General features: G+C 59.3%; 55 protein-coding genes (1 of these 55 cut by a window edge). 35 read left to right on the forward strand and 20 right to left on the reverse strand.

Annotated features, from left to right (window positions below; translation table 11 throughout):
- Positions 1-699 precede the first annotated feature (699 nt).
- The 3 genes from ccoM to AC1DIG_RS23605 all read right to left on the reverse strand — a co-directional run bounded on the left by ccoM (position 700) and on the right by AC1DIG_RS23605 (position 1,612).
- Complete coding sequence (gene ccoM, locus AC1DIG_RS23595) at positions 700-816, reverse strand: cytochrome c oxidase subunit CcoM (RefSeq protein WP_007926603.1); 117 nt, start codon at positions 814-816, stop codon at positions 700-702.
- 145 nt (positions 817-961) lie between these two features.
- Entirely contained in the window at positions 962-1,123 is a 162-nt protein-coding gene (locus tag AC1DIG_RS23600; RefSeq protein WP_007906621.1) for a hypothetical protein, read from the reverse strand.
- A 147-nt stretch (positions 1,124-1,270) separates the two neighbouring features.
- Entirely contained in the window at positions 1,271-1,612 is a 342-nt protein-coding gene (locus tag AC1DIG_RS23605) for an aspartate-semialdehyde dehydrogenase (protein ID WP_477769243.1), read from the reverse strand.
- 262 nt (positions 1,613-1,874) lie between these two features.
- On the opposite strand from AC1DIG_RS23605, the gene rapA reads away from it, so the two are divergent.
- Complete coding sequence (gene rapA, locus AC1DIG_RS23610) at positions 1,875-4,721, forward strand: RNA polymerase-associated protein RapA (RefSeq protein ID WP_054596025.1); 2,847 nt, start codon at positions 1,875-1,877, stop codon at positions 4,719-4,721.
- A 190-nt stretch (positions 4,722-4,911) separates the two neighbouring features.
- Here rapA and AC1DIG_RS23615 read toward each other — a convergent pair whose 3' ends face one another.
- Complete coding sequence (locus tag AC1DIG_RS23615; RefSeq protein WP_477769244.1) at positions 4,912-6,261, reverse strand: spinster family MFS transporter; 1,350 nt, start codon at positions 6,259-6,261, stop codon at positions 4,912-4,914.
- Positions 6,262-6,556: 295 nt separating this feature from the next.
- On the opposite strand from AC1DIG_RS23615, the gene AC1DIG_RS23620 reads away from it, so the two are divergent.
- A complete protein-coding gene (locus AC1DIG_RS23620; protein WP_477769245.1) occupies positions 6,557-8,842 on the forward strand; it encodes a putative bifunctional diguanylate cyclase/phosphodiesterase in 2,286 nt (761 codons plus the stop codon).
- Here AC1DIG_RS23620 and AC1DIG_RS23625 read toward each other — a convergent pair.
- Complete coding sequence (locus tag AC1DIG_RS23625; RefSeq protein WP_477769246.1) at positions 8,733-9,629, reverse strand: NAD(P)-dependent oxidoreductase; 897 nt, start codon at positions 9,627-9,629, stop codon at positions 8,733-8,735. The genes AC1DIG_RS23620 and AC1DIG_RS23625 overlap by 110 nt on opposite strands.
- Before the next feature lie 195 nt (positions 9,630-9,824).
- Here AC1DIG_RS23625 and AC1DIG_RS23630 point away from each other — a divergent pair, with 195 nt between their 5' ends.
- Positions 9,825-12,002 (forward strand): hypothetical protein, encoded by a 2,178-nt coding sequence (locus AC1DIG_RS23630; protein WP_477769247.1) that lies wholly within the window; start codon positions 9,825-9,827, stop codon positions 12,000-12,002.
- Positions 12,003-12,310: 308 nt separating this feature from the next.
- Here AC1DIG_RS23630 and AC1DIG_RS23635 read toward each other — a convergent pair whose 3' ends face one another.
- The gene (locus tag AC1DIG_RS23635; protein ID WP_477769248.1) at positions 12,311-12,616 is read right to left on the reverse strand and encodes a DUF2288 domain-containing protein; all 306 of its coding nucleotides are present in this window, start codon (positions 12,614-12,616) and stop codon (positions 12,311-12,313) included.
- A gap of 347 nt (positions 12,617-12,963) precedes the next feature.
- Here AC1DIG_RS23635 and AC1DIG_RS23640 point away from each other — a divergent pair, with 347 nt between their 5' ends.
- From AC1DIG_RS23640 to AC1DIG_RS23680, 9 genes are all read left to right on the forward strand, one after another.
- On the forward strand, positions 12,964-14,091 hold the full coding sequence (locus AC1DIG_RS23640; RefSeq protein WP_477769249.1) for a branched-chain amino acid ABC transporter substrate-binding protein: 1,128 nt from the start codon (positions 12,964-12,966) through the stop codon (positions 14,089-14,091).
- 231 nt (positions 14,092-14,322) lie between these two features.
- Positions 14,323-15,246, forward strand: coding sequence for a high-affinity branched-chain amino acid ABC transporter permease LivH (gene livH / locus AC1DIG_RS23645; RefSeq protein WP_427533551.1), 924 nt, complete (start codon positions 14,323-14,325; stop codon positions 15,244-15,246).
- Entirely contained in the window at positions 15,243-16,499 is a 1,257-nt protein-coding gene (locus AC1DIG_RS23650; protein ID WP_477769250.1) for a high-affinity branched-chain amino acid ABC transporter permease LivM, read from the forward strand. Before livH ends, AC1DIG_RS23650 begins: the two co-directional genes overlap by 4 nt.
- Positions 16,496-17,263, forward strand: a complete 768-nt coding sequence (gene livG / locus AC1DIG_RS23655) for a high-affinity branched-chain amino acid ABC transporter ATP-binding protein LivG (RefSeq protein WP_019692181.1) — start codon at positions 16,496-16,498, stop codon at positions 17,261-17,263. Before AC1DIG_RS23650 ends, livG begins: the two co-directional genes overlap by 4 nt.
- Positions 17,264-17,965, forward strand: a complete 702-nt coding sequence (locus AC1DIG_RS23660) for an ABC transporter ATP-binding protein (RefSeq protein WP_477769251.1) — start codon at positions 17,264-17,266, stop codon at positions 17,963-17,965.
- Positions 17,966-18,200: 235 nt separating this feature from the next.
- On the forward strand, positions 18,201-18,506 hold the full coding sequence (locus tag AC1DIG_RS23665) for a BufA1 family periplasmic bufferin-type metallophore (protein ID WP_477769252.1): 306 nt from the start codon (positions 18,201-18,203) through the stop codon (positions 18,504-18,506).
- Between the two features lie 22 nt (positions 18,507-18,528).
- Positions 18,529-19,422, forward strand: coding sequence for an MNIO family bufferin maturase (gene bufB / locus AC1DIG_RS23670; RefSeq protein WP_477769253.1), 894 nt, complete (start codon positions 18,529-18,531; stop codon positions 19,420-19,422).
- A complete protein-coding gene (locus AC1DIG_RS23675) occupies positions 19,419-20,192 on the forward strand; it encodes an HvfC/BufC family peptide modification chaperone (protein WP_477769254.1) in 774 nt (257 codons plus the stop codon). Before bufB ends, AC1DIG_RS23675 begins: the two co-directional genes overlap by 4 nt.
- On the forward strand, positions 20,189-20,686 hold the full coding sequence (locus AC1DIG_RS23680; RefSeq protein WP_477769255.1) for a DoxX family protein: 498 nt from the start codon (positions 20,189-20,191) through the stop codon (positions 20,684-20,686). The genes AC1DIG_RS23675 and AC1DIG_RS23680 overlap by 4 nt, the downstream gene beginning before the upstream one ends.
- Positions 20,687-20,702: 16 nt before the next feature.
- Here the strand turns inward: AC1DIG_RS23680 and AC1DIG_RS23685 are convergent, their stop codons facing one another.
- Positions 20,703-21,611, reverse strand: a complete 909-nt coding sequence (locus AC1DIG_RS23685) for a LysR family transcriptional regulator (RefSeq protein ID WP_477769256.1) — start codon at positions 21,609-21,611, stop codon at positions 20,703-20,705.
- Between the two features lie 104 nt (positions 21,612-21,715).
- On the opposite strand from AC1DIG_RS23685, the gene AC1DIG_RS23690 reads away from it, so the two are divergent.
- The 3 genes from AC1DIG_RS23690 (at position 21,716) to AC1DIG_RS23700 (ending at position 24,808) form a co-directional block, all read left to right on the forward strand.
- Positions 21,716-22,315 carry a short chain dehydrogenase gene (locus AC1DIG_RS23690; protein WP_477769257.1) on the forward strand — a complete coding sequence of 200 codons (600 nt, stop codon included), beginning with the start codon at positions 21,716-21,718 and terminating at the stop codon, positions 22,313-22,315.
- 93 nt (positions 22,316-22,408) lie between these two features.
- Entirely contained in the window at positions 22,409-23,083 is a 675-nt protein-coding gene (locus AC1DIG_RS23695) for a COG3650 family protein (RefSeq protein WP_477769258.1), read from the forward strand.
- A gap of 111 nt (positions 23,084-23,194) precedes the next feature.
- A complete protein-coding gene (locus tag AC1DIG_RS23700; protein ID WP_477769259.1) occupies positions 23,195-24,808 on the forward strand; it encodes an NAD(P)/FAD-dependent oxidoreductase in 1,614 nt (537 codons plus the stop codon).
- Between the two features lie 123 nt (positions 24,809-24,931).
- Here AC1DIG_RS23700 and AC1DIG_RS23705 read toward each other — a convergent pair whose 3' ends face one another.
- A complete protein-coding gene (locus tag AC1DIG_RS23705) occupies positions 24,932-26,026 on the reverse strand; it encodes a PLP-dependent cysteine synthase family protein (protein WP_477769260.1) in 1,095 nt (364 codons plus the stop codon).
- A 283-nt stretch (positions 26,027-26,309) separates the two neighbouring features.
- Between AC1DIG_RS23705 and nhaA the strand changes: the two genes are divergently transcribed.
- The 3 genes from nhaA (at position 26,310) to AC1DIG_RS23720 (ending at position 29,075) form a co-directional block, all read left to right on the forward strand.
- Positions 26,310-27,497: a Na+/H+ antiporter NhaA gene (nhaA, locus tag AC1DIG_RS23710; protein WP_477769261.1), complete on the forward strand. Its 1,188-nt coding sequence runs from the start codon at positions 26,310-26,312 to the stop codon at positions 27,495-27,497.
- 121 nt (positions 27,498-27,618) lie between these two features.
- Positions 27,619-28,806 (forward strand): S-type pyocin domain-containing protein, encoded by a 1,188-nt coding sequence (locus tag AC1DIG_RS23715; RefSeq protein ID WP_477769262.1) that lies wholly within the window; start codon positions 27,619-27,621, stop codon positions 28,804-28,806.
- A gap of 17 nt (positions 28,807-28,823) precedes the next feature.
- The gene (locus tag AC1DIG_RS23720) at positions 28,824-29,075 is read left to right on the forward strand and encodes a pyocin S6 family toxin immunity protein (protein WP_477769263.1); all 252 of its coding nucleotides are present in this window, start codon (positions 28,824-28,826) and stop codon (positions 29,073-29,075) included.
- Between the two features lie 68 nt (positions 29,076-29,143).
- Here AC1DIG_RS23720 and AC1DIG_RS23725 read toward each other — a convergent pair whose 3' ends face one another.
- Complete coding sequence (locus AC1DIG_RS23725) at positions 29,144-29,608, reverse strand: outer membrane lipoprotein (protein ID WP_477769264.1); 465 nt, start codon at positions 29,606-29,608, stop codon at positions 29,144-29,146.
- A gap of 169 nt (positions 29,609-29,777) precedes the next feature.
- Between AC1DIG_RS23725 and AC1DIG_RS23730 the strand changes: the two genes are divergently transcribed.
- A complete protein-coding gene (locus tag AC1DIG_RS23730; RefSeq protein WP_477769265.1) occupies positions 29,778-30,014 on the forward strand; it encodes a hypothetical protein in 237 nt (78 codons plus the stop codon).
- 5 nt (positions 30,015-30,019) lie between these two features.
- Here AC1DIG_RS23730 and pdxH read toward each other — a convergent pair whose 3' ends face one another.
- From pdxH to dinG, 5 genes are all read right to left on the reverse strand, one after another.
- Positions 30,020-30,667 carry a pyridoxamine 5'-phosphate oxidase gene (gene pdxH, locus AC1DIG_RS23735; protein WP_477769266.1) on the reverse strand — a complete coding sequence of 216 codons (648 nt, stop codon included), beginning with the start codon at positions 30,665-30,667 and terminating at the stop codon, positions 30,020-30,022.
- Positions 30,668-30,706: 39 nt separating this feature from the next.
- The gene (locus tag AC1DIG_RS23740; RefSeq protein WP_477769267.1) at positions 30,707-31,744 is read right to left on the reverse strand and encodes an OmpA family protein; all 1,038 of its coding nucleotides are present in this window, start codon (positions 31,742-31,744) and stop codon (positions 30,707-30,709) included.
- 147 nt (positions 31,745-31,891) lie between these two features.
- Complete coding sequence (locus tag AC1DIG_RS23745) at positions 31,892-33,037, reverse strand: serine hydrolase domain-containing protein (RefSeq protein WP_477769328.1); 1,146 nt, start codon at positions 33,035-33,037, stop codon at positions 31,892-31,894.
- A 103-nt stretch (positions 33,038-33,140) separates the two neighbouring features.
- Positions 33,141-35,528: a beta-galactosidase gene (locus tag AC1DIG_RS23750; RefSeq protein ID WP_477769268.1), complete on the reverse strand. Its 2,388-nt coding sequence runs from the start codon at positions 35,526-35,528 to the stop codon at positions 33,141-33,143.
- 95 nt (positions 35,529-35,623) lie between these two features.
- Complete coding sequence (dinG, locus tag AC1DIG_RS23755; RefSeq protein WP_427536894.1) at positions 35,624-37,768, reverse strand: ATP-dependent DNA helicase DinG; 2,145 nt, start codon at positions 37,766-37,768, stop codon at positions 35,624-35,626.
- A 99-nt stretch (positions 37,769-37,867) separates the two neighbouring features.
- Here dinG and AC1DIG_RS23760 point away from each other — a divergent pair, with 99 nt between their 5' ends.
- Entirely contained in the window at positions 37,868-38,332 is a 465-nt protein-coding gene (locus AC1DIG_RS23760) for a CopD family protein (protein ID WP_477769269.1), read from the forward strand.
- 128 nt (positions 38,333-38,460) lie between these two features.
- On the opposite strand, the gene AC1DIG_RS23765 is transcribed toward AC1DIG_RS23760, so the two are convergent.
- Together AC1DIG_RS23765 and AC1DIG_RS23770 are read right to left on the reverse strand one after the other, a co-directional pair.
- The gene (locus AC1DIG_RS23765; protein WP_477769270.1) at positions 38,461-39,219 is read right to left on the reverse strand and encodes a collagen-like protein; all 759 of its coding nucleotides are present in this window, start codon (positions 39,217-39,219) and stop codon (positions 38,461-38,463) included.
- Positions 39,212-39,490: a DUF1145 domain-containing protein gene (locus AC1DIG_RS23770; RefSeq protein ID WP_477769271.1), complete on the reverse strand. Its 279-nt coding sequence runs from the start codon at positions 39,488-39,490 to the stop codon at positions 39,212-39,214. The genes AC1DIG_RS23765 and AC1DIG_RS23770 overlap by 8 nt, the downstream gene beginning before the upstream one ends.
- Positions 39,491-39,743: 253 nt before the next feature.
- On the opposite strand from AC1DIG_RS23770, the gene AC1DIG_RS23775 reads away from it, so the two are divergent.
- From AC1DIG_RS23775 to AC1DIG_RS23790, 4 genes are read left to right on the forward strand one after another with little or no spacing between them, the layout of a single operon-like run.
- A complete protein-coding gene (locus AC1DIG_RS23775) occupies positions 39,744-40,241 on the forward strand; it encodes a DUF6231 family protein (protein ID WP_427533522.1) in 498 nt (165 codons plus the stop codon).
- Between the two features lie 4 nt (positions 40,242-40,245).
- Entirely contained in the window at positions 40,246-40,722 is a 477-nt protein-coding gene (locus AC1DIG_RS23780; protein ID WP_054595996.1) for a YchJ family protein, read from the forward strand.
- A gap of 45 nt (positions 40,723-40,767) precedes the next feature.
- Entirely contained in the window at positions 40,768-41,253 is a 486-nt protein-coding gene (locus tag AC1DIG_RS23785) for an LEA/WHy family protein (RefSeq protein ID WP_477769272.1), read from the forward strand.
- Between the two features lie 5 nt (positions 41,254-41,258).
- A complete protein-coding gene (locus tag AC1DIG_RS23790; protein ID WP_007906737.1) occupies positions 41,259-41,468 on the forward strand; it encodes an SEC-C metal-binding domain-containing protein in 210 nt (69 codons plus the stop codon).
- Between the two features lie 119 nt (positions 41,469-41,587).
- Here the strand turns inward: AC1DIG_RS23790 and AC1DIG_RS23795 are convergent, their stop codons facing one another.
- Positions 41,588-42,145: a cysteine hydrolase family protein gene (locus AC1DIG_RS23795; RefSeq protein WP_477769273.1), complete on the reverse strand. Its 558-nt coding sequence runs from the start codon at positions 42,143-42,145 to the stop codon at positions 41,588-41,590.
- Between the two features lie 209 nt (positions 42,146-42,354).
- Here AC1DIG_RS23795 and AC1DIG_RS23800 point away from each other — a divergent pair, with 209 nt between their 5' ends.
- The 6 genes from AC1DIG_RS23800 (at position 42,355) to AC1DIG_RS23825 (ending at position 49,229) form a co-directional block, all read left to right on the forward strand.
- Positions 42,355-44,805, forward strand: a complete 2,451-nt coding sequence (locus tag AC1DIG_RS23800) for a penicillin acylase family protein (protein WP_477769274.1) — start codon at positions 42,355-42,357, stop codon at positions 44,803-44,805.
- A 241-nt stretch (positions 44,806-45,046) separates the two neighbouring features.
- Entirely contained in the window at positions 45,047-45,826 is a 780-nt protein-coding gene (locus tag AC1DIG_RS23805; RefSeq protein ID WP_054595992.1) for a transporter substrate-binding domain-containing protein, read from the forward strand.
- A gap of 58 nt (positions 45,827-45,884) precedes the next feature.
- Positions 45,885-46,613, forward strand: coding sequence for an ABC transporter permease (locus AC1DIG_RS23810; RefSeq protein ID WP_427533518.1), 729 nt, complete (start codon positions 45,885-45,887; stop codon positions 46,611-46,613).
- On the forward strand, positions 46,610-47,320 hold the full coding sequence (locus AC1DIG_RS23815; RefSeq protein WP_477769275.1) for an ABC transporter permease: 711 nt from the start codon (positions 46,610-46,612) through the stop codon (positions 47,318-47,320). Before AC1DIG_RS23810 ends, AC1DIG_RS23815 begins: the two co-directional genes overlap by 4 nt.
- Positions 47,321-47,332: 12 nt before the next feature.
- On the forward strand, positions 47,333-48,451 hold the full coding sequence (locus tag AC1DIG_RS23820; protein WP_103315462.1) for a succinylglutamate desuccinylase/aspartoacylase family protein: 1,119 nt from the start codon (positions 47,333-47,335) through the stop codon (positions 48,449-48,451).
- Between the two features lie 13 nt (positions 48,452-48,464).
- Complete coding sequence (locus tag AC1DIG_RS23825; RefSeq protein WP_216740977.1) at positions 48,465-49,229, forward strand: ABC transporter ATP-binding protein; 765 nt, start codon at positions 48,465-48,467, stop codon at positions 49,227-49,229.
- 143 nt (positions 49,230-49,372) lie between these two features.
- On the opposite strand, the gene AC1DIG_RS23830 is transcribed toward AC1DIG_RS23825, so the two are convergent.
- Complete coding sequence (locus AC1DIG_RS23830) at positions 49,373-49,591, reverse strand: hypothetical protein (RefSeq protein WP_071551564.1); 219 nt, start codon at positions 49,589-49,591, stop codon at positions 49,373-49,375.
- 107 nt (positions 49,592-49,698) lie between these two features.
- The gene (dcd, locus tag AC1DIG_RS23835) at positions 49,699-50,265 is read right to left on the reverse strand and encodes a dCTP deaminase (RefSeq protein ID WP_019692149.1); all 567 of its coding nucleotides are present in this window, start codon (positions 50,263-50,265) and stop codon (positions 49,699-49,701) included.
- Positions 50,266-50,618: 353 nt separating this feature from the next.
- On the opposite strand from dcd, the gene AC1DIG_RS23840 reads away from it, so the two are divergent.
- The 5 genes from AC1DIG_RS23840 to AC1DIG_RS23860 all read left to right on the forward strand — a co-directional run bounded on the left by AC1DIG_RS23840 (position 50,619) and on the right by AC1DIG_RS23860 (position 55,756).
- Positions 50,619-50,828: a cold-shock protein gene (locus AC1DIG_RS23840; protein WP_002554837.1), complete on the forward strand. Its 210-nt coding sequence runs from the start codon at positions 50,619-50,621 to the stop codon at positions 50,826-50,828.
- 195 nt (positions 50,829-51,023) lie between these two features.
- Complete coding sequence (locus AC1DIG_RS23845) at positions 51,024-51,338, forward strand: MGMT family protein (RefSeq protein WP_256676841.1); 315 nt, start codon at positions 51,024-51,026, stop codon at positions 51,336-51,338.
- Positions 51,339-51,381: 43 nt separating this feature from the next.
- Positions 51,382-52,944, forward strand: coding sequence for an AmpG family muropeptide MFS transporter (locus AC1DIG_RS23850; protein ID WP_477769276.1), 1,563 nt, complete (start codon positions 51,382-51,384; stop codon positions 52,942-52,944).
- Between the two features lie 125 nt (positions 52,945-53,069).
- Positions 53,070-54,785, forward strand: coding sequence for a proline--tRNA ligase (locus AC1DIG_RS23855; protein WP_477769277.1), 1,716 nt, complete (start codon positions 53,070-53,072; stop codon positions 54,783-54,785).
- A gap of 17 nt (positions 54,786-54,802) precedes the next feature.
- A complete protein-coding gene (locus AC1DIG_RS23860; protein ID WP_477769278.1) occupies positions 54,803-55,756 on the forward strand; it encodes a hypothetical protein in 954 nt (317 codons plus the stop codon).
- 141 nt (positions 55,757-55,897) lie between these two features.
- Here the strand turns inward: AC1DIG_RS23860 and dinB are convergent, their stop codons facing one another.
- A protein-coding gene (dinB, locus tag AC1DIG_RS23865) for a DNA polymerase IV (RefSeq protein WP_477769279.1) crosses the window boundary here: on the reverse strand, positions 55,898-56,260 show its 3' portion. 699 nt of this gene lie beyond the right edge of the window; 363 of the gene's 1,062 nt are visible here — the last part of the coding sequence; its start codon lies off the right edge, out of view — the gene reads right to left on this strand; its stop codon occupies positions 55,898-55,900.

Genomic DNA, 56,260 nt, shown 5'->3' on the forward strand with positions numbered 1-56,260 from the left:
CGAAGCAGACCGTAGGCGATGCCCCCTGATGGACACCGGAGTGAGGGGACGCCGAGCCTAGGCGAGGTGCCGTACGCTTGGGGCGAGCGTTTTTTTGCTTACTTTTTTTAGGCGCTTGTAAAAAAAGTGAGTCGCCGTCAGGCGAAACCCTAAGTGGCCGTTACCGCAGGAATGGATATGTACACCTGCGAGAGATTGGCCGGCTGTCAGGCCGCCATCGCGAGCAGGCTCGCTCCCACAGTGGATTAGTGTACATCTGCGAAAGATAGGTCGGCTGTCAGGCCGCCATCGCAGGCAAGCCAACTCCCACAGGTGAACGGTGTACATTCGCAAGAGATAGGCCGGCTKTCAGGCCGCCATCGCAGGCAAGCCAGCTCCCACAGKTGAACGGTGTACATTCGCAAGAGATAGGCCGGCTTTCAGGCCGCCATCGCAGGCAAGCCAGCTCCCACAGTTGAACGGTGTACATTCGCAAGAGATAGGTCGGCTGTCAGGCCGCCATCGCAGGCAAGCCAGCTCCCACAGTTGAACGGTGTACATTCGCAAGAGATAGGCCGGCTTTCAGGCCGCCTTCGCGAGCAAGCCCGCACAGTGGATCGCGTACACCTGCAAGCGCTGACCCGGCAAGAAACCACAGGCAAAAAAAAGGGCGACCGAAGTCGCCCAAAATGCCTTGCGTGCTCGTGCTTCCAGAAAGACCTAAGGCTTTTTGCGCTTATGTGCGTCTTTCCAGATAAAAAATCCAAACCCGGCAAAAAACAGAACCATGAGGCCGACTGTCAGCACTCCGGCGATCACCACATTGTCGAAAAACATGACTGGCCTCCTGCACTTGCCCTGTTGCGATGGGGCTAAGTTACCCAATCGGGCGCAGAAGAAAATTGACCGGGATCAATGCCGCCCAAGACCGGGCGTAAAAGGAAAGGAAATAACTGACCTGTATCAATGGAAACAGGGAGGATCAACGCTTTTTCGGTTTGTTTTTCGGCTTTTTCTTTGCTTTACCCAAAGGCATGGCCTGCTCGAACGCCTGACGCACTTCGTTCAGGCGCTTTTCATTAAGGTCATGCACGCGCTTGGCACGCTCGGTGTTGAGGTCGATCAGCTTGTCATCTTGGCTCATGGCGTGGCTTACATCTTCAAGGTCAATACAGGCGTAGCACAGCGACCACCGTCACCCTGCCCGCTCAAGGTTTGCCAATAATGCGGCCAATGGTCGGCGCTGACCAGTCACCAGCAGCATCACAGCGCAACAAAAAGTGTGTAAGCGTCAGACCTCGATATCAACCCACAACCCCTGGCGCGGCTGATCGTCTATCAACGGGACCACAGGCACCGTGTTGTCGGCGTTCAACTCGTCACCCGGCACGGCCAGGTGCTCTTCAGGATCATTTTCGGCTTCGCGACGACGCCTGTCGCGTTCCTGCTGGCGTCGCTGCTCTTCGCGCAACAACTGCGCCGACTCTTCGGCATGGCGCTTGTGCAGGTCGATCGTACTTTCGCTGGAGCTCGCCTCCACCGGCACCACCGGCGGAATATCCGGCCGCTGGCGAATCGGATCCTGCTGGGAAGTAATCGGCACGGCACTCAAGGGGAGCATCGGTGGCAGCATGGTTAATAGTCTCCTGACGGCAGGCTGTCGGCTGCTGGAGGGGCGACTTGAGCCATCGGTCGCAAACTTGCGACCCGGTTGACACTCACAATCGACAATCGCCTCCGTGCGCTACGGTAAGACTAGGGCCTGTCATCAGTTATTTCCTGCGTTACAGGAAATAACTGATGACAGGCCCCCGCAGTTTTTATGAGAGTCCTTTGGCTCTGAAGGCACTGATCCGTTAACATAGTCGGCTTTTTCAAGGCGGGAGTCAGGCAGCATGGCGCAGCAGTATCAACCGGGGCAACGCTGGATTAGTGACAGCGAAGCCGAGCTAGGTTTAGGCACCGTTCTGGCACAGGACGGTCGCTTGCTGACCGTGCTCTATCCGGCCACTGGCGACACTCGCCAGTACGCGCTACGGAATGCGCCCCTCACTCGCGTGAGGTTTTCGCCGGGTGACATGATCACTCACTTCGAAGGCTGGAAAATGACCGTGCGCGAAGTCGACGACGTCGACGGCCTGCTGGTCTACCACGGGCTCAACGCGCAGAACGAAGTAGTGACGCTGCCTGAGACCCAACTGTCGAACTTCATCCAGTTCCGTCTGGCCAGCGACCGTTTGTTCGCCGGGCAGATCGACCCACTGGCCTGGTTCTCCCTGCGTTACCACACCCTGGAACACACCAGCCGCCAGTTGCAATCCTCGCTCTGGGGCCTGGGTGGCGTGCGTGCGCAACCGATCGCCCACCAATTGCACATCGCCCGTGAAGTCGCTGACCGTATCGCGCCGCGGGTTCTGCTGGCGGACGAAGTCGGTCTGGGTAAAACCATCGAAGCCGGTCTGGTGATCCATCGCCAACTGCTCTCGGGCCGCGCCAACCGCGTGCTGATCCTGGTGCCGGAAAACCTCCAGCACCAGTGGCTGGTGGAGATGCGCCGTCGTTTCAACCTGCAAGTCGCGCTGTTCGACGAAGAACGCTTCATCGAAAGCGATGCCGGCAACCCGTTCGAAGACACCCAGCTCGCACTGGTCGCTCTGGAATGGCTGGTGGACGACGAAAAGGCCCAGGACGCGTTGTTCGCTGCCGGCTGGGACCTGCTGGTGGTCGACGAAGCGCACCACCTGGTGTGGCACGAAGATCAGGTCAGCCCTGAGTACTCGCTGGTCGAACAACTCGCAGAAACCATTCCCGGTGTGCTGCTGCTGACCGCGACCCCGGAGCAACTGGGTCAGGACAGCCACTTCGCTCGCCTGCGCCTGCTCGATCCAAACCGTTTCCATGACCTGAAGGCCTTCCGCGCCGAGAGCGAAAACTATCGCCCGGTGGCCGAAGCTGTTCAGGAGCTGATGGACCAGGGGCGCTTGTCCCCGGCCGCACATAAAACCATCCAGGGTTTCCTCGGTGACGAAGGCGAAGCGCTGCTGACTGCCGTCAACGCTGGCGACGCCGAGGCCAGCGCCCGTCTGGTCCGCGAATTGCTGGACCGCCACGGCACCGGCCGCGTGCTGTTCCGTAACACCCGCGCTGCGGTGCAGGGCTTCCCGGAACGCAAACTGCACCCGTACCCGCTGCCGTGCCCGGACGAATACCTCGAACTGCCATTGGGCGAACACGCCGAGCTGTACCCGGAAGTCAGCTTCCAGGCGCAACCGGATATCGATGAAGAACAACGCTGGTGGCGCTTCGACCCACGGGTCGAGTGGCTGATCGACCAGTTGAAAATGCTCAAGCGCACCAAAGTGCTGGTGATCTGTGCCCACGCCGAAACCGCGATGGACCTGGAAGACGCTCTGCGCGTACGTTCCGGCATCCCGGCCACGGTGTTCCACGAAGGCATGAACATCCTCGAGCGTGACCGCGCGGCCGCCTACTTCGCTGACGAAGAATTCGGCGCCCAAGTGCTGATCTGTTCGGAAATCGGCAGTGAAGGTCGCAACTTCCAGTTCTCCCACCACCTGGTGCTGTTCGATCTGCCATCGCACCCGGACCTGCTGGAACAGCGAATCGGCCGTCTTGACCGGATCGGTCAGAAGCACGTCATCGAACTGCACGTGCCGTACCTGGAAACCAGCCCGCAAGAGCGCCTGTTCCAGTGGTATCACGAAGCGCTGAATGCGTTCCTCAATACCTGCCCGACCGGCAACGCCTTGCAGCATCAGTTCGGCCCGCGCCTGCTGCCGCTGCTGGAAAACGCCGATGACGGCGAGTGGCAAGCGCTGATCGACGAAGCCCGTACCACCCGTGAAAACCTCGAAGCTGAGTTGCACAGCGGCCGTGACCGTCTGCTGGAGCTCAACTCCGGTGGCGCGGGCGAAGGTGACGCGCTGGTTGAGGCGATTCTTGAGCAAGACGATCAGTTCGCCCTGCCGATCTACATGGAAACCCTGTTCGATGCGTTCGGCATCGACAGCGAAGACCATTCGGAAAACGCGCTGATCCTCAAGCCGAGCGAAAAAATGCTCGACGCCAGCTTCCCGCTGGGCGACGACGAAGGCGTGACCATCACCTACGACCGCAACCAGGCGCTGTCTCGCGAAGACATGCAATTCATCACCTGGGAGCACCCGATGGTTCAGGGCGGCATGGACCTGGTGCTGTCCGGCTCGATGGGCAACACCGCCGTTGCGCTGATCAAGAACAAGGCACTCAAGCCTGGCACCGTGTTGCTGGAACTGCTCTATGTCAGCGAAGTGGTTGCCCCGCGCTCGCTGCAACTGGGCCGTTATCTGCCTCCGGCCGCCCTGCGCTGCCTGCTCGATGCCAATGGCAACGACCTGTCGGGCCGCGTCTCGTTCGAGACCCTCAACGACCAGCTCGAAAGTGTGCCACGCGCCAGCGCCAACAAGTTCGTCCAGGCCCAGCGTGATCAACTGACACCGCGCATCAATGCCGGTGAAGAGAAGATCACTCCGCGCCACGCCGAACGTGTAGCCGAAGCGCAACGCCGCCTGGCCGCCGACACCGAAGAAGAACTGGCGCGCCTGACCGCCCTGCAAGCGGTCAACCCGACGGTACGCGACAGCGAATTGGTTGCCCTGCGTCAGCAGCGCGAACAAGGCCTGGCCATGCTCGACAAAGCGGCACTGCGACTGGAAGCGATCCGGGTACTGGTGGCGGGTTAAGCCCTCCTCTTTACCCCGTGATAACAAAGAAGGCCCGCAGCGATGCGGGCCTTTTTTGTCTGTTTTATTGTAGTGGTGTTGCTGACGGCCTCATCGCGAGCAAGCTCGCTCCCACACTGGATCACCTGTTAACACGACATTTGTGAACACCATCGATCAAATGTGGGAGCGGGCTTGCTCGCGAAGGCGATCAGGCAGTCGCCACCGCAATCCCCGGCTCAACCACTGCCACCAACCCTTCCTTCATCCGCTTGGCATCCCGCACAAAACACCGCGAAGCCAGGAACAGAAACACCATGGTCGAAAACAGCGCCACCGGAATCAGGTACATCGCGTCATGCAACCCTACCGCCTTGAAGGCCTCGCTCATTTGCTCGGCACCGGCCGCCAGCATTGCGCTATGGGCAAAATGATCGGACAAAGCGCCGACCACCACCGGACCCAAGCCACCGCCCAACAGGTAGAGTCCGGCAAAAAACAACGCCATCGCCGTGGCGCGCAAACGCGGTTCGACCACATCCTGAATGGCCGTGTAAACGCAGGTATAGAAGTTGTAGGCAAACAACCAGCCGACGCTGAACACGGCGACGAACACACCGATTTCAATCCGTCCGGCATGCAGCGCCCACGCTGTGCACAGGGTCGAGATGATCAGGCTGAACGCGGCAAACAGCAGCCGACCGTTGGCCACCCGCTGGTGAATCTTGTCGGCCACCCAGCCGCCTAGCGTCAGGCCGAACAATCCGGTCACGCCAACGATCACCCCGGTGGCCACCGCCGCTTGCTGCAATGGCATCTGAAAGTAGCGCTGCAGCATCGGCACCAGAAACGAGTTACAGGCATAGGTGGCAAAGTTGAAACACAGCCCCGCCATCACCAACCAGAGGAAGGTTGGAATTGCCAGCACCCGGCGAATCGGCCGATCCACCCGCTCCTGGGACACGCGCACGGTTTCCGCCGCGCCGCGCTGGGGTTCTTTGATGAAGAACATGAAGATCGCCAGGATCAAACCCGGGATCGCCGCGATGAAAAACGGTGCACGCCAGCTGTCGAACGCCTTGACCATCGCGCCGATGGTAAAGAACGCCAGCAACAGACCCAGTGGCAGCCCCAGCATGAAGATCCCCATGGCCCGCGCCCGACGGTGTGCCGGGAACAAATCACCGATCAGCGAATTGGCGGCCGGCGCATAGCTGGCTTCACCGATGCCGATCCCCATGCGTACGATCAGGAAACTCCAGAAACTCCCCACCAGGCCGTTGACTGCGGTCAACCCGCTCCAGACCGCCAACCCCCAGCCCATCAACTTGCTGCGCGAACCGGTGTCAGCCAATCGCCCTAACGGCAGACCGGCAATGGCATAAACGATCGTGAATGCGGTACCGATAATCCCCAGTTGAAAGTCGCTGAGGTGCCATTCCATGCGGATTGGCTCGATGATGATCGCCGGGATCGTGCGATCGAAGAAGTTGAACAGATTGGCCAGAAACAGCAGGAACAGAATGCGCCAGGCATTCGTCGCTTGGGTCGAGTTCTGCATGGGTCCGTCTCTTTTATTGTTATGAGGGCTTCACTGCCGACGGCATTCCAGCCCGGAACCCGCAATCTAGTCAGCGCCTTGGCCGCTGTCTGTCATTATTCGTCAGGCTGATACCCGCTCATGACGGCCAAAGCCAGGCGCATGACAATTTATGTCTAAGCGCTCCTGGCCTTATTGCAAAATCATTAGTGCCAATGTGCCACTATTTCTTGCGCTCTGTGCACGGCCTCTATACTCCAGACATTCGCCAGCGTTCATGGCGCCGGCAGAGAATGACTCAGAGACGGGGCATGCTATGGAGTGGCCTGGTTTGCATTTCATTACCGAGCTGCCAGAGAGCAGCGGGCAAGTCGTACTCAATTGCACTCATAACCCCTTTCTGGTGCTGTTGGCCTACCTGGTTGCCTGTGCGGCCAGCTTCGCCACGCTGGACATGGCCGAACGCGTCGGTCACGCCGAGAATCCTGCATCCCAACGGCTCTGGCGCTGGGTCGGTGCCTGCTGCCTGTCGGGCGGTATCTGGACCATGCACTTCATCAGCATGCTGGCGTTCCAGGCCCCCATCGACATCCATTACGACTTGCCAGCCACCTTGCTTTCCCTGTTGATCGCCTTTATTGCAGCCTTTGTCGCGATGAACACCCTGAGCAGTGCTCAACTTAATGTGCGGCAATATGTGCAAACCTCGATCTGCATCGGACTGGGCATCGCCACCATGCATTACGTGGGTATGACGGCCATGCGTTCGAACGCCGTGGCCCACTACGAGCCAATCGTGTTCGGCCTGTCGGTCCTGATCGCCATCGGTGCCAGCGCCATTGCCTTGCTGCTGTCGCATGGTCTGCGCAATGGCGGCGGCATCGCTCATCAGGTGCTCAAATACACCGCCAGCCTGGTGCTCGGCGCCGGCATCGTGAGCATGCACTTCACCGGTATGCAGGCCATGAGCCTGGTGTTGCCGACCGGAGTCCCCATGCAACTGTCAGTCGACGACGACCACCTGCAACTGGCGCTGACGATTGCGCTGATCGCGCTGCTGGTCATCGGCAGCTGCATCAGCGCCGCCCTGGCCGACAAAAAACTGCAGCACAAGGACCATGACTTGCGCCGGGTCAACGCACTGCTCAGTCAACTGGATCAGGCGCGCATGTCGCTGCAACAAGTGGCGCACTACGACCCCCTGACCAACCTGATCAACCGCCGCGGTTTCAATCAGATCTTCGCCGAAAAGCTCATCGAAAAAAGCACCCATGGCGGCATGCTGGCGGTGATGTTTCTGGACATCGATCACTTCAAGCGGATCAACGATAGCCTCGGTCATGACGCCGGTGACGAACTGTTGAAAGTCCTCGCCAACCACATCAAAAGCTCGACCCGCAGCCACGAGGATGTGGTCGCGCGGTTTGGCGGCGATGAATTCTGCATTCTGATCAACCTGCGTGAGCGCGACGAAGCACGGCACATGGCCCAGCGCATCATGCAAAAGATGAAGGAGCCGATCGAGTTGGCCGGCAGGCGCATGGTCATGACCACCAGCATCGGTATCAGCGTGTTCCCAGACGACGGCGAAACCTGCGAGGAACTGCTGAAACACGCCGACCTGGCGCTGTACCAATCCAAAGGCAACGGCCGAAACGGCCTGCAGTTCTTCAGTTCCAATCTGAAAACCAAGGCGACGATGGCGCTGCAGCTCGAAGAAGAACTGCGCAATGCCTTACGCGACGAGGCCGGGTTGATGCTCTATTACCAGCCGATCTATGACCTCAAAAGCGGCCAGGTCACCAAACTGGAAGCGCTGATTCGCTGGCAGCACCCGATACACGGCTTGCTCGCACCTGATCGTTTTATCGCGATTGCCGAAGCCAATGGCTTGATCGCCGAACTCGACAACTGGGTGCTGCGCAAAGCCTGCGAAGACTTGAGCGAGCTGTCCAGGCACGGCTGTGAGTCGTTGAAAATAGCTGTGAACTGCTCGCCCCTCAATCTCGCACGCGAAGAGCTCGCCGAAGAAGTCGAAAGCGCGCTGCGAGCAGCCGGCGTCTCACCGCAGAGGCTGGAACTGGAGGTCACGGAAAACGCGTTGATGGGCAATATTGCCAATACGCTGGTGCTATTGCGCAAGATTCGGGCACTTGGCGTTTCGCTGTCGATCGACGACTTCGGCACCGGTTATTCGTCGCTGGCCTACCTCAAGCGTCTGCCTCTGAACACCCTGAAAATCGACCGTTCGTTTATTCAGGACATCCCCAAGGCCACTCAGGACATGGAGATCGTCCAGGCCATTATCGTCATGGCCCACACCCTGCATTTGCAGGTGGTGACCGAAGGGGTCGAAACCCTGGAGCAGTACCAGTTTCTCGAACGTTTCGATTGCGACTTTGTTCAAGGTTACCTGTTGAGCCGCCCGGTGCCGCTGGCTGAATTGCGTCCGGTACTGAACGAAATCAACCAGCGCAAGCACGCACACGCCATCAATCCCTTGAGTCTGGCTCGCGGTACAGATGGATTAGTGTCGCGGGATCCTTTTCCAGATAGCCCTGACCAGCATGCAGGCGCATCAGTTGCGCAGCCAGTCCACTGATCGGCGTCGCCGAACCCTGCTCGCGGGAAAATTTCACGGCGCCATCCAGGTCCTTGAGCAGCGTTCGAACATGCCACTTTATGGGTTCGAAACGGCTCTCGGCCATTTGCGGGGCAAGTATCTGCAAGGGTTTCGAGTCGGCAAACCCGCCGCTCAATGCTTCGGCCAGCAGGCTCGCATCCACGCCTGAACGTTCAGCCAACGCCACCACTTCAGCGATCACCAATGCATTGCAGGCAACGATCATCTGATTGCAGGCCTTGGTCACTTGCCCTGCCCCGACCGCGCCCATGTGCGTGACCCGTTGACCAAGGCTCAACAACACCGGACGCACCCGTTCGACATCGGCAGGCTCACCACCGACCATGATCGCCAGGCTTGCGGCCTCGGCACCCGCCACGCCACCGGATACCGGTGCATCCAGCCAGCCCATGCCGGTACGGCTGGCCAGTTCGGCAGCCATTTCCCGCGTCGCCGTGGGCTCCAGGCTGGAAAAATCCACCAGCAACTGGCCGGCTTTCGCTCCGAATGCCACGCCTGCCGCACCGAACACGACCTCGCGCACCACCTCGGTATTGGCCAGGCACAACATCACCAGATCGGCGTACTGACACAACTCGGCAGGCGTGGCCACTTGCCGCGCTCCGGCCTCGACCAAGGGCGCGCACTTGTCAGGGTTGCGGTTCCAGACGGTCAGTGGGTAACCCGCGGCCAACAAGCGCCGACACATGGGTAAACCCATCAAACCGATTCCAGCAAACGCGAGCGAAGGTAACGTAGCCATCAATCTGCCTCTATTTGATTAAAGATCGCCAAATTTTGGCCGATTCATCATGACTCGGGAAAGGATTCCCCCTAGCGATACTCAGGTAAAGCCCTATCGCTGGGGACAATATCGCACTGTAAAGTCGCGAGTTCTTTATTCGTGATGGCTTGATGACATCTCGCCGCCGAACCCACCAGTCCAGGCACATGGCGCACAATGACTTCTAAAAATAATCCTGCCCCTGCGGTATCCGAACTGACGCTCACCGCCGCCACGGATAAACCCTCAGTCCCGAAGCCATTGACCAGTTCACGCCCGCTTGCGACCCAGCAGTACCTGTACTTCACCGAGACCAACACCGATCGTATCCTCGACAACCTCGATGGTCTGCGCGATCTGGTGTTCCCCAAGCCGCCGCACCTGGAAGACGCCCACGAACTGCATCAGCAGGAATTCCCTTCGGTGTGCCTGATCGGTCTGGGTCGTTGTGGTTCGAACATCGCGCTGGACGTTGCGGAGCTGGTGTACAACGCCCGCAAGTTCTACCTCAACGAGTTCAACAACGAAGACAAGCCCTATGCTGAAAAGGGCTACAGCCCTGCGCAATGGATTCGTAACAACCTCAAACTGGGTGCCGGCAAGGCCACCAAACCGGTATTCCTGGTTGAGCCGTTGGTGATGCTCGGTGACCTGGACAAAGACATCGCCGGACGTATCCGCTTCTCGCGCAAGGGCGAAAAAAGCGGCTTCCTGCGTGACTACAGCAAAATGAAGATCATGGACCTCTCGGAAGTTCATGCTGGTGGCGCCGGTAACGCGCCAATCCTCGGCCAGTACCTGGCGAAGATCATCCTGAACAAGGACACCCAGCGTTTCTCCAGCCCCGACTGGAAGATGATCCACTCGTACCTGATCGACAGCTGCGGCATCAAGGCCAACCAGTCGCGCCTGTACTTCTCGATCTTCAGCGCCGGCGGCGGTACCGGTTCGGGCATGGCCTCGGAGTTCGGGCTGGCCCAGCAACACTCGTACATGAACAAGACGTTCGACACCAAACCGGTGGACGAGCACGACAGCAAGAGCGGCCACTCCTTCGTTTTCGAGCCGATCTTCACCAGCGGCATTTGCGTACTGCCGAACATTTCCGATCACCGCAGTGAAATGTCTGAAGCGCTGCACATCAACGCCGGCCGCCTGTTGTGCAAGTACCTGTCGGAAGAATGGGATTTCTCGTACAACTTCGCCAACGAAGACAGCAGCGAAGCCAGCGTCATGGGCCGCATCCGCCCATGGAACGCGATGATGCTGATCTCCAACGACATCATGCGTTACGCCGAAGAGAACGATGACGGCAATATCCAGAACATTGATGTCAATGCCATGGAAAAGCACGCCAACCAGTACATCTCGCAGCAGATCTTCAACATTCTGACGGCCCAGGCAGTCACCACCGACTACGACCAGAACTACTTCCGTCGGGCCGGTATCGATATCGGCGAAACCATTCGCCTGGACGCCAACGACCTGTTCATGAGTCTGGCCGGGCCAGTGGCGATTGCCTACGCCGAGTCGGTGGTACCGGAGCAACCGGCACCGAGCAGCGACAAGTTCAAGGTGTTCGACAAAGAGCCACAGCGCCTGAACATCGACGACCTGTTCTTCCGCTCCATCGACCTGCCGCACTTCAACAAAGTGACCCAGGCCATCGAAGGCATCAGCCTGTTGCCGATCGAGTCCAAGCGCTATCGTGCGTCGCTGGAGCAATACAAGAACTCGGGTTACGACGCTGCCGCGCTGCATGACCTGCACTTCTTCAAGAACTGCTCGTCGGTAGTGTCGATCGTGTCGTTGCCCAAGGATTACAAGCTGTCCTACATGGACCTGAACCGGTTGAAGACCCACCTCAACAGCCTGTTCCCCAACACCACGCTCAAGCGTTATGCACTGGTGATCGGCGCCTCGGCCAACCTTTCGCTGACCACCCTGATCGCCAAGAGCCCATGCCTGTCAGACGATTTCCTGACCTTGATCGTGGCGTTCATCAAGCGCTGCTTTGCGCGCAATCCGTACCGTTTCGACGAAACCCTGGACAACTCGATCCTCGACTTCATCATTCATGAAGACTTCGACGAGGCCAAAATCGACGAGCTGCTCAACGAGTTCGAAAACCCGGCGAAGATCCTCGACACCAACTGGTACGCGATCAAGCCGATGTACGAGAAGAAGTACCGCGAACTGATCAACGACAAAGACAAATTCGTCTCGATCAACGACATCCGCCTGTCGCGCGATTGCGTGAAAAAGGCCATCAAGTACCTGCGCGAGATCTACCGTCACCGCATCGGCAAGACCAAGGTCATCTCGCTGAATAACCATACGGGCAAGACGGCCTGACCGCGTCACGGCCAATCGCGAGCAAGCTCGCTCCCACATTTGACCGCATTCTTTTGAAGAACTCTGTCACCTGTGGGAGCGAGCTTGCTCCGGGCGGCGTTCCGACGATGGCGCCCTCACATCCAGCAAATCTCCAACATCCAGAAACAATTAAGCAGCCATTCGGCTGCTTATTAAACTGTTCCCGTTACGTTTACGTAACCTTCCCCCCTACCTGCCTGTGGCATTTCTCTACGGCAACCTGCCATCACGCTACTCGGCTACACACTTTTCCCTGAACGTCATCAGCACCAAATCGGTGCACAACTTCAGGCCTGCGCCCTTTCCTGGATCAGAATCCACGGCGAAACGACCACTGCCCACAGCTCCGGATCACGCTCGAAAAGATCCAGCGCCCGCGTTTCAGAGAGCTTGGCGACTTTGTCGGCGGCCAGCCAGGCAGCCACTTTCTCGCCTTCATCCAGGGCAACCGCTTCGGCGGCAGCGATCAAATCCAGGCCGGGATCGACCCACAATAGGGCACCCTTGGCAAAGAACGGTTCGAGTTCCTTCCAGGTAATAGATGCGGTTTCACCAAGCAGCTTGGCATAGAGGGTGCTAGGTTCTTGAGTCATGGGCCCTGTCCGGAATTGAAATCGGCGCAATCATAACGTCGGCGCTCTGGCAGAAAAACCCGGATGCAATAGAGTCATTGATCGAGAACTGCAGGAAAGCAAGGATAGCTGCTGAATCGGGTTGCTACGCAGCCAATATCCCGCCGCAATTCTGTCTTTTTCTTTCAAAAATGCGACACCCTCAGGTTTTGCCCCTGAGCGCCAGCTTTCCAAGCGAACAACCGGCGCTCTACACTGTACCGGTACAGTTGCCGGGGGCATTTCCGGGGGATATCCAAGATATCGATCCGGTTCTGTGGCTCAGGCTGCCAGGACTATAAAAACTACAACAGTAAGAGTGGAGCACTATGAATAAGGCTACTAAGCAGATTTCGAAACTGTTTGCCGCTATGGTTCTGGCCGGGGTTGCCAGCCATTCGTTCGCAGCTGACACCATCAAGATCGGCATCGCCGGCCCTAAAACCGGTCCAGTGACCCAGTACGGTGACATGCAGTTCATCGGCGCTAAAATGGCCATCGAGCAGATCAACGCCAAAGGCGGTGTCGACGGCAAGATGCTCGAAGCCAAGGAATACGATGACGCCTGCGACCCTAAACAGGCCGTTGCCGTTGCCAACAAAGTGGTCAACGACGGCGTCAAGTTCGTGGTCGGTCACCTCTGCTCCAGCTCTACTCAACCGGCTTCGGACATCTACGAAGACGAAGGCGTGATCATGATCACTCCGGCCGCTACCAGCCCGGACATCACTAACCGTGGCTACAAAATGGTGTTCCGCACCATCGGCCTGGACAGCGCCCAGGGCCCTGCCGCCGGTAACTACATCGCCGATCACGTAAAGCCGAAAATCGTTGCTGTTCTGCACGACAAACAGCAATACGGTGAAGGCATCGCCACCGCCGTGAAGAAAACCCTCGAAGGCAAAGGCGTCAAGGTTGCCGTGTTCGAAGGCCTGAACGCCGGCGACAAGGACTTCTCCTCGATCATCCAGAAACTCAAGCAAGCCAACGTCGACTTCGTCTACTACGGCGGCTACCACCCGGAACTGGGCCTGATCCTGCGTCAGGCCAAGGAAAAAGGCCTGAACGCCAAGTTCATGGGGCCGGAAGGTGTCGGCAACGACTCCATCTCGCAAATCGCCCAGGACGCTTCCGAAGGCCTGCTGGTGACCTTACCGAAGTCTTTCGACCAGGACCCGGCCAACAAGGCGTTGGTTGAAGCGTTCGCCGCCAAGAAGCAGGACCCGAGCGGTCCGTTCGTGTTCCCGGCCTACTCGGCAGTCGAAGTCATCGCTGAAGGCATCAAGGCAGCGAAGAGCGAAGACACTGCAAAAGTGGCTGCGGCCATCCACGCAGGTACTTTCAAAACCCCGACTGGCGACCTGAGCTACGACGCCAAGGGCGACCTGAAAGACTTCAAGTTCGTGGTTTACCAGTGGCACTTTGGCAAACCTAAAACCGAAGTTTCGCCTCAGTAAGGCGCTGCCTGACTGACTGCCAATAAAGCCCACGGCGTGCCGTGGGCTTTGTTTTACGAGGTAATGGGCCGTGCCTCCGTGATCCGGAAGCCTCCCCACCTGAAAATCTCAAAACCGTCATCAGCGGTTCGCTGGCAAACCTCACGTTCGAAGTGGATGCAGATCCACGGGGCCTGAGCGGGAAAATGACTCCACCAGTGAAATGCGTATCAGGTTTTTAGGAGCGCAGTAATGCCTGAGATCTATCACTTTTTCCAACAGCTGGTTAATGGTCTGACCATTGGCAGCACGTATGCCCTGATCGCCATCGGCTATACGATGGTTTACGGCATCATTGGAATGATCAACTTCGCCCACGGCGAGGTCTACATGATCGGTTCCTACGTGGCCTTCATCGTCCTTGCCGGACTGGCCATGCTGGGTATCCATTCTCTACCGCTGTTGATGACCGCCGCCTTCCTGGCGACCATCGTTGTTACCAGTGCCTACGGCTACAGTATCGAACGGATCGCCTACCGCCCTCTGCGGGGCAGTAACCGCCTGATCCCGCTGATCTCGGCCATCGGCATGTCGATCTTCCTGCAAAACACCGTCCTGCTCTCGCAGGACTCCAAGGACAAATCGATTCCCAACCTGATTCCGGGCAGCTTCAGCTTCGGTCCAGGCGGGGCACAGGAAGTGCTGATCTCCTACATGCAGATCCTGGTGTTCGTAGTGACCCTGGTGGTGATGCTCTGCCTGACCACGTTCATTTCGCGTTCACGCCTGGGACGTGCCTGCCGGGCCTGCGCCGAAGACATCAGAATGGCCAACCTGCTGGGCATCAATACCAACAACATCATCGCCCTGACCTTCGTCATCGGTGCTGCCCTGGCAGCCGTGGCAGCTGTACTGCTGAGCATGCAGTACGGCGTGATCAACCCGAACGCCGGATTCCTGGTGGGCCTCAAGGCCTTTACCGCGGCAGTATTGGGCGGCATCGGCAGCATTCCGGGCGCCATGCTCGGTGGTCTGGTGCTGGGGGTGGCCGAAGCATTCGGCGCCGATGTATTCGGTGACCAGTACAAGGACGTGGTGGCTTTCGGCCTTCTGGTTCTGGTGTTGTTATTCCGGCCAACCGGCCTGTTGGGCCGTCCGGAGGTTGAGAAAGTATGATCAGGAATCTTAAACAGGCGCTTTTCAGCGCGCTATTGGTTTGGGCTGTGGCGTACCCGGTACTCGGCCTGAAACTGTCCATCGCCGGCATCAACCTCGAAGTACAAGGTGCCACGACCTCCACGCTGATCATCATCGCCGCCTGCTCGGTGCTGATGTTCCTGCGCGTGCTGTTCGACCGCGAATACACGGCGGCCATGCGCTCCGTGCCCAAAGGCAAATTGATCCCGGCCAGTGCGAGCAATTTCCTGACCCTGCCCAGCACCCAGCGCTGGATCATCATGGGATTGATCGTCGTCGCGTTGGTCTGGCCGTTCTTCGGTTCGCGCGGCGCGGTGGATATCGCCACGCTGATTCTGATCTATGTGCTGCTCGGTCTGGGCCTGAACATCGTGGTCGGTCTGGCGGGTCTGCTCGACCTGGGCTACGTCGGCTTCTACGCCGTGGGCGCCTACAGCTATGCGCTGCTGTCGCACTACTACGGCCTGAGCTTCTGGATCTGCCTGCCCATCGCCGGCTTGATGGCGGCAACCTTCGGCTTCTTGCTGGGCTTCCCCGTGCTGCGTCTGCGCGGTGACTATCTGGCGATCGTGACCCTGGGCTTCGGTGAGATCATCCGTCTGTTCCTGCGTAACCTGACGGGCCTCACGGGCGGACCGAACGGTATCAGCAACATTCCCAAACCGTCGCTGTTCGGCCTGAGCTTCGAGAGAACGGCCGCCGAAGGCATGCAGACCTTTCACGAGTTCTTCGGCCTGACGTACAACCCGGTCAGCAAGGTGGTTTTCCTCTACCTGGTCGCGCTGTTGCTGGCGCTGTTCGCACTGTTCGTGATCAACCGTCTGCTGCGCATGCCGATCGGCCGTGCCTGGGAAGCATTGCGTGAAGACGAAATCGCCTGCCGTGCCCTGGGCCTGAACCCGACCGTGATCAAGCTGTCGGCCTTCACCCTGGGTGCCTGCTTCGCCGGTTTTGCCGGTAGCTTCTTCGCCGCGCGCCAGGGTCTGGTCACGCCGGAGTCGTTCACCTTCATCGAGTCGGCCACCATCCTCGCCATCGTGGTATTGGGCGGCATGGGCTCGCAATTGGGCGTGGTCCTCGCGGCCGTCGTGATGATCCTGTTGCCCGAGCTGATGCGTGACTTCAGCGAATACCGCATGTTGATGTTCGGCGCCTTGATGGTGCTGATGATGATCTGGCGTCCTCAAGGTCTGCTGCCTATGCAACGTCCTCACATGGAGCTGCGTAAATGAGCAGAGAGATCCTGAAAGTAGATGGCCTGAGCATGCGTTTTGGCGGCTTGCTGGCGGTCAATAGCGTTGCCCTGAGCGTGAAAGAGAAACAGGTGGTATCGATGATCGGCCCTAACGGCGCCGGCAAGACCACCGTGTTCAACTGCCTGACCGGTTTCTACAAGCCCACCGCAGGCACTATCCAGCTCAACGGTGAAGCGATCGAAGGCCTGCCCGGCCACAAGATCGCCGGTAAAGGCGTGGTGCGGACGTTCCAGAACGTGCGGTTGTTCAAGGAAATGACTGCCGTGGAAAACCTGCTGATTGCTCAGCACCGGCACCTGAATACCAACTTCCTGGCCGGTCTGTTCAAGACCCCGGCGTTTCGCCGCAGCGAACGCGAGGCCATGGAATACGCCGAGTTCTGGCTCGACAAGGTCAACCTCAAGGAGTTTGCCAACCGTCCGGCCGGCACCCTGGCCTATGGTCAACAGCGGCGCCTGGAAATCGCCCGTTGCATGATGACCCGTCCAAGCATCCTGATGCTCGACGAACCGGCCGCCGGCCTCAACCCGCGGGAAACCGACGACCTCAAGGCGCTGATCGGCACCCTGCGTGAAGAGCATAACGTCACCGTGCTGCTGATCGAACACGACATGAAACTGGTCATGAGCATCTCCGACCATATCTTCGTGATCAACCAGGGCACGCCTCTGGCCAACGGCACGCCGGAACAGATCCGCGACAATCCTGAAGTGATCAAAGCCTACCTGGGGGAAGCGTAAATGCTGCAGTTCGAAAACGTTTCCACCTTCTACGGCAAGATCCAGGCCCTGCACAGCGTCAACGTCGAAGTCCGTCAGGGCGAGATCGTCACGCTTATCGGTGCCAACGGTGCCGGCAAGTCCACCCTGCTGATGACCCTGTGCGGTTCGCCGCAAGCCCATAGCGGCAGCATTCGCTACATGGGCGAAGAACTGGTCGGCCAGGACTCCGCGCGAATCATGCGTAAAAGCATCGCCGTGGTCCCCGAAGGTCGTCGGGTGTTTGCCCGCCTGACCGTGGAAGAAAACCTCGCCATGGGCGGGTTCTTCACCGACAAGGGTGATTACCAGGAGCAAATGGACAAGGTCCTGGGGTTGTTCCCGCGGCTCAAGGAACGCTTCAACCAGCGCGGCGGCACCATGTCGGGTGGCGAGCAGCAGATGCTTGCCATCGGCCGGGCGCTGATGAGCAAACCCAAGCTGCTGCTGCTCGACGAGCCGTCGCTGGGTCTGGCGCCGATCATCATCCAGCAGATTTTCGACATCATCGAACAGCTGCGCAGGGATGGTGTGACGGTGTTCCTGGTCGAACAGAACGCCAACCAGGCGTTGAAAATCGCCGACCGCGCCTATGTGCTGGAAAACGGCCGGGTGGTGATGCAAGGCACCGGTGAAGCCCTGCTGAGCGACCCTAAAGTGCGCGACGCGTATCTGGGCGGCTAAGCACTGCTGCTACAAAAAAAGGCCTGTGTGGGAGCGAGCTTGCTCGCGATAGCGGACTGTCAGACAACATCAATGTTGACTGTCAGCTCCTCATCGCGAGCAAGCTCGCTCCCACATTTTTTTGTGTGAACCAATTATTTTTTGTCGCGCTGTAACGAACCGCAGTGACCTTTCTCTAGAGGGGTAAGCAAGCATCAACGCTTACTTGAACCCACCCCTTATTTGGAGAAACATCATGACTGCTACCACTCGCACCCTGTCCGCCGCCGCCCTCGCCCTGGCCCTGGGTTCCGCTTTGAGCATCGCGGCTCTGCCGACCACTGCCCACGCCGCCACTGACATGGAAAAATGCTTTGGCGTCGCCATGAAAGGCAAGAACGATTGCGCCGCAGGTGCAGGCACTACCTGCGCAGGCACCTCGAAAGTCGACTACGAGAGCAATCACTTCAAGCTGGTACCAAAAGGCACTTGCGAGAAGACTGCCAGCCCGACCTCACCGACCGGCTTCGGTCAAATGGCCGCCTACAAAGCCAAGTCGTAATCCCTCCTCTGCCTGGGTGTTGATGATGACTACTTCAGCGCTGCACACCGTACATTCTCACACTCAGGCATTGGCGTCCGAGCTCCCGCCCCGCGCGGGGCTGGGGCTCAAGACCGGGCACTTTGGTGCAGTACTTGGTACTCGCCCGGACATCGGCTTCTTCGAAGTCCACGCCGAAAACTACATGGTGGCCGGCGGCCCGTTTCATCATTACCTGGGCTTGATCCGCGAGCAGTATCCGCTGTCGCTGCATGGCGTCGGTCTATCGATCGGCGGCGAAGGTCCATTGGATACCGAACACCTTGCCCGCCTCGCCCATCTGATCGAACGCTATCAACCCCAATCCTTTTCCGAACACCTGGCCTGGTCGAGCCACGGCCCGGTGTTTCTCAATGACCTGCTTCCATTGGCCTATGACCCATCGACACTGCAGCGGGTCTGCGAGCATATCGATCAGGTCCAGCAGCATCTGAAACGCCCCATGCTGCTGGAAAACCCGGCGACTTACTTGCAGTTCCAGCGCTCCGACATGGAAGAAGCCTGTTTCATCTCTGAAGTCATCCGCCGCACCGGCTGCGGCTTGCTGCTGGATGTGAACAACGTCTACGTTTCCTGCATCAATCATCAGCGCGATCCGTTGGCCTACCTCGACGCACTGCCGCTGCACGCCGTGGGCGAGATCCATCTGGCCGGATTTGCCGAAGACACTGACAGCCTCGGCGATCGCCTGCTGATCGACGATCACGGTGCCCCCATCGATAACGCCGTGTGGGCGCTGTACACGCGTGTTCTCGAGCGCGTCGGGCCGGTGGCCACACTGATTGAGCGCGACAATCAGGTGCCTGCATTTTCCGTGCTGCACGCCGAGGCCCGCCAGGCCGATGAATTGCTGGGTTACACCGGGGTACGCCGATGAACACTCAAGCCGATTTCGCCGCTGCCCTGCTTGATCCTCGACGACCCTGCCCTGACGGTTTGTTCAGCGCCAACGACGCTGACCCGGATAGCCGCTTCGTGGTGTACCGCAACAACGTGCAGAGCTCGTTGATCAACGCCTTGGCCGACAGCTATCCGGTGGTTTCGCAGTTGGTCGGAGAAGCGTTTTTTCGGGCCATGGCCCAGTTTTATGTGCGGGATTTTCCGCCGACCAGTGCGCTGATCAACGACTACGGCTGTGACTTCGCCAGTTTCATCGAGCACTTTGCGCCGGCCGCTTCAGTGCCGTATCTGGCGGACGTCGCACGCCTGGAGCGCTTGCGGGTGATGGCCTATCACGCTGCGGATGCCAACGCCGTCGCCCCTGCACACATCGCAGCAGCCATGAGCGAGCCCGAAGCGCTAGCAGAGTTACGCATTCATTTGCATCCCTCGACGTTCACGCTGAGCTCGGCGTATGCCGTAGTTGCGCTATGGGCCGCCCACCAGACTGACACAGCGCCCCGGAACCTCGAGCCGTATCACCCGCAAAGCGCGCTGGTGCTGCGCAACGGCCTGGAGGTTGAGGTCTTTGCGATTGACGTCGGCACTGCAACCTTCATCCACAACCTGCAAAACAACCGCCCTTTGGGGCAAGCGGTAGCCGATGCCCTGGACGCCGCACCGGCGTTTGACCTGAGCCAGTGCCTGGCGCTGCTGATCGGCCATCACGCCATCATCCATCTGCAACACGACAAGGTATCGCCATGAACACCCGCACCGAACACCCGAACGCCATCACCCACCTGATCGAACGGATCATCGAACTGTTCGAGAAGATCCCCCACAGCCTGATCGCCTTCGTTGCACGCTTCTCCATTGCCGCGGTGTTCTGGAAGTCTGGCCAGACCAAGGTCGAGGGACTGGCCATCGATTTGTTCGGCGGCACCTTCCAGCTCGGTATTCCGCACCTCGCGGACTCGACCATTCCGTTGTTCCAAAGCGAATACCACGTGCCGCTGCTGTCCCCGGAACTGGCGGCGCACATGGCGGCCTTCGCCGAGCATTTCTTCCCGATCCTGATTCTCGTCGGCTTCGCTACACGCTTCTCTGCCCTGGCGTTACTGGGCATGACGCTGACCATTCAGACCTTTGTCTACCCGGACGCTTACCCGACCCACGGCACTTGGGCAGCCATTCTGTTGTATCTGATGGCCAGAGGTCCGGGCGCGCTGTCAATCGATCATCTGATCGCCAAACGCTAAGCCCTTGCCGTAGCTGCTACAGCCGATCCAGTGCTTCGCCGCTGCGCTTGAACCACCTCATCAGGTAATCGGCCAATACTTGTGTGCGCTTGGGCAAGCCGCCCTGATACGGATGCACCAGATACATCGGCATGCTGCGGGTCTGATAGTCACGCAGCAGCCAGCGCAAACGGCCATCGGCCAGCTCAGCCTGGAGCAAGTAAGAAGGCAGGCGCGCGATCCCCGCATGGGCAAGCGCAGCCTTCTTCAGCAGGTTGTAGTGGTTGCTGGCGAACGGTCCCGAGACCCGCACCCGCAACAGTTCATGTTGCTGGTGATACAGCCACTCTTCCCGGCCGCTGTAATGGCTGTTGAGCAGGCAACGATGATCCGCCAGCTGCGACGGGGTCTGCGGTTCGCCAAACTGCTCAAGGTAAGCCGGGCTGGCGCAGGTCATCTCGTGCCAGGCCAACAGCGGCTTGGCCACCATTCGCTCGTCGTTGGCCACCTCTGAACGAATCGCCAGATCGAACCCGTCCCGCGACAAGTCGCGGTAACTGTTGTTCAGCTCAAGTTCGATCTGCACGTCGGGGTACTCTCGGGAAAACTCCAGCAGCAACCCATCGAAAAAAGTCTCCCCCAGCGACACCGGGACCGTTATCCGAATCGGCCCGGCCATGTCGTCCTTCAACCGTGCCAGGGCCTGTCGCGCCCGCTCTACCTGAATCACCAGCACCTGCGCTTGCGGCAACAACGCCGCACCGGCCGCCGTCAGGCTCAAACGCCGTGTGGTTCGCTGCAGCAGCACTACGCTGAAACGTGTTTCCAGCTGACTGATGCGCTTGGACAGTTGCCCCTTGCTACACCCCAGTTGCTGCGCTGCCAGCGTGAAACTGCCGGCCTCGATCAACACTGCAAACGCCGCCAGATCATCCATTTCGCTCATGGATTGTTTCCATTTGAAAACCAAAGGTTGCCCATTAGCACGCTTATCAATAAAAAAAACCACACTAAACTGAAACCACATTCACCCACTTGAGGATTCGCACGATGAAAATTCTTTTGATTGGAGCCTCCGGCACTGTCGGCTCGGCCATTGACCGGGAACTGTCCCAGCGCCACAAAATCATTCGTATCGGTCGCAAGAGTGGTGACTTCCAGGTCGATATCAGTGACAACGCCTCGATCCACAAGCTGTTCGAACAGACCGGTAAATTCGATGCGCTGATCTGCGCCGCCGGCAGCGTCAACTTCGTGCCGCTGGCGAACATGACCGAAAAAGACTTCGAGCTGGGCTTGCGAGACAAGCTGATGGGCCAGGTCAATCTGCTGTTGATCGGTCGGGATTTCGCCAACGACGGTGCGTCGTTCACCTTCACCACCGGCATTCTCAGCCACGATCCGATTCGTACCGGCAGCTCGGCGTCGATGGTCAACGGCGCCCTGGACAGTTTCGTTAAAGCGGCGGCTATCGAATTGCCACGTGGCCTGCGGATCAACTCGGTGAGCCCTAACGTACTGGTTGAAGCCATGGGCAGCTACGCACCGTACTTCCGCGGATTCAAGCCGGTCCCAGCCGCCGAAGTGGCGCTGGCCTACGCGAAAAGCGTAGAGGGCTTGCAGACTGGCCAGACCTATAACGTCGGCTAAGAACGACGCGTTTACAGGAAGGCAGGTGCACTGCAGGGTTGTGATGAGCGGTCAGCCTGAGTAACGTGGCGGCACTTGTCTGGAGACCCAACGATGCGTGCTGCCCGTTCCCTGATGTTTGTCGCCCTGCTTCCTGTATTCGCCGGTTGCCAGTTGCTGCAGAGCCAGCCTGAGAAACCGTCCATGGCGGGCCTGACCCGCATGCAGGGCGAACTCAGCATGAACAATGGCAAGCTGATGTTTCAGCCGTGCCAGGAAAACAAGCTGTATGTCGTCAATGACGCCGGCAGCACCAGCATCCTGCAGGAAGCCGCAACGCTGGCAGGCCCGCAGCACAAGGTTTTCGCTGACGTGCGCGGCCGGGTTGCCACGGGCAAATCAGCTGACGCGGGCGCCCAGTTCGACGTGCAGCAACTATACCGCGTCGAACGCTCGAGCGCGGCCTGTGAAGACCCCAACTTCCAGCGGCTGATCCTGCGTGCCGGCGGCACTACGCCCGACTGGAACGTCAAGGTCAACACCAAGGGCATGGTGGTCGAGCGCGCCGGCCAGCCTGCGCTGGCCTTGCCGTTTCTGGAAGAACAACTCGGTGACGGGCGTTTCAGCCTCAGTAGCGAAGCCAATGATCAACACGTTGAACTCTGGATCGCGCCACAACGCTGCGTCGACAGCACCCGTGGCAGCGTTCAATTCATGAGCGCCGAGTTGCGAGTCAACGGCCAGGTACAACGTGGCTGCGCGTATTTCGGCGGCTCGCGTAACGACTGATTCGACAGGATGCTGTTTTAGCCTCACCGGAACGAGCCGTTGAGGCTTATAATCGCCGGTTTGTGAAACGCCTTTGGCGCAGTTGTGCGCCCCCGCGAACCGGACCCCGTCATGTTACGAATCACCGAACTCAAGCTGCCGATCGACCATCCCGAAGAAGACCTGCGGCCTGCCATCGTGCAGCGCCTGGGCATCGCCAGTGAAGACCTGCTCGATTTCACCTTGTTCAAGCGCAGCTACGACGCGCGCAAAAAATCCTCCGAACTGTGCTTCATCTACACCATCGACCTCAGCGTGCGCGATGAGGCGAAGTTGCTGCACACGTTCGCCGACGACCGTAACGTCAATGCGGCGCCGGACATCAGCTACAAGGTCGTTGGCCAGGCTCCGACGGATTTGAGTCAACGGCCGATCGTGGTCGGCTTCGGCCCATGCGGGATTTTCGCCGGGTTGCTGCTGGCGCAGATGGGCTTCAAGCCGATCATTCTCGAGCGCGGCACGGAAGTGCGTCAGCGCACCAAGGACACCTGGGGCCTGTGGCGTAAAAGTGTGCTGAATCCCGAGTCCAACGTGCAATTCGGTGAAGGCGGCGCGGGGACATTCTCTGACGGCAAGCTGTACAGCCAGATCAAGGACCCCAAGCATCACGGCCGCAAAGTCCTGCACGAATTCGTCAAAGCCGGCGCGCCGGAAGAAATCCTCTACGTCAGCAAACCGCACATCGGTACGTTCCGTCTGACCGGCGTCGTCGAAAACATGCGTGAGCAGATTCGCGCGCTGGGCGGTGAAGTACGCTTTCAGCAAAAAGTCACTGACGTGCTGATCGAAGACGGCCAGTTGACCGGTATCGAGCTCGCCAGCGGCGAACAGATCCACTCCAAACACGTGATTCTTGCCCTCGGCCACAGCGCCCGCGACACCTTCCGCATGCTCCACGGCCGTGGCGTGTTCATGGAAGCCAAGCCGTTTTCGGTGGGTTTCCGTATCGAACACCCGCAATCGCTGATCGACAGCGCGCGCCTGGGCAAATACGCCGGTCACCCGAAACTCGGGGCCGCCGACTACAAACTGGTGCACCACGCCAAGAACGGTCGTTCGGTCTATAGCTTCTGCATGTGCCCGGGCGGCACCGTGGTGGCGGCAACATCCGAGCCGAACCGTGTGGTGACCAACGGCATGAGCCAGTATTCGCGTAACGAACGTAACGCGAACTCCGGGATTGTTGTAGGCATCACCCCGGAAGTCGACTATCCGGGTGGTCCATTGGCCGGGATCGAGTTGCAGGAGCGCCTGGAGTCCCACGCCTTTGTGCTGGGTGGCAGCAACTACGAAGCACCGGCGCAACTGGTCGGCGATTTCATCGCAGGCAAGCCGTCGACTGCCTTGGGTAGCGTCGAACCCTCCTACAAACCCGGGGTTGCCCTGGGCGATCTGGCGCTGGCCTTGCCGGCGTTTGCCATCGATGCCATTCGTGAAGCCTTGCCGGCCTTCGAGAAACAGATTCGCGGCTACTCGCTGCACGACGCGGTGCTGACCGGGATCGAAACCCGTACTTCATCGCCGCTGCGGATTACCCGTAACGAGTCGATGCAAAGCCTGAACGTCAAAGGCCTGTTCCCGGCCGGTGAAGGCGCCGGTTATGCCGGTGGGATCCTGTCGGCGGGTGTCGACGGGATTCGCATTGCCGAAGCCGTGGCACGGGATATTCTCGGTATCGAGGCCTGACCGAAACCCTGTGGGAGCGAGCTTGCTCGCGATAGCGATGTCTCAGTCAACATCTCTGTTGAATGTTAAACCGTCATCGCGAGCAAGCTCGCTCCCACAGGAATGTTCAGCGTCTGAGCGATCTCAGATATTGGCGCGTAATACGCTGGTCGGCAGCGGCTCACCGCGCTCGGCACTGGCCGCCACGGTCGCGATCAGGCCACTCAACTCATAACCCTGAGCCTTCAACCAGTCCTGATTGTAATAGGTGGTCGCGTAACGCTCGCCGCTATCACACAGAATCGCCACGATTGAGCCACTCTCTCCTGCTGCAATCATCTGCTGGGCAGCCATCAGGGCTCCGATCAGGTTTGTCCCGCTGGAACCGCCCACGTGCCGGCCCAGACGCTGCGCCAGATAATGCATGGCCGCCAGCGATAGCGCGTCCGGCACCTTCACCATCGCATCGATGACCTTCGGCAAGAACGACGCCTCGACCCGCGGACGACCAATGCCTTCGATCCGCGAACCGCAATCCAGGCGCAAGCTCGCGTCGCCAGTCTGGTAGTACTCGAAGAACACCGAACGCTCGGCATCGGCGCACAACACGCGGGTGCAATGCTGGCGATAACGCACATAGCGCCCCAAGGTCGCGGTGGTGCCGCCCGTTCCAGGGCTGGAAATCAGCCAGCTCGGTTCAGGATGACGTTCGAAACGCATCTGCTGAAAGATCGATTCGGCAATGTTGTTGTTGGCTCGCCAGTCGGTGGCGCGTTCGGCATAGGTGAACTGGTCGATGAAATGGCCATCGTGCTCCCGCGCCAGACGCTCAGACTCGGCGTAGATTTGCGTCGGGTCCTGCACCAGATGGCTTTTCCCACCGTAAAAGGCGATCTGCGCGATCTTTTCCTGAGACGTGGTGGCCGGCATCACGGCAATGAACGGCAAACCGAGCAAGCGCGCGAAATACGCCTCGGAGATCGCCGTCGAACCGCTGGACGCCTCGATCACCGGCGCTCCCGGCTTGAGCCAGCCGTTACACAGCGCATAAAGAAACAACGAGCGCGCCAGTCGATGTTTGAGGCTACCGGTGGGGTGACTGGATTCATCCTTGAAGTACAACTCGATGCCCGGCAATCCCGGCAGTGGCAAAGGGATCAGGTGCGTATCGGCGCTGCGCTGGAAGTCGGCTTCGATGATCCGGATGGCTTCGCGGGCCCACTGACGGTTGTCGCTCATGGTCTTTTTCTCGTTGAATCGATTAGGCGTAGGGAAACCTGGCGGTAACAGCAGGCAACGGATTGACCTTGTCGAAAGGCTCAGTCAACAAGCTTAGGAAAAAACCTGCATAACGCACAGGTACAGCTGAGGCCCAATACGCCAGCCAACTGCTAGGCTCAAGCCGGGGTCAGGCGGCAACGTTGTAACGACATATAACAAAAAAGAATATAACTTTTGTTTTAACAACTAACCGTACGGGTTAGGGTGGTCCACCTTTTGAATCGATAGATGGAGAGCGACCTTGCCTCTGCGTAGCACTTTCACGCGTTTCTTTCAGTTGGAAGCTGCCAGCGGTCTGTTATTGATTGCCGCTGCAGCTCTTGCCCTGATCATCAACAACTCACCGCTGTCCTGGCTCTACAACGGCCTGCTGGACACTCCCGTGGTCGCCCAGATCGGCGCCCTGAAAATCGCCAAACCGCTGTTGTTATGGATCAACGACGGCCTGATGGCGATGTTCTTCCTGTTGATTGGCCTCGAGGTCAAACGCGAAATCCTTGAAGGCCACCTGTCCAAACCGTCGCAGATCGTCCTGCCGGGTGCAGCCGCCATCGGCGGCATGGTCGTGCCGGCGCTGATCTACTGGTTCCTCAACAAAGACAACCCGCCAGCCCTGAGCGGCTGGGCGATCCCGATGGCCACCGACATCGCCTTTGCACTGGGTGTGCTCGCCTTGCTTGGCAAGCGTGTGCCGGTCTCGCTGAAGCTGTTTCTGATGACCCTGGCGATCATCGACGACCTGGGTGCAATCATCGTCATTGCGATTTTCTACTCTGGCGAATTGTCGACGCTGTCGTTGATGCTGGCCGCAGCCTGTCTCGTGGCGCTGGTGGCGATGAATCGGCTAGGCGTGGTCAAGCTCGGCCCCTACATGATCATTGGCCTGATTCTATGGGTGTGCGTACTCAAGAGCGGTGTCCACGCCACGCTGGCCGGTGTGACCCTGGCGTTCTGCATTCCGCTACGCACCAAAAACGCTGAACCGTCACCGCTGCTGAGCCTGGAGCACGCGCTGCACCCTTGGGTGGCCTTCGGGATCCTGCCGTTGTTCGCTTTCGCCAATGCCGGTGTTTCACTGGCTGGCGTTAACCTTGAGAGCTTCACCCACCACGTACCGATGGGCATTGCCGCCGGTTTGCTGCTGGGCAAGACCGTCGGTGTCTTCGGCCTGACCTGGCTCGCCGTCAAAATAGGTATTGCGTCCCTGCCCGCTGGCGCCAATTGGGGCCAGGTACTCGGCGTGGCGATCCTCTGCGGTATCGGTTTCACCATGAGTCTGTTTGTCGGTTCCCTGGCCTTTGTGCCGGGCAGCAGCGAATACGCCGGCATGGACCGCATGGGCATTCTCACTGGCTCGATCCTCGCCGCACTGATCGGCTACGCCTTGATGGCTGGGGCCAGTCGCAAGAACGCGGCGCTCACCTCTTAATCGCAAAAGATAGAACCCGGGTACATTCAAGACTAGTCCTACAGCCACGCTCAGCCACGTTCGATAACGTCGTGCAGCCCTTCACAGGGCTGCCGATGGACGAACCGAACAAGGACAATCAGTGGCTGGCAACAAGGACATCCCCCGGGTTCCGAACCCACCGTCAGGCGATGGGCATCACATTACCCATCGCTACATGACTGCCACCGAACTGGCAGAACGTGACGCAAGACAAAAATCCTACGACGACATGCTCGCAAGGCAGGCTGCCTTCGAAAAGCATCGCCAGCTTGCCGTCAAACCAACCGCCCCTGTCCGGGCCGGATGCGTCTTCGCCAAGTCCTGCAAGCTGCCGAATGCAATCATCGATTACTCGAGCCCTTCGGGGGCCGTCCCCACCGACAGCCTGAAAGACTACGGCGAACCGATTCTTCTCGGAGCACGCGAGGCGGATGAATCCGGCCGGGTACCCCTTCAGAAAATCAGTGGCAGCGTACTACCCGCCGGCATTGGCAGCCTGGCCCTTGGCGGTTCGGCTGTTGGTGGCGTGCCGCTAGCGACTACCGGCGTCGTTGCCGGTGCACTGGCAGGATTAGTGGCGCTGGTCTGGCCTTCAAGCCTTGGGGACAGTTCGCTTTACACCGAAGATCAGTTACTCGGCCTCAAACAGGCCCGCACCCGGGTTCGTCTGCGGGTCGAGCAACAAACCGACGGCAGCCTCAAGGGTTACGGCTTTTACACCGGCAAGAACCGCGACTGGGAAATGGTCGATGTCGTACAGTTCAAACTGCACGGTACTCAGCAGGTGGCCGACTTGGGCGATGGTCTAGAGCTGATATGGACGCCGGCCGTGGATCCCTTGGGCATCCTTGGCATCCCGGCCCTGGAAGCCGCGCCCCAGGCACCGCACATTTGGGTCTACCCACCTACCAAAGCCGCTGACAGCATCATCGTCGACCCGGTTTATCCGCCTGAGTACAAGGACTTCATTCTTGTGTTCCCGGCGGATTCGGGGGTGAAGCCGGTTTATATCGTAGTAAGCATGCCTGGGGATCATAAGTACTACGATGCTCCCGAAACACTCCCTGCTTTTCCAGATACATCCAGAGTGAAATCAAAGGCCTCGGTTCAAGGCGGAGGAAAAAAAAGAGCCCGATGGGTAGACCGCAAAGGCCGAATATACGAATGGGATTCAAAAAGCGATGCTGTAGAGCTTTACGATAAATTAGGAATCCATTTGGGTGAGTTCAATCACATAACAGGCGAACGTACAAAAGCTGCGAAGCCAGGAAGAAGGACCCCAAAGTGATTCAGGAGAAAAAAACCATGCGCTACCTATCCATCACCGGTTTTTATCCCGATGAAAAACAGGACGACTCATTGCAGTTCGAACTGACGGTAAAAGATTACGAGTTAAACCAGGCACTGGCTCAACTGACCGAGTCAAAAACCTTTGAAGAAATAGAACCTGGGGAGCTTGAACTAACAGAAAGCCAAGTCATACAGGTAGCAGAACTGCTCAAAGTCGATTTTCCGGTAGGCCTGGAGTACTTCATCGGTACCCGCTCAGCATCGTAAACAATCATCCAAAAACACAAAACCCCGACCAGTTACCTGATCGGGGTTTTGTTTTAACCGCGTAAAATTTAGTGCGACACGCGGCTGGTGCCACCGACGGTGGAGATACGTACACGTTCGCCAACACGGAATACTTCGTTTGGCTGAACTTCCTGGACGTAGGCGCGCATGCTGCCGTCGTCTTCGCGAACGGTGATTTCCACGCCTTGGGTACGGGTCGCGCCTTCTTCGATGGCAGAACCCGCCAGACCGCCGGCCACAGCACCGATCACCGCAGCGACGATGCTGCCTTTGCCACCACCTACGGAGCTACCGGCAACGCCGCCAACGGCCGCACCGGCTACGCTGCCGATCGGGGTTTTAGTGCCTTCGATTTTCACCGGACGCAGGGATTCGATGGTACCCATACGGATCGTCTGCACCCGACGTGCTTCGTCACGGGAGTAGGAGTCACCGGTCAGGTTCGATTGGCAACCAGTGAGCAACATCGCCATCGTAGAAAAAGAAGCAACCAGCAAAACAGACTTACGCATAGCATCAACTCCAAAGGACAGGTATTCATTAAACTCCGCAGCTTGACGCCTGTCACGGCACCGCACGGATAAAATTGGTTTCATTCAGTTGCAGTACAGTTGCACTTGAGAACTCATCACACAGTAGCGCCAAATTCCAGAACCTGCGTCACCCGCATCAAGGATTTCCATGGATTACTTCATCATTGTCGTCACCACCGTTGCCGGGCTGTACTTCCATTGGTGGCTGTACGTACGGATCAAACGCTGGATGGACCGTGATCTGGCGCTGGCACTCGCCGGCGATGACGAGCGGAAAAAGGCGTTCATGCTGCAACAATTGGCCATTGCCCGGCAGCAGAATATCAAACGTCGGGACCTGCCACAGTGGCTGGAGGCGGCGGCTGCCACCTACCCCACTGTGTAGCCGGTTTACGGTGCGAGGCGCTCGCGACTCCAGTCCGCGCCTTGCAGTCGATAGTTCAGACGGTCATGCAAACGACTCGCCCGACCTTGCCAGAACTCGATGCGTTCTGGCAACAAACGATAGCCGCCCCAGTGTTCCGGGCAATGCGGCTGGCTATCGCTGAAGCGCTCTTCAGTGACTTTGAGCAGCCCTTCCAACTCCGCACGATCGGCAATCACCTGACTTTGCGGAGACGCCCAGGCCCCCAGGCGACTGCCCAGCGGCCGTACCTGGAAATAGGCATCGGATTCCTGTGGCGTGACCTTCACCACCCGACCCTCGATACGCACCTGGCGCTCCAGGGTCGGCCAGAAGAAGGTCATCGCAGCAAACGGATTGCCCGCCAGCTGCTGCCCCTTGGCACTGTCGTAGTTGGTGAAGAAGGTAAAACCCTGATCATCAAGCCCCTTGAGCAACAGGATCCGGCAATGCGGGCGACCGTCCTGATCAACCGTGGCCAGGGTCATGGCATTCGCCTCGACCGGAGGTTGCTCGGTATTCACCGCCTCGGCAAACCACTGATGAAACAGCGCGAATGGTTCGGCCGGGGCTTGAGCCTCGGTCAAACCATCGCGAGTGTAGTCACGACGCATATCAGCCAGAGTCCGGGGCATAGCGTTTTCCTTGTGCTTGATCAGTCAGTTGCAGGCCGATTACTGGCCGCTGGTGCTTTTTGCCGCTGTATCCGCTTTGGCTGCAGCTGCTGGTTTCTTGGCCGGCTGTTTTTTGGCCGGAGCTTTCTTCGCCGGAGCCTTTTTAGAGGCAGCGCCTTTCTTCTTCGACGTTGTTTTTTTCGTGTCCACGGCTGGTGCTGCGGGCTTGACGGGCTGCGCTGCAACCATTTCCACCGGTGGTGGGGTCGGCTGGCTGTACTTGTTCAGCAATGCCAGCATGGTGGTGCGCTGGGTCAGCATGATTTCCACGCGACGGTTCAAGGCACGGCCCTGGGCGCTGTCATTGGCGGCGCGCGGCATCAAGCTGCCCATGCCACGCAACATCAGACGATCACGCTTCAAACCACTGAGGCTGAAGATCGACGCAACGGAAGTCGCACGGTCCTTGCTCAGTTGTTGAGCGTCGGAAGTTGTGCCCACAGCGTCGCCGTGGCCAAGTACCAGGACGGCAGCCTGGTTGTCGGGCTCAACCAGCTTGGCGATCTTGGTGAACTGCCCCAGGGACGACGGCAGCAGCATGGCTGGACGTTTCGGGTTGAAAGAGTCATCCACTGGCACTACGACCACCAACACGTTCTCACGACGCTCAACCTGCAAGTGGCTGTCCTGGACTGCCGAGCGCAAACGTGGCTCGTAGCTGTCCAGCCAGGCCTGGGTTATTTTCGGATCAGGCATTGGCACATCTTTGATGTCGGCCTTGGTAATGGCCTTTGGCTGGTCGCCGAACGGCCACCACCATTTGCTTTCGCTATCGGCTTTGGCTGCTGCGGCAGCTGAAGAGCCTGGAACTGCAGCCGGTGCGGTTGACGCAGCAGCACTTGCGGTCGATTTGGCCTTCGCGGCAGCAGCGTCTTCAGCGGCCTTCGCATCCGGTTTGGCAACGTCTTTGCTCGCGACCTTGTCCGAACCGGAACCGAATGACCACCAGTGGCCCCCGTCTGCATCATTTTGTGGGGTTTGTGCGCAACCGGTAATGGTGAGACACACTGCCAAGGCTAGAGATTTGTTCGGTGACATGGGGGATATCCACAAAATGAGATAGAAAGCTGTGGGTCGTTACGACCCGTATTATTAAAGAGACGCTTTGAAACTATAGAAGCCGCAGGGTTCCTTCCTGCGACCATTGGGCAAGTTTTTTTCAAAAAAATGCCGTGAAGTTCCCCTTTACAGACAAGCGGCCAAAACCCGTACAAGCTTCTGCGCACGCGGGTCCATCAAGACGTACGGCCCAAGGGTATTGGTCACAAAACCGAAGGCCACATCATGTTCCGGGTCAGCGAAACCGATGGAGCCACCAGCACCCGGATGACCAAACGCTCCGGGGCCGAGGCCGAAGGTCGCGTTGGGTACATCCGGTTGATCGAGCATACAACCCAGACCGAAACGGGTCCGGGTCAGTAAAGTCTTGTCTTCGCCCAGGCTGTGCTCGCGAGTCAGTTCCTGGAGCATCTCGCTTTCCAGCAAGCTGCCATCCAGCAGTCCGCTGTAGAACCCGGCCAGGCTGCGGGCATTGCCGTGGCCATTCGCTGCCGGTTGTTGCATACGACGCCATTCGGGCTTGTTGGTACTGGTCATTATCGACGGCGGGTTGGTGAACGCCCGGGTCGTCATCGCCGTCGGCTCACGCATCGTCACTTGCAGCAAGCGCTGCGCCGCCGCATCGCCGACATTGCCCTTGCCACGTGCGATGTGCGCCACACGATGGAACTCTTCATCCGCCAGGCCGACATGGAAATCCAGCCCCAGTGGTCGTGCAACACGTGCCACGATCGACTCGCCCGGACCACGGCCATCGGCGCGGCGCAGCAATTCCCCGACCAGCCAGCCATAAGTGATCGCCGCATAACCATGGCCTTCACCGGGCGTCCACCAAGGAGCTTCGGCGGCCAGTGCGTCAACCATGGTTTGCCAGTTGTAGAGTGCCTCTGGTGGCAGCAATTCGCGCAAGGCCGGCAGACCGGCCTGATGGCAGAGCAACTGACGCAAGGTGATCGCTTCCTTGCCAGCAGCGGCGAATTCCGGCCAATACCTAGCGACCGGAGCATCGAGCTGCAACTTGCCTTCGGCGACCAGTTGCAAGGCGGTCACCGCGGTAAACGTCTTGGTGCAGGAGAACAGGTTGGCAATGGTGTCGCTGTGCCAAGCCTCGTGACCGTCCTTGTCGGCAGTACCGGCCCAGAGGTCGACGACGGTTTCACCGCCGATTTGAATGCACAGTGCCGCGCCACGTTCCTGCGGATCGTCGAAGAGTGCTGCGAAAGCTTCACGCACCGCTTCAAATTTAAGCTCGTAATGACCTTGAATCAGCACCCGTAACTCTCCGAAAAAACGTTTCGACACAATGACCTGCATTGTTCCAGCCCTTGAGGGATTTGGGAACAGGGGCGGGCCGTGAACCTGGCAATCTCAGGCTTTAATGACCATTGGCCGAATGCCCACCTGCATGACCTGCCCCCTGCCCTGCGCCCTTGCTGTCGCGACCTTTTTTCCCGCCCGCGTCGTCATGACCGGCACTCTCGGCTTTATCCGCCGCAGCCTTGGCCTTCTCGGCTTCTTTACCGAGCTGATCGACGGCCTGCAAGTTGGCCTTGCGCACGCTCTCGACAAAGCCCTGGAACGGCAGATCGGTGATCCCGACCAGACCGAAATGGCCGTTTTCACCGTCCAGCAGACGACCGCTCACCGGTTGGTCGAGATACTGGAACCAATGCACGCCGACAATCGACGGTTCACTCACCGCTTGCTTGACGAAATTGGCATAGGCCGGCCCACGGTCTTCTTCCTTCGCCAGCTCCGTCACACCGCCCCAGAACGGACCGCGATCACGCGAGCCGAAGTTGAACTCGGTGATCAGCACCGGTTTGTCCAGCGCCTGCAACTTGGCGAAGTCATAACCGTCCTGAGGTTTGAGCGTGTACATGTTGAAGCTCAGGACATCGCAGTACTGCGCGCAAGACTCGACAGCCTCAGGTGTGCTGATGGCAAACCGACCACCGAGCAGCAGGTGGTTGGGTGCGTGCCATTTCAGCGAATCGGCAATGGTCTTGAAGTAAGTGTCGGCGAAGACTTTCTGGAAATATTTGAAGTCAGCTTCGATTTCCGGGTGCTCTGCACTTGGCAGCGGCGGTACAAAACCCGGGTCTTCCATCAATTCCCAGGCCGGCAGGTCAATGCCCCAGGCTTTCGACAGGCCCGCCTGGTTACGGTACTTGTCGCGCAGTTGCTTGAGGAACGCCCGTTTGGCCGGCACGTCGGTGGTCATTTTCAAGGTGCCGTATGCCAAGGCATAACGCGCTTTCGGGTCATCGCCGGGACCGGCCCAGGCCAGTTCGTTATCGGCAAAGTAACCGATCAGCCATGGGTCGTCGCGGTGATCGCGGGCAGCAATGGCCACGGCACGTTCGGTGGCCATGGCGAAACGCGGGTCGAACGGATCAGGCATGCCGCCCCACCAATCGGTGCCGGTGCTGATGCTGGCGTAATCGCCAACGATGGACAACGGCAAGGTGTACGGCACGCGGTCATTCAAGCCCAACGCCGGAGCGCTCCAGTCGCCGATGGTATTGAAACCCCAGGCTTGCAGGCGGTCGAGTGTATGGCCGGTCCAGCGTTTTTCGTCGAACGTGTGGGGAGCGCACGGGGTTGTGGCGGTTTCAGCCTTGGCGTCATCGGCCTTGGTTTCACTCGCGACTGCACACGGCTGGCCATAAATGCGCTGCAGGTTGGCACCGTAAAAGTCATACCAGCGACCGGCATTGAACCCGCGTCCCTGATCGGCACCATTGCCATTGCGGTTGTCGCCTTCACCGTAATGGCTGGCCAATGGCTCGTCATTAGCGGGTAACGACTCGAACATGGCTTCGCGCCCGGCGACGTAGGTCTGGCTGGTATCGGCGGTGACGGTATTGACCCCCAGGGAATAGAACGGGTGACCTTCCGGGGTCACCAGATACCAGCGACCGTCACGCTTTTCAGTGCGGAAGAAGCCACTGGCCTTGAAGGCCGGGCCTTTACTCCAGCCACCGAACGTGTCCAAAGACGAACGCTCGCGCTCGGCCAGCCAGGTTTTCAGTTGCTGTTGCTCTTTATTCGCCGCCGCTTTGAGCTGTTCGTCGCTGGCGACTTTTTCCGGCCATTTCGCACGAGTGGACTGACCATAAGCGTCCACTAAAGAGCCGTAGGCGGCTTTGAATACCGCCTCGCCGTCCTGCACACCAAAACGCTCAAGCATGATGCTCTGGGCTACTTTTGGCTGATCCATCGACAGTGTCACCGACACCACCTGGCTGCGATCCAGTTCACCCGTGCTGCTGGCCAGCAATACACGCTGGCCTTCAACAGTGATCGGCATCGGTGGCCCGGCTTTCAGGCCCTGGCTCAACGGCGAACTTGGTGTCAGCGGCACCAACAGGGTTTGCGCCGGCCCGGCCGGCAGATCGATGCGGCTGACCAGGGTCTTGCCGTCGTTACTCTGGATTTTCACGTAGAGCGTCACAGGCCAGTTCATCGCGCTCTGGATACGCAGGCTCATGACGCCAGACTGCGACCAGTCCCAGGCGCCGCTTTGCGGAGTCAGGCGCAGGTTCGGTTGCGCCGCCGGGTTGAAGGTCACCCGGCGCAGCACTTCACCTTCGGCCGTTTGCTCCGCATTGGACTGCGGCAGACTGGCGTCCTGGGTCGCCACCTGGACCACATCGGCGGGCCGGACAAAGTTGAACAGCGTCTGTTGTCCGGCCGGAGCCGCCAGCAGTGGCGCAGCGAACATCAGGGCAAAAACAGCGGGTAACGAACGGCGAATCATATGAACCAGGTTCTCCCTAACGACCAGTGAACGGCCTGTGTGGAATCGGTAGTGGGGGGATAGACAACGAAGTGGGCGATTTCGCCCACCGTGTCTCAAGATATTTCGCGGCGAAACGGCGGCAGCGCGTTGAGGATAGCTTTGCCGTAGCGTTGCGTGACCAGACGCCGGTCAAGCAACGTGATGGTGCCGCGGTCTTCTTCGGTACGCAGCAGGCGCCCGCAAGCCTGAACCAGCTTGAGCGAAGCGTCGGGCACCGAGATTTCCATGAACGGATTACCACCCCGGGCTTCGATCCATTCGGCCAGCGCGGCTTCGACTGGATCGTCCGGGACCGAGAACGGGATCTTGGCGATCACCACGTGCTCGCAGTAAGCACCCGGCAAGTCGACGCCCTCGGCGAAACTCGCCAGGCCGAACAACACGCTGGAGTCACCGCCATCGACCCGCGCCTTATGCTTGTTCAGGGTTTCCTGCTTCGACAGGTTGCCCTGAATGAACACTTGCTTGCGCCAGTCGCGGTCCAGACCGTCGAACACGTCCTGCATCTGTTTGCGCGAAGAGAACAGCACCAGCGTGCCGCGCGAGCCTTCGACCAGTTCCGGCAGGTCACGAATGATCGCCGCGGTGTGGGCCGCCGCGTCCCGTGGGTCGGCGCGCAGGTCCGGCACCCGCAGCACGCCGGCATCGGCATGATGGAACGGGCTCGGCACCACCGCCGTCACGGCCTTTTTCGGCAGACCGGCGCGCATGCGGAAACGGTCGAAGGTGCCCAGTGCGGTCAAGGTGGCCGAGGTCACCAGCGCACCGTAAGCCACATTCCACAGGTTACGACGGAGCATTTCCGCCGCCAGGATCGGGCTGGCGTTGACCTCGATATCGAACAGCGAACCGCTTTCGGCCAGAGTCAGCCAGCGCGCCATCGGCGGGTTGTCTTCCGGGTCTTCGGCGGTGAATGCCGTCCACAGTTCCCAGTTGCCTTGAGAACGGGACAGCAGACTGCCAAACAGCGGATACCACTCTTCGGCCTGATTGCTGGCGATGCCGATGTTGACCTCGCCATCCATGCCTTCCTTGAGCAGCTCGGTAAGCCGGGTAAAAACATCGGTCAGGCGGGCAAAGCCTTTCTTCAGCTCGATGCCCATCTCGCGCATATGCTCGGGAATCACCCCGCCGACGAAACGATGACGCGGCCGTTCGCGGCCCTCGACGTCTTCGCCGGGCTTGAATTCGGCAACCTGTTCGCAGGCGGTGAACATGAACTGCTGCTGGGTCTTGATCTCACGCGCCAGCTCCGGCACTTGTTCGATCAGCTTGCCCAGATCGCCCGGCAGCGGGTGCTGGGCCAGCAACTTGGTGAGGTTCTTGGCGGTCGTTTCCAGCCAGTCGGCGGTGGAACGCAAACGCGTGTAATGGGCGAAGTGGCCGATCGCCTTGTCGGGCAGATGATGGCCTTCGTCGAACACGTAGATGGTGTCGCGCGGGTCGGGCAGGACGGCACCGCCGCCCAAGGCCAGGTCGGCGAGGACCATGTCGTGGTTGGTGACGATCACATCGACCTTGCCCATACCTTCGCGAGCCTTGTAGAAGGCGCACTGACCGAAGTTGGGACAATGTCGGTTAGTGCACTGGCTATGATCGGTGGTCAACCTTGCCCAGTCCGCATCTTCAAGGGCGGTGGACCAACTGTCGCGGTCGCCGTCCCATTTATTGCCGGCAAGCTTTTCGATCATGCTGGTAAACAGCTTCTGACTGGCTTCATCGACCTCGATCTTGAAGCCTTCTTCTTCGAACAGCTGCGCGGTAGCGGTTTGCGCGTGGCCTTCCTGCAACAACATGTCGAGCTTGGACAGGCACATGTAGCGGCCACGGCCCTTGGCCAGCGCAAAGCTGAAGTTCAGCCCGCTGTTGCGCATCAGGTCCGGCAGGTCCTTATAGACGATCTGTTCTTGCAGGGCGACGGTCGCCGTAGCGATCACCAGGCGTTTGCCGGCAGCCTTGGCAGTCGGAATCGCCGCCAGGCTGTAGGCCACGGTTTTCCCGGTACCGGTGCCGGCTTCCACCGCGACAATCGCGGGGTCGCCACTGCGCCGGCCTTCGTCGTCGGTGTCGATGTCACCGAGGACCTTGGCAATTTCGGCGATCATCAGGCGCTGGCCGTAACGCGGCTTGAGGCTCTTGGCTTCGAGAAAACGCGAGTAGGCGCCCTGGATCGTGGTTTTGAGTTCAGTGCTGATCATGGATTGTCGGGCGCAAAAAACGCTGGATAAATTTTCAGTGGTTCGGTTCGGCCGCTATCATACCCCGCTAATTAATCCCGCGCAGAACGGAGTACCCCGATGACACCTTTCGCCTTCATTTATACCCTGCATGTGCTGGCCGCCCTGATCTGGGTCGGCGGCATGTTTTTCGCCTGGATGGTCCTGCGCCCCGCCGCCATGAAGGCACTTGAAGGGCCTGCGCGACTGAAGCTCTGGGTAGAAGTGTTTCAACGTTTTTTTGTCTGGGTCTGGGTCGCGGTGGTGATCTTGCCGATCAGTGGTGTCGGGCTGATTCATCTGCGCTTCAGCGGTTTTGAAACCGCGCCGCGTTACGTGCAGATCATGATGGGGTTGTACCTGGTGATGACCGCGTTGTTTATCCGCATTCAGGCGCTGAATCTGCCGGAGTTGCGCAAAGCGGTACTGGCCGAGGATTGGCCGACGGGTGCCGCGACGCTGGGCAAGATTCGGCGTCTGGTGGGGATCAATCTGTCGCTGGGGTTGCTGCTGGTGGCGGTGGCTTCGGCTCGGCCGATGTTCTGATTCCTCTCGCTGATCGTTCCCACGCTCTGCGTGGTAACGCCGCCAAGGATGCTCCGCGTCCCCTGTGACGCAGAGCGTCACGGGCTGCATTCCCACGCAGAGTGGGAACGATCAGTTACGCAGGCTGCTTACAACCGCTGCACCGTCACGGCACCTGCCGCTCCGGCAGGACCAGGCTGACCTTGTGCACCTGCGCGACCGCTTTTACCGCCGTCGGCACGGTAGACAAAACAGCCCTTGGCCTTTCCGCCTGCCCCTGGTTTGCCACCGGCACCGGCCACGCCGCCGGCGCCACCGTCGACCAGCACCTTGATCTGCTGGGCCGGGTAATCACGCGGCAATTCAACACGCACCTGCGCGCCCGGTGCGCCGGCATGACCATCACCACCGTTATCACCATCCGCCCCATGCCCGGCCTGGCCCCACGTACAGCCCGGCTCCTGACCGTTGCCGCCATCGAGCCCCACGTAACCCGGCGCACCGGCACCGCCACGGGCATCCACCGACAACTCGGGAGCGTTCAGCGAGACAATCCGCAGATTCAGGTTGCGCCCTGCGCGGGCGGCCTTGAGGTAGGTGCCCGGGGCGCCTCGCGAGGTAATCTGGCTGCCACTGGCAAGCTGCGCACGGCTGATATTCAGTTGCAGCGCCTGTTCGCTGGGGACAATGGCGATCCGTGCTTCGCGGCCCAGACGCAACTCGCCAACGCTCAGTTCAGTCACGTTGGAGGGGATCAGCAGCGTGCCATTATCGCCGACTTCCAGGCGCTCCAGCTGCAAGGTGCTGGCGGCATTGGGCAAGCGCAGCAGCGAGTTGGTTTCGACCGTGACCACTTGAGCCATCGCCATCGGGCTGATCAAGGCGGCGAGCAGGCAGAGCTTACGCATGACGAACCTCCCCGGCGGAAGGGGTTGCAAGGGTTTGCACATGGAAAATACCGACAACGAGGATCTGCAAGCGATCACGCCACGGATGAGCCCGCTCTTTAAGGTTGCGGTTATAGAGCACCAGCTCCACAACATGGGTCATCAGCAACAGACTGCCGATCAGATTGATCATCAGATGAAACGGATTGATCAACGGGCTGATCAGATTGACCAGCACTACCAGCCAGAACAACAGGGTCAAACCCTTCCCCAAGCCCCAAAGCACCTTCATGTACGCCCCCCGCAGATCATTATTCTTTGCGCGCACAGTACCGACTTCCACAAGGGATAAGCCAGAGGCCAACGAAAATTCTTCTGAACGGCCGGTTTAGAGCGCCACAACGGTCGATCAGCGGTCCATGGCCCGTTCGACTCTACGGCTTTTTGCCGCGTATTTACGGCAGGCCTCGCCATTGTCTGCAAACCGCCTCTAGGCCCGCACGTTCGGGCAGGCTAGTCTTCGCACATCTGATTGAGGATCTTCGATGACCGCAGGTATTTCTTCGCGCACGCCCCAGCAAGCGCTCGCTGCCTTGCTCGACCGTTATGCACCACAACGTCTGTTGCTGATCGGCGCCAGCGACTTCCCCGCACTCGAGGCTTTCAAGCTCGCGCACCCGGATGCCTGCGTCGCGCAAGTCGCGCCCGGCCCTCTGCCACCTGAGCTTGCCGCACAACGCTTCGACCTGGCGCTGGCGCTCGACTGCCTTGAGCATCTGCCCAAACGCGATGGCCTGAACCTGCTCGGCGGGATACGCAATCTCAACGCCAGCCGCATCGCGGTGCTGGCGGATCTGAAAGCTTGTGGCTGGCAAGAAACCGACTTCTTTTCCCTGGCACTGCAGGCCAGCGAACGCTTCCAGCGTGACGAACAGGTCCTGACACTGTTTACCTACGATCTGCTTGACTACAAACAAGTACCTGACTGGCTCAACTCACGGTTCTGGGCCAATCCGGAAAACTTCGGAAAATACTGGTGGTAACACGATGAGTACGTCCATTTGCCCGTGCGGCAGTGGCACCCTGCTGGATGCCTGCTGCGGCCACTACCACGCCGGTCACCCTGCGCCATGCGCCGAAGCCTTGATGCGTTCGCGCTACAGCGCCTATGTGCTGGGGCTGATCGACTATCTGGTGGCCACCACCCTGCCCGCCCAGCAGGCAGGCCTGGATCGTCAGTCGATCAGCGAATGGAGCGCGCAAAGCACCTGGCTTGGCCTTGAGGTGGAAAGCTCGGAGGTCTTCGGCGGACAGCCCGAACATGCATTCGTCACCTTCACCGCACGCTGGCACGACAGCACTGGCGAGCACAGCCACCGCGAACGCTCATCCTTTGTGCAAAACGCCGGGCGCTGGTACTTCATCGACCCGACCGTGCAGCTCAAGGCCGGGCGCAATGATGCATGCCCCTGCGCCAGCGGGCAGAAATTCAAGAAGTGTTGTGCGAGTTATTTCACCGTTTGAGGCGATCTTTTGGGGCTAGACTGGGGGTCAAGGAGAACTACCACTATGACCCATCAGCAGCGCGCCTTACGAATTGTCACCCTGTTCATGTTCCTGAGCCTTGGTGGCTGCGCGTCCTGGTTCGCTGACGACAGCCTCGACCCGCAAGTCCATCTGCTCAAAGTCGAAGTGGTGCGTGCCAAACTCCTTGAGCAGAAATTCATGCTCTACTTTCGCGTCGACAACCCCAACGACTCCGACCTCAGAGTTCGCGGCCTGGTGTACCGGATTCATTTAAGCGAGTTCCTGCTGGCCGAAGGCGAGTCCAGCGAATGGTTCACCGTCGACCCGAAAAGCAGCAGCTACTTCCAGGTGCCGATCCGCACCAACCTCTGGCAACACCTGCGCGAGGTGGTGAAAATGCTGAAGAAACCCGACCAGCCGATCCCCTATCGCCTGGAAGGGGAGTTGAAAACCGGATTATTCATCGGCAATGACGTGCACCAGGCCCGATATGGCGAGATAATTCCCGGCGATTTTATTCCGGAGTAACCTCGATGACCCAGCAACCCCATGTCCATGGCCCTGACTGCAACCACGATCATGACCATCACGACCACCATGATCACGACCATGGCCATGTTCACGGCCCGAACTGCGGCCACGCTCACCAGGAGCCGGTGCGCAACGCGTTGAAAGACGTTGGCCGCAACGACCCTTGCCCATGCGGCAACGGCAAGAAGTTCAAGAAGTGCCACGGCGCTTGATGCGCTAACACAACGCATCCTCTCCTGTGGGAGCGTGGCTTGCCCGCGATAGTCGATAACGCGGTCTGCCTGATGTACCGAGGCGCCCCTTTCGCGGGCAAGCCACGCTCCCACAGGTTTTAATCAGCCATCAGAATCTCGGCGGTGCGAACTACCGTCGCATACTCCCCGTGCAGATTGCCCAGCGACATGGCGTGCACCTCCTGCGCCGAATGCGCCTTGCCGAAGAAGTCGACCTTGTCGAAGGTGTAGCAGGCGTCTTCCACGACCCAGGTTTCAAACCCCAGATTGCCCGCCGTACGCGCCGTGGACTCGACCGAGTTGTTCGTCGCCACGCCCACGATGATCAATTGTTCGATCCCCGCCTGACACAAACCCGCTTCCAGTGTCGTCCCACTGAACGCATCCGGGACCTGTTTCTGGATCACACGCTCGCCCGACAGCGGCTCGAACCGTTCCTGAAACTCGACACCCGACTGCTGCGGCCAGAACACCGATTCCGGCGAGCGGGACAAGTGCTGCACATGAATCACCGGGCGTGCCATACGCCGCCATTCACTCAGCAACTGTGCCATTCGATCCTCGGCGCCTGGATTGTTGCGCGGCCCCAGTTTGGGGTGGTGAATACCTTTTTGCTGATCGATCAGGATCAACGCTGCGTTGGTGTGAAGCTCCATGGCCATTTTCCTCCTGGCGAACCATCGAAATCCCGACACTTGAGCACCACCTTTTCCAATAGGCAAGTCATGGAACGGTAACCCTGCGCGTCAAATTCTGTGATTTATCGGACATACCTTGAAATAAGATCGGCACCCGCTTGCGCGGCCTTCTTCTGCTCACTAACGTAGCGCCTTTATTGCGCCTCTACTCCCGCAGGAGCTTTGCCATGGCCTCGCCAGCCCTTACATCTTTTCTTCCCCGGTTCGGCGTTGCCGCAGCAGTGGCCAGTGTGCTCAGCCTCACCGGTTGCCAGACCTGGAATGCCCAGGACAGCCTGCCACCTACCTCTGGTGTGCAGCCGCTCAAAGGGCTGGCGCAGAATGTGTCAGTGCGGCGCAATGCCATGGGCGTGCCGCTGATCGAAAGCAGCACCTTCCACGACGCGCTGTTCACCCTCGGTTACGTACACGCCAGTGATCGCATCAGCCAGATGGTCACCCTGCGCCTGCTGGCCCAGGGTCGCCTGGCGGAAATGTCCGGTACGGAGATGCTCGACGCTGACCGCTACATGCGCGCAGTCAACCTGAAGAAAAGTGCCGACGAGCTCTACAAGGCCTCCTCTCCCCGCCTGCAACGCTTCTTCGAAGTCTATGCCCGCGGAGTCAACGCCTACCTGTTCCGCTATCGCGACAAGCTGCCGTCGGACCTGGCCGCCACTGGCTACAAGCCTGAATACTGGAAACCGGAAGATTCGGCGCTGATTTTCTGCCTGTTGAACTTCAGCCAGTCAGCCAACCTGCCGCAAGAAATCGCCTCGTTGGTGATGGCGCAAACCGTCTCCACAGACAAACTCGCATGGCTGTCGCCGTCCTATCCGGACGAAAAGCTGCCGCTCGCCGAAGCTGAAAAGCTTAAAGGCGTGAAGCTCAACGGTACGATCCCGGGTCTGAGTGACCTCAGCAAAGCCGGCGACCAGTTGTCCGCATTGAATCTGCTCGGCGCCACGGCGTCGAACAACTGGGCGATTGCCCCGCAACGCAGTCGCAGCGGCAAGAGCCTGCTGGCCAGCGACAGCCAATTCCCGATGGGTGTGCCGTCGTTGTGGAACTACGTGCAGCTCCGCTCGCCGAAGTACCAGGCGGCCGGGATTTCCATTGCAGGCCTTCCGATGATCCTCGCCGGTTTCAACGGCAAAGTGGCGTGGAGCATGACCGCGGTCATGGGCGATAACCAGGACCTGTTTCTTGAAAAGCTCAAGCGTCAAGGCAATGGCCTGAGCTACGAAGTCGCTGGTAAATGGCAGCCGGTGACAGTTCGCAACGAAACCTACTTCGTCAAAGGCCAGCGACCGATTCGCGAAGCGGTGTACGAAACCCGCCACGGCCCGCTGCTCAACAGCGCCCAAGGCACTGCACTGGGCAATGGTTTCGGTCTGGCGTTGCAGATGCCAAACTTTACCGACGACAAGAGCCTCGACGCCTTCTTCGACCTGTCCCGTGCGCAGAGCGCAGAGAAAGCCTCGGACGCCAGCCGTGAAATCCGCGCTATCGGGCTGAACATGGTGTTCGCCGATGCCAGCCACATCGGCTGGCAAGTCACCGGGCGCTTCCCGAACCGCCGCGAAGGCGAAGGTGGGTTGCCATCGCCGGGCTGGGAAGGTCGTTACGACTGGGACGGTTACGCCGACCCGATGCTCCACCCTTATGACCAGGACCCGGCCCAAGGCTGGATCGGCACCGCCAACCAACGGGTCATCCCTCACGGTTACGGCATGCAGCTGTCCAACTCCTGGGCCGCGCCCGAGCGTGGCGAGCGCATCGCCGAGCTGGCGGCTGCCGGCAAGCACGACAGCCGCAGCATGATCGCGATGCAGTACGACCAGACCACGCTGTTCGCCGCCAAACTGAAAAAGATGTTTGAAGCACCGGGCATGTCCCAACCGCTGAAACAGGCGATCGACGCACTGCCTGCTGCCGAAGCCGGCAAAGCGCGCGAAGCTTACAGCCGCTTGATGGCGTTCGACGGCAAGCTCAGCCCGACCTCCACCGACGCAGCGATCTATGAATTGTTCCTGCAAGAGAGCATGAAGCAGATCTTCCTCGACGAGCTCGGCCCAGAGTCCAGCCCGACGTGGAAAGCCTTCGTCGCCAACGGCAAATTGTCCTACTCGGCCCAGGCCGACCATTTGCTGGGTCGCGAAGACAGCCCGTTCTGGGATGACATCCGCACAGCGCAAAAAGAAGACAAACCGACCATTCTCGCCCGCAGCCTGGCCGCGGCCATTACCGCTGGCGAAAGCCAGATGGGCGCCGACCACAAAGCCTGGCAGTGGGGCAAACTGCACCACTATGAATGGAAAAACAGCCGAGGCCAGACCGTGCGCGGCGCCATGTCGGCCGGAGGTGACCACACCACGTTGAATGCTGCCGCCTACACCTGGGGTCAGGATTTCAACGTGACGCTGGTGCCGGCCATGCGCTTCATTGTCGACTTCGGCCAGGCCGAACCGCTGATGGGCCAGAGCGGTACCGGCCAATCCGGCAACCCGGCCAGCCCGAACTATATCGACAGCATCGACCCGTGGCTCAAAGGCCAATACATGAGCTTGCCGATGCAGCCGCAGAATTTTGACAAGGTGTATGGCACAACGCGGCTGACCCTGGTGCCGGGTAAGTAACACGATGGTGATCTGTGACAAGGCAGCTTGCTTCCTCGCTACAGATCGCTCTACTTTGGTGCGGCAAATTGTTAACGCCCGTTTTCGGGCACGATTTCTCTCCAGACGTGTCTTGAATCATCTTTTAAAACGCTTGTTCGGGACTCTGGTTCGGAAATTGCTACTTTCATAAGGTCTTACGCTGTCCAGTAACAATAATTTCGCGCCACAAGCGCTCAAATTGGTTCTTAGGGATTTAATAATGAAAAAAGCATTGCTGACCCTTTCTGCACTGGCGTTGTGCATGGCCGCTGGTTCCGCACTGGCCAAGGAATACAAAGAACTGCGTTTTGGCGTTGACCCTTCCTACGCTCCGTTCGAGTCCAAAGCGGCCGACGGCAGCCTGGTGGGCTTCGACATCGATCTGGGCAACGCGATCTGCGCCGAGCTGAAGGTCAAGTGCAAATGGGTCGAAAGCGATTTCGACGGTATGATTCCGGGCCTCAAAGCCAATAAATTCGACGGCGTGATTTCTTCGATGACCGTCACCGAAGCCCGCGAAAAAGTCATCGACTTCTCCAGCGAGCTGTTCTCCGGCCCTACCGCACTGGTCTACAAGAAAGGCTCCGGCATTTCTGACGTGGCCTCGCTCAAGGGTAAAAAGGTCGGCTACGAGCAAGGCACCATCCAGGAAGCCTACGCCAAGGCCGTGCTGGACAAGGCTGGCGTGACCACTCAGGCCTACGCCAACCAGGATCAGGTCTACGCCGACCTGACTTCCGGTCGTCTGGACGCCTCGATCCAGGACATGCTGCAAGCCGAACTGGGCTTCTTGAAGTCGCCACAAGGCGCTGCCTATGAAGTCAGCAAGCCGGTCAACGATCCTTTGCTGCCAGCCAAAACAGCTGTCGGTATCTCGAAAGGTAACAAAGAGCTCAAAGCCCTTCTCGATAAAGGTATCAAAGCGTTACACGATGATGGCACCTACGCGACCATTCAAAAGAAACACTTCGGTGATCTGAATCTGTACAGCGGCAAATAATGCCCGGCGCCCATCCTCGTGATGGGCGCTTTTTTCACGTTATCAGGTTGCAGATTTTATGTTCGAACAGCTGTTACAAAACCTCGGGCTTTCCGCCTTCAGCTTGCAGGGCTTCGGTCCGCTGCTGATGCAAGGCACCTGGATGACCATCAAATTATCGGTGTTGTCGCTGCTGGTGGCCGTATTGCTCGGCCTGCTCGGCGCCACTGCCAAACTCTCCAGCGTCAAACTGCTACGGGTTCCCGCCCAGGTCTACACCACTCTGATTCGCGGCGTGCCGGACCTGGTACTGATGCTGCTGATTTTCTACAGCCTGCAAACCTGGCTGACCTCCCTTACCGACCTGATGGAATGGGAGTACATCGAAATCAACCCGTTCAGCGCCGGGGTCATCACCCTGGGCTTCATTTATGGCGCGTATTTCACCGAGACCTTTCGCGGCGCGATCCTCGCCGTCCCACGGGGTCAGGTCGAAGCCGCCACGGCTTATGGCCTCAAACGCGGCCAGCGGTTTCGCTTCGTGGTATTCCCGCAAATGATGCGCTTCGCCCTGCCGGGCATTGGCAATAACTGGATGGTGATGCTCAAGGCCACCGCGCTGGTGTCGATCATCGGTCTGGCGGACCTGGTCAAAGCGGCTCAGGACGCCGGTAAAAGCTCCTATCAACTGTTTTACTTCCTGGTGCTGGCCGCCTTGATTTACCTGCTGATCACCAGCGCTTCGAACTTTGTCCTGCGCAGGCTTGAACGCCGTTATGCCGCCGGTGCCCGGGAGGCCGTACGATGATCGAACTTCTACAGGATTACTGGAGACCGTTCCTCTACACCGACGGTTACCACATTACTGGCCTGGCGATGACCATGTGGTTGCTCAGCGCCTCGATCTTCATCGGTTTCCTGGTGTCGATTCCGCTGTCGATTGCCCGGGTTTCCAGCAAGCTCTATGTGCGCTGGCCGGTACAGTTCTACACCTACCTGTTCCGGGGCACACCGCTGTATATCCAGCTGCTGATCTGCTACACCGGGATCTACAGCCTGGCCGCGGTCCGTGCGCAACCGGTGCTCGATGCGTTCTTTCGCGATGCGATGAACTGCACCATCCTCGCCTTTGCCCTGAACACCTGCGCCTACACCACGGAGATTTTCGCCGGGGCGATTCGCAGCATGAACCATGGCGAAGTCGAAGCGGCGAAAGCCTACGGCCTGACGGGCTGGAAGCTTTATGCCTACGTGATCATGCCGTCGGCCCTGCGTCGCTCGTTGCCGTACTACAGCAACGAAGTGATCCTCATGCTGCACTCGACCACCGTGGCCTTCACCGCCACTGTCCCGGACGTTCTGAAAGTCGCTCGCGACGCCAACTCGGCGACCTTCCTGACCTTTCAGTCATTCGGCATTGCCGCGCTGATTTACCTGACCGTCACCTTTGCGCTGGTCGGCCTGTTCCGACTGGCCGAACGCCGATGGCTGGCGTTCCTCGGGCCGACTCACTAGGATTTTTTGCAAATGCGCCACCAGATCCATGACCTGCTTGCCCCACTACCGGGCACTGCACGACAGATCCACAGCTTCCACTTCGGCCCGACTCAGGCCAAAGGCAAGATCTACATCCAGTCCTCGCTGCATGCCGACGAAATGCCCGGCATGCTGGTGGCGTGGCACCTCAAGCTGCGCCTGGCCGAGCTCGAAGCCGCCGGCCGTCTGCGCAGCGAGATCGTGCTGGTGCCCGTGGCCAACCCGATTGGCCTCGAACAAGTGCTGATGGACGTACCATTGGGCCGCTACGAGCTGGAAAGCGGGCAGAACTTCAACCGCTGGTTCGTTGACCTCGGTGAAGAAGTCGGTAACGAGATCGAAGGGCAACTCAACGACGACCCGCAACACAACCTTGAGTTGATCCGCAGCAGCCTGCGCAACGCGCTGGCTCGGCAAACCGCCCGCACCCAACTGCAATCCCAGCGCCTGACCCTGCAAACACTGGCCTGCGATGCCGACATGGTGCTGGACCTGCATTGTGATTTCGAAGCCGTCGCGCACCTGTACACCACGCCCGAAGCCTGGCCGCAAGTTGAGCCACTGGCGCGCTACATCGGCGCCGAAGCCAGCCTGCTGGCCACCGACTCCGGCGGTCATTCGTTCGACGAGTGTTTCACTCTGGTCTGGTGGCAAATGCAGGAGCGCTTCGGCGAGCACTTCGACATTCCGCTGGGCAGCTTCTCGGTGACCGTCGAATTGCGCGGCCAAGGCGACGTCAATCATCCGCTGGCCAGCCTCGACTGCCAGGCGCTGATCGACTACCTGATTCATTTCGGCGCCATTGAAGGTGAAGCCGCGCCCTTGCCCGAACTGCCCTACCCTGCCACTCCACTGGCCGCAGTAGAACCGGTTGCAACCCCGGTCGGCGGTTTGCTGGTGTATCACGTGCTGCCGGGCGAGTACCTGGAGGCAGGACAACTGATCGCTGAAATCATCGACCCGATCGGCGACCGCGTGACCCCGGTTCACTGCGCCAACGCCGGCCTGCTCTACGCCCGTTCGACTCGCCGGATGGCCACTGCCGGCATGGTGATCGCCCATGTTGCCGGGCTCGAAGCCTATCGCACCGGTTACCTACTTTCGCCTTGAGGATGCATGCCCCATGTACAAACTGACCATCGAAGGCCTGCATAAATGCTACGGCACTCATGAAGTGCTCAAAGGTGTTTCGCTCAAGGCCAAGACCGGTGACGTGATCAGTCTGATCGGCGCCAGCGGCTCGGGCAAAAGCACCTTTTTGCGCTGCATCAACTTTCTCGAACAACCCAACGACGGCGCCATGAGCCTGGACGGTCAGGCAGTCCGCATGATCAAGGACCACCATGGCATGCGGGTGGCCGATGAAGCCGAGCTGCAACGAATCCGTACCCGACTGGCAATGGTGTTCCAGCACTTCAACCTGTGGAGCCACATGACCGTGCTGGAAAACATCACCATGGCCCCGCGCCGGGTGCTGGGTGTCAGCAAGAAAGACGCCGAAGATCGCGCCAGGCGTTATCTGGACAAGGTCGGCCTGGCGGCGCGCGTAGCGGATCAATACCCGGCGTTCCTGTCGGGCGGTCAGCAACAACGTGTTGCCATTGCCCGCGCACTGGCGATGGAGCCGGAGGTGATGCTGTTCGACGAACCGACTTCGGCGCTGGACCCGGAACTGGTGGGTGAAGTGCTCAAGGTGATCCAGGGACTGGCCGAAGAAGGCCGGACCATGATCATGGTGACCCACGAAATGAGCTTCGCCCGCAAGGTTTCCAATCAGGTGCTGTTCCTGCATCAGGGACTGGTAGAGGAAGAAGGGGCACCTGAAGACGTGCTCGGCAACCCGAAAAGCGAACGCCTGAAGCAGTTCCTGAGCGGCAACCTCAAGTAACCCCGGATTCTGTGGGAGCGTGGCTTGCCCGCGATGGGTGCAACGCGGTTTATCTGATAACCCGCATTATCGTTCATCGCGGGCAAGCCACGCTCCCACAGGAATCAAACCAACCTCAGGCCGTTGAATTTCGATGCAGGAAATCAGGCAACCGGTGCGGGAGGCGGCTTATCCGGCAAGGTGGGTTCGCCAGGCTCGCCCGGTTCGGTCGGTTGTTCGTTCGGGGTATCGGGGTCGGGTTGACCTGGGATTCCGCCGGCCAGCGTGACAGGCGGATGCGCCAGCAATGACCAGGCCAGCAGGCCCACTTGATTGGGCTCGAGCCTTGCCAGTTCGGCACTTATTCGCGGATCGATCTTCATGAAGCACTCCTGAGCGATGGCCCGATGCGCCTTGCGCGCATCGGAGCAGTACACCCCATAGAGTGTACGCCCGCTCAGGAATTCCAACGGTTTGTCAGACGGTTGACTCAGGTACGCGGCAGGGTCACGCCACGCTGGCCCTGGTACTTGCCGCCACGGTCCTTATAAGACACTTCACACTCTTCGTCGGACTCGAAAAACAGCATCTGCGCCACGCCTTCGTTGGCGTAGATCTTCGCCGGCAACGTGGTGGTGTTCGAGAACTCCAGGGTCACGTGACCTTCCCACTCCGGTTCCAGCGGCGTGACGTTGACGATGATGCCGCAGCGAGCGTAGGTGCTCTTGCCCAGGCAGATCGTCAGTACGTTGCGCGGAATACGGAAGAACTCGACGGTGCGGGCCAACGCGAAAGAGTTTGGCGGAATGATGCAGACATCGCTTTTGACGTCGACGAAGCTCTTCTCATCAAAGTTTTTCGGATCGACAGTCGCCGAATTGATGTTGGTGAACACCTTGAATTCATCGGCGCAACGCACGTCGTAGCCATAGCTCGACACGCCAAAGGAAATCAGCCTATCGGCGCCTTCGCCACGCATCTGGCGCTCTACGAAGGGCTCGATCATGCCGTGCTCTTGCGCCATGCGGCGAATCCACTTGTCCGATTTGATGCTCATGGCGGGTGTCCTGAATAGCGAGGTGGAAAAATTCTGTCCGGCATCTTACCGGGGCGCGCCGCCGGTTCAAAGTCCGCGGCACAATTCTCGCCGATCCCCCACGACTTACGGGCCTTCGCAGCAATACGGCGCACCGTCAGTCATGAAAACAGAGAAACCTTCGCAAAGACCATTGGCACGTTCAGGAAAAAGGGTTAAGGTGGCGCCACTGTGCTGCTTGTGTCACTGAGAATCTCTACACGATATGTTGAATTTCGATCCAACCATCTACAAGAATTTTTCCTGCTCTTTGCACTCAGTCTCGGCCAGGGTTCTTCCTGAGTCGCAGTTATCTTTGTTCAAGGAGTTACACCATGTCTAATCGCCAAACCGGTACCGTTAAGTGGTTCAACGATGAAAAAGGCTTCGGCTTCATCACTCCACAATCCGGTGACGACCTGTTCGTTCACTTCAAAGCTATCCAATCCGACGGCTTCAAAAGCCTGAAAGAAGGCCAACAGGTTTCTTTCATCGCTACCCGCGGTCAGAAAGGCATGCAAGCTGAAGAAGTTCAAGTTATCTAACTTGTCCTGATTTAGTAAAAGGCCCCGCCCTCAAAAGCGGGGCTTTTTTGTGCCCGTCTGTTTTTACCGACCCTGCCAAATGTCGCGAGATTTTCATTCGCCCGCTGAAGACTTATTCTGGAAACAGCCTCAACACCCTTATCAGGAAGCGGCAACGTGACTGACGCCAACCATGAAACCGAGACCCCGGCGCAAATGCGCCGAACCACGCTCTACCTGACTCTGGCCCAGGTTCCGGAAGGCAAAGTGGTGAGTTACGGTCAGCTCGCCGAACTGGCAGGCCTGGGGCGGGCCGCGCGCTGGGTGGGACGCACATTGAGTCAGTTGCCCGGCGACACCAAGCTGCCCTGGCATCGCGTATTGGCTGCCGGCGGTCGCCTCAGCTTGCCAGCGGGAAGCCCCTCAGGCGATGAACAGCGGGCACGCTTGCGCATGGAAGGTGTCAGCATCCTGAACAATCGTGTTGATATTCAGCGTCATGGCTGGCGCCCGGTAGAGCACAGCGGTTAGAGTGCGCGCTTTGTTTTCGCAATTTTGAGGCAGACTCCAGCCCATGCCCCGTAAAACCTGGCGCGCCGCGCTCGCTGCTTATGCCAGCCCCTCGACGCTCGTACTGTTGCTACTGGGTTTCGCCGCTGGCCTACCCTACATGCTGGTGTTCTCAACGCTTTCCGTTTGGCTGCGTGAGGCCGGCGTGGCCCGTGAAACGATTGGTTATGCCAGCCTGATCGGGCTGGCGTACGCATTTAAATGGGTGTGGTCGCCACTTCTCGACCAATGGCGCCTGCCATTACTCGGCAAACTCGGCCGACGACGCTCCTGGCTGGTCCTGGCGCAAATACTGCTGATCGTCGGCCTGATCGGCATGGGCTTCTGCGACCCGCAAAAACACCTATCCTGGCTGATTGCGATTGCCGTTCTGGTTGCATTCGCCTCCGCCACCCAGGATATTGCGGTCGATGCCTATCGCCTGGAAATTGTCGACGACACGCGCCAGGCTGCACTGGCTGCCAGCTATATGTCCGGCTATCGGGTCGCTGCCCTCCTGGCGACAGCGGGCGCACTGTTCATTGCCGAAGGCTTCGGTTCCACCGGTTTCAATTACAAACACTCGGCCTGGACCGGCACCTACGCGCTGTTCGGCCTGCTGATGATCCCGGCGCTGGTGACCACCCTGCTCATGCGCGAGCCTCCCGTGCCGCTGCGTACCCAGCTGTCCGCCGGCCGCTACAGCTTTGTGCACCAGCTGGTATCGGTATTCGTACTCATCGTATTGCTGGTGTCCGTGCCCGCGATGTTTACTCAGCTCTACAACACTGACTTCGCCAGCGTGTTCACGGGCGCCATGAGCCCATTGGATCTGCTGCTGGAAGATCGAGCCTTTCTACGGGCGCTGCTCTACATCATCCTGACCAGCCTGTGCCTCTCCACCATGGGCCGCCGCGGCCTGGCCCCGGTGCTGACGCCCGTCAACGACTTCGTTGTACGCTACCGCTGGCAGGCCTTTCTGCTGCTGGGCCTGATCGCCACCTATCGAATGTCCGACACCGTCATGGGCGTAATGGCCAACGTGTTCTACATCGACCTGGGCTTCACCAAGGATCAGATCGCCGGCGTCAGCAAGATCTTCGGCCTGATCATGACCCTGATAGGCGCCGGCATGGGCGGCCTGCTGATCGTGCGTTTCGGAATCCTGCCGATTCTGTTCATCGGCGGGTTTGCGTCAGCCGCCACCAACCTGTTGTTTGTGATGCTCGCCGACATGGGCGCCAACCTGGAGATGCTGATCGTCACCATCTCCCTCGATAACTTCAGTTCGGGCATGGCCACCTCGGCCTTCGTCGCCTACCTGTCGAGCCTGACCAACCTGAAGTTTTCCGCGACCCAGTACGCCCTGCTCAGCTCGATCATGCTCCTGCTGCCGCGCCTGATCGGCGGCTACTCCGGAGTCATGGTGGAGAAATACGGCTATCACAACTTCTTCATCATCACGACACTGCTTGGCGTGCCGACCCTGCTGCTGATCGCCCTGCACTGGTTCCAGGAAAACCGCCGCGAAGGTCCGACACCAACGCCCGAGCCTGCCCAGACCACCACCGCCGTCGAAGAATCATAGCCCCTTGAGTGCGGAGTTTTCTCCGCACTCAAGCCACACCGCCGGCCGCAATCCTGTACGCCAGCAAATCTCACCCGTACAATGCTTCGTCATTTCTAGTCTTCAGCAACCGACAACGGCCTACCATGCGCACCAGTCAATTTTTGCTCGCCACACAGAAAGAAACGCCTTCCGATGCGGTCGTCGTCAGCCATCAGCTGATGCTGCGCGCCGGCATGATCCGCAAACTCGCCTCCGGCCTGTACACCTGGCTGCCGATGGGCTTGCGAGTGATGCGCAAGGTCGAAGCCGTCGTTCGCGAAGAAATGAACGCCGCCGGCTCTCTCGAAGTGTTGATGCCGAGCACTCAACCGGCTGAGCTGTGGCAGGAATCCGGTCGTTGGGAAGAGTACGGCCCTGAACTGCTGCGCTTCAAGGATCGTCACGGTCGCGACTTCTGCGCCGGCCCGACTCACGAAGAAGTGATCACCGACCTGATGCGCAACGAGTTGAGCAGCTACAAGCAGCTGCCGATCAACCTGTACCAGATCCAGACCAAATTCCGTGACGAAATCCGCCCACGCTTCGGCTTGATGCGCGGTCGCGAATTCATCATGAAGGACGCCTACTCCTTCCACGCCGACCAGGCATCGCTGCAGGTCACTTACGACCGCATGCACCAGGCCTACTGCAACGTGTTCACCCGTCTGGGCCTGAAGTTCCGCCCTGTAGAAGCCGACAACGGCTCCATCGGTGGCGCCGGCTCCCACGAGTTCCACGTACTGGCCGAATCCGGCGAAGACGACATCGTCTTCAGCAACGGTTCCGACTACGCGGCGAACATCGAGAAAGCCGAAGCCGTGCCACGGGAAACTTCGCGCGCGGCACCAACCGAAGAACTGCGACTGGTCGACACCCCGAACGCCAAGACCATTGCGCAACTGGTCGAAGGCTTCAATCTGCCAATCGAAAAAACCATCAAGACCCTGGTGGTTCACGCAGAAGAGAAAGGCAAGCTGATTGCCCTGATCATCCGTGGCGACCACGAACTGAACGAAATCAAGGCCGCCAACCAGCCTGGCGTTGCCAGCCCGCTGGTCATGGCCTCCGAAGCCGAACTGCGTGACGCCATTGGCGCCGGCGCCGGCTCCCTGGGTCCGCTGAACCTGCCACTGCCAATCATCATCGACCGTTCCGTCGAGCTGATGAGCGACTTTGGCATCGGCGCCAACATCGACGACAAGCACTACTTCGGCGTGAACTGGGAGCGCGACCTGCCAGTACCGACCGTTGCCGACCTGCGTAACGTCGTATCCGGCGACCCTAGCCCTGACGGCAAAGGCACCCTGGAAATCAAGCGCGGCATCGAAGTCGGGCACATCTTCCAGCTGGGCAACAAGTACAGCAAAGCGATGAAGTGCGAAGTACTCGGCGAGAACGGCAAGCCGGTCACCCTGGAAATGGGTTGCTATGGCATCGGCGTATCCCGCGTAGTGGCTGCGGCCATCGAGCAGAACAACGACGAGAAAGGCATCATCTGGAGCGATGCCCTCGCGCCCTTCCAGATCGCCCTGGTGCCGTTGCGCTACGAGACCGACCTGGTTCGCGAAGCCACCGACAAGCTCTACGCAGAACTGACCGCGGCCGGCTTCGAAGTGCTGCTGGACGATCGCGACAAGAAAACCAGCCCGGGCATCAAGTTCGCGGACATGGAGCTGATCGGCATTCCTCACCGGATCGTGGTCAGTGACCGTGGGCTCGCCGACGGCAACCTGGAATACAAGAGCCGTACCGAGGCCGAGCCGCAAGCGCTGCCGGTCGCCGACGTACTGTCGTTCCTTCAGGCTCGTATCCGCCGCTGACACCAGATAGAGAAGTCATGTTCAAGCGAAACACCTTAAGCCTCGGTGGTGCCGCCCTGTGCGGCACCCTGTTGCTCAGCGGCTGCGCCAATCAGATGTCACAACGCAGCGAGCACGAGGAACGCATCGAGCGAAAGCTGCTCGATCACAGCCTGCAGATCGATGTCGGCGAGCCTAAGGTGCTTGAGCTGCCGCAACGCCGGGTACGGATTCACGAGCAGAAGACCTTCGAAGTCACCGAGTACGATGTCACCCGGCGCTACGATCGCTACACGCCTTACCAACCCTGGCGCAAGGTTTACGAGATTCCACTGGGCGCGGTGACTTTGGTGGCCGGCGTCGGTGCGAACATCGCCAACGTGTTCGCCCTTGGCAATCTGCCAGACAGCATGACCAAGGACTGGATCAGCAATGGGATTGCCGGGCTCAACCCGTTCATGAACATACAGTCCCATGGTCGCGCACAACAGAACCTGGCCGGCATCGATGAAGTCCAGCGTGATAAGCGCATGGAATATTCGAGCCTGCCATGGAGCGAGCGCCCGGTAGAGGTCAAGGCCGGCACGCAGACCTTCGAGCTCACCACTGACCGCAACGGCGTGTTGCGCTTGAACCTGCTCGACAGCCCGTTCGCGGAGCAGAACCTGAATCGTATCGGCAAGCTGCAGATCACTGTCGAAGATGCTCAGGACGATGTGCACACCGACTCGTCCCTGACCATCAGCAGCACGTTGCGCAGCAAGCTGCTGGAAGCGCATGCGCTGATTTACGACGACCTCGAAGACGACGAAGTGAGCCAGTGGGTACACCGGGTCAAACGCCTGTCGGAGTTGGGTCTGGAAGAAGAAGCCAGCGAGCTGGAACAAAGCCTGATCGAACTGACCCGCAACGATCCCGAGTTGCAAAGCGAGTTTCTCAAGTCGCTGACCAAGGATGCCGGGCGTTTGGTGGCGGATCCGGGACCGAATTAATAGCGAAAAGCTTCGCGAGCAAGCCCGCTCCCACATTAGACCTGTTGTGAACACACACTATGTGGACACCTCAGACTCATGTGGGAGCGAGCTTGCTCGCGAAAGCGGCCTGACATTCATCGCCGCATCAAAAGCCTGACACTACCGCTCAAACAGATCCAACTGCTCGAACCCGCCACGCAGATCCTGCAAGCGCACACCAATCCCCAGCAAACGCACGGGTTTGCCACCCCGATTGAACGCCTGGGTCAGCAACAGCTGATAGCTACCCAGGTCACGCCCTGCCCCGGCCTGCTCCAGCGTCGTCTGGGTAAAATCATGGAACTTCACTTTGACGAACGGCTTGCCCGGCCGGTAGCTGCTATCGATCCGCGCCATACGCCCGTTCAGGGTTTCCAGCAGGTCCGGTAGTTTATCCAGGCAACTGACCAGATCCGGCAGGTCCACATCGTAGGTGTTTTCGACACTCACCGACTGCCGACGGCTGTCGTTCTGCACCTGCCG

The organism is Pseudomonas sp. 05N431, assembly GCF_056397005.1.

What these genes read in the sequence shown, in the direction of transcription:
- ccoM (WP_007926603.1), bottom strand. Translation starts at nt 816, where the DNA reads ATGTTTTTCGACAATGTGGTGATCGCCGGAGTGCTGACAGTCGGCCTC.
- AC1DIG_RS23600 (WP_007906621.1), bottom strand. Translation starts at nt 1,123, where the DNA reads ATGAGCCAAGATGACAAGCTGATCGACCTCAACACCGAGCGTGCCAAG.
- AC1DIG_RS23605 (WP_477769243.1), bottom strand. Translation starts at nt 1,612, where the DNA reads ATGCTGCCACCGATGCTCCCCTTGAGTGCCGTGCCGATTACTTCCCAG.
- rapA (WP_054596025.1), top strand. Translation starts at nt 1,875, where the DNA reads ATGGCGCAGCAGTATCAACCGGGGCAACGCTGGATTAGTGACAGCGAA.
- AC1DIG_RS23615 (WP_477769244.1), bottom strand. Translation starts at nt 6,261, where the DNA reads ATGCAGAACTCGACCCAAGCGACGAATGCCTGGCGCATTCTGTTCCTG.
- AC1DIG_RS23620 (WP_477769245.1), top strand. Translation starts at nt 6,557, where the DNA reads ATGGAGTGGCCTGGTTTGCATTTCATTACCGAGCTGCCAGAGAGCAGC.
- AC1DIG_RS23630 (WP_477769247.1), top strand. Translation starts at nt 9,825, where the DNA reads ATGACTTCTAAAAATAATCCTGCCCCTGCGGTATCCGAACTGACGCTC.
- AC1DIG_RS23635 (WP_477769248.1), bottom strand. Translation starts at nt 12,616, where the DNA reads ATGACTCAAGAACCTAGCACCCTCTATGCCAAGCTGCTTGGTGAAACC.
- AC1DIG_RS23640 (WP_477769249.1), top strand. Translation starts at nt 12,964, where the DNA reads ATGAATAAGGCTACTAAGCAGATTTCGAAACTGTTTGCCGCTATGGTT.
- livH (WP_427533551.1), top strand. Translation starts at nt 14,323, where the DNA reads ATGCCTGAGATCTATCACTTTTTCCAACAGCTGGTTAATGGTCTGACC.
- AC1DIG_RS23650 (WP_477769250.1), top strand. Translation starts at nt 15,243, where the DNA reads ATGATCAGGAATCTTAAACAGGCGCTTTTCAGCGCGCTATTGGTTTGG.
- livG (WP_019692181.1), top strand. Translation starts at nt 16,496, where the DNA reads ATGAGCAGAGAGATCCTGAAAGTAGATGGCCTGAGCATGCGTTTTGGC.
- AC1DIG_RS23660 (WP_477769251.1), top strand. Translation starts at nt 17,264, where the DNA reads ATGCTGCAGTTCGAAAACGTTTCCACCTTCTACGGCAAGATCCAGGCC.
- AC1DIG_RS23665 (WP_477769252.1), top strand. Translation starts at nt 18,201, where the DNA reads ATGACTGCTACCACTCGCACCCTGTCCGCCGCCGCCCTCGCCCTGGCC.
- bufB (WP_477769253.1), top strand. Translation starts at nt 18,529, where the DNA reads ATGATGACTACTTCAGCGCTGCACACCGTACATTCTCACACTCAGGCA.
- AC1DIG_RS23675 (WP_477769254.1), top strand. Translation starts at nt 19,419, where the DNA reads ATGAACACTCAAGCCGATTTCGCCGCTGCCCTGCTTGATCCTCGACGA.
- AC1DIG_RS23680 (WP_477769255.1), top strand. Translation starts at nt 20,189, where the DNA reads ATGAACACCCGCACCGAACACCCGAACGCCATCACCCACCTGATCGAA.
- AC1DIG_RS23685 (WP_477769256.1), bottom strand. Translation starts at nt 21,611, where the DNA reads ATGAGCGAAATGGATGATCTGGCGGCGTTTGCAGTGTTGATCGAGGCC.
- AC1DIG_RS23690 (WP_477769257.1), top strand. Translation starts at nt 21,716, where the DNA reads ATGAAAATTCTTTTGATTGGAGCCTCCGGCACTGTCGGCTCGGCCATT.
- AC1DIG_RS23695 (WP_477769258.1), top strand. Translation starts at nt 22,409, where the DNA reads ATGCGTGCTGCCCGTTCCCTGATGTTTGTCGCCCTGCTTCCTGTATTC.
- AC1DIG_RS23700 (WP_477769259.1), top strand. Translation starts at nt 23,195, where the DNA reads ATGTTACGAATCACCGAACTCAAGCTGCCGATCGACCATCCCGAAGAA.
- AC1DIG_RS23705 (WP_477769260.1), bottom strand. Translation starts at nt 26,026, where the DNA reads ATGAGCGACAACCGTCAGTGGGCCCGCGAAGCCATCCGGATCATCGAA.
- AC1DIG_RS23720 (WP_477769263.1), top strand. Translation starts at nt 28,824, where the DNA reads ATGCGCTACCTATCCATCACCGGTTTTTATCCCGATGAAAAACAGGAC.
- AC1DIG_RS23725 (WP_477769264.1), bottom strand. Translation starts at nt 29,608, where the DNA reads ATGCGTAAGTCTGTTTTGCTGGTTGCTTCTTTTTCTACGATGGCGATG.
- AC1DIG_RS23730 (WP_477769265.1), top strand. Translation starts at nt 29,778, where the DNA reads ATGGATTACTTCATCATTGTCGTCACCACCGTTGCCGGGCTGTACTTC.
- pdxH (WP_477769266.1), bottom strand. Translation starts at nt 30,667, where the DNA reads ATGCCCCGGACTCTGGCTGATATGCGTCGTGACTACACTCGCGATGGT.
- AC1DIG_RS23740 (WP_477769267.1), bottom strand. Translation starts at nt 31,744, where the DNA reads ATGTCACCGAACAAATCTCTAGCCTTGGCAGTGTGTCTCACCATTACC.
- AC1DIG_RS23750 (WP_477769268.1), bottom strand. Translation starts at nt 35,528, where the DNA reads ATGATTCGCCGTTCGTTACCCGCTGTTTTTGCCCTGATGTTCGCTGCG.
- dinG (WP_427536894.1), bottom strand. Translation starts at nt 37,768, where the DNA reads ATGATCAGCACTGAACTCAAAACCACGATCCAGGGCGCCTACTCGCGT.
- AC1DIG_RS23760 (WP_477769269.1), top strand. Translation starts at nt 37,868, where the DNA reads ATGACACCTTTCGCCTTCATTTATACCCTGCATGTGCTGGCCGCCCTG.
- AC1DIG_RS23765 (WP_477769270.1), bottom strand. Translation starts at nt 39,219, where the DNA reads ATGCGTAAGCTCTGCCTGCTCGCCGCCTTGATCAGCCCGATGGCGATG.
- AC1DIG_RS23770 (WP_477769271.1), bottom strand. Translation starts at nt 39,490, where the DNA reads ATGAAGGTGCTTTGGGGCTTGGGGAAGGGTTTGACCCTGTTGTTCTGG.
- AC1DIG_RS23775 (WP_427533522.1), top strand. Translation starts at nt 39,744, where the DNA reads ATGACCGCAGGTATTTCTTCGCGCACGCCCCAGCAAGCGCTCGCTGCC.
- AC1DIG_RS23780 (WP_054595996.1), top strand. Translation starts at nt 40,246, where the DNA reads ATGAGTACGTCCATTTGCCCGTGCGGCAGTGGCACCCTGCTGGATGCC.
- AC1DIG_RS23785 (WP_477769272.1), top strand. Translation starts at nt 40,768, where the DNA reads ATGACCCATCAGCAGCGCGCCTTACGAATTGTCACCCTGTTCATGTTC.
- AC1DIG_RS23790 (WP_007906737.1), top strand. Translation starts at nt 41,259, where the DNA reads ATGACCCAGCAACCCCATGTCCATGGCCCTGACTGCAACCACGATCAT.
- AC1DIG_RS23795 (WP_477769273.1), bottom strand. Translation starts at nt 42,145, where the DNA reads ATGGAGCTTCACACCAACGCAGCGTTGATCCTGATCGATCAGCAAAAA.
- AC1DIG_RS23800 (WP_477769274.1), top strand. Translation starts at nt 42,355, where the DNA reads ATGGCCTCGCCAGCCCTTACATCTTTTCTTCCCCGGTTCGGCGTTGCC.
- AC1DIG_RS23805 (WP_054595992.1), top strand. Translation starts at nt 45,047, where the DNA reads ATGAAAAAAGCATTGCTGACCCTTTCTGCACTGGCGTTGTGCATGGCC.
- AC1DIG_RS23810 (WP_427533518.1), top strand. Translation starts at nt 45,885, where the DNA reads ATGTTCGAACAGCTGTTACAAAACCTCGGGCTTTCCGCCTTCAGCTTG.
- AC1DIG_RS23815 (WP_477769275.1), top strand. Translation starts at nt 46,610, where the DNA reads ATGATCGAACTTCTACAGGATTACTGGAGACCGTTCCTCTACACCGAC.
- AC1DIG_RS23820 (WP_103315462.1), top strand. Translation starts at nt 47,333, where the DNA reads ATGCGCCACCAGATCCATGACCTGCTTGCCCCACTACCGGGCACTGCA.
- AC1DIG_RS23825 (WP_216740977.1), top strand. Translation starts at nt 48,465, where the DNA reads ATGTACAAACTGACCATCGAAGGCCTGCATAAATGCTACGGCACTCAT.
- AC1DIG_RS23830 (WP_071551564.1), bottom strand. Translation starts at nt 49,591, where the DNA reads ATGAAGATCGATCCGCGAATAAGTGCCGAACTGGCAAGGCTCGAGCCC.
- dcd (WP_019692149.1), bottom strand. Translation starts at nt 50,265, where the DNA reads ATGAGCATCAAATCGGACAAGTGGATTCGCCGCATGGCGCAAGAGCAC.
- AC1DIG_RS23840 (WP_002554837.1), top strand. Translation starts at nt 50,619, where the DNA reads ATGTCTAATCGCCAAACCGGTACCGTTAAGTGGTTCAACGATGAAAAA.
- AC1DIG_RS23845 (WP_256676841.1), top strand. Translation starts at nt 51,024, where the DNA reads ATGCGCCGAACCACGCTCTACCTGACTCTGGCCCAGGTTCCGGAAGGC.
- AC1DIG_RS23850 (WP_477769276.1), top strand. Translation starts at nt 51,382, where the DNA reads ATGCCCCGTAAAACCTGGCGCGCCGCGCTCGCTGCTTATGCCAGCCCC.
- AC1DIG_RS23855 (WP_477769277.1), top strand. Translation starts at nt 53,070, where the DNA reads ATGCGCACCAGTCAATTTTTGCTCGCCACACAGAAAGAAACGCCTTCC.
- AC1DIG_RS23860 (WP_477769278.1), top strand. Translation starts at nt 54,803, where the DNA reads ATGTTCAAGCGAAACACCTTAAGCCTCGGTGGTGCCGCCCTGTGCGGC.